The organism is Caproiciproducens sp. MSJ-32, from assembly GCF_018918055.1.
In the GTDB taxonomy this organism is placed as follows: domain Bacteria; phylum Bacillota; class Clostridia; order Clostridiales; family Clostridiaceae; genus Clostridium.
Genome location: NZ_JAHLPS010000116.1, coordinates 1 through 40950 on the forward strand (window position 1 = coordinate 1; position 40950 = coordinate 40950).

General features: G+C 29.7%; 40 protein-coding genes and 1 riboswitch. Of the genes, 4 read left to right on the plus strand and 36 right to left on the minus strand.

The window, feature by feature from the left end:
- Nucleotides 1-200 precede the first annotated feature (200 nt).
- From KQI16_RS11860 to KQI16_RS11875, 4 genes are all read right to left on the minus strand, one after another.
- Nucleotides 201-923 carry an amino acid ABC transporter ATP-binding protein gene (locus tag KQI16_RS11860; RefSeq protein ID WP_216434689.1) on the minus strand — a complete coding sequence of 241 codons (723 nt, stop codon included), beginning with the start codon at nt 921-923 and terminating at the stop codon, nt 201-203.
- Complete coding sequence (locus tag KQI16_RS11865; protein WP_216434751.1) at nt 910-1557, minus strand: amino acid ABC transporter permease; 648 nt, start codon at nt 1555-1557, stop codon at nt 910-912. Before KQI16_RS11865 ends, KQI16_RS11860 begins: the two co-directional genes overlap by 14 nt.
- A 277-nt stretch (nt 1558-1834) precedes the next feature.
- On the minus strand, nt 1835-2653 hold the full coding sequence (locus KQI16_RS11870; protein WP_216434691.1) for a transporter substrate-binding domain-containing protein: 819 nt from the start codon (nt 2651-2653) through the stop codon (nt 1835-1837).
- Nucleotides 2654-2914: 261 nt separating this feature from the next.
- Nucleotides 2915-3733 (minus strand): transporter substrate-binding domain-containing protein, encoded by an 819-nt coding sequence (locus KQI16_RS11875; protein WP_216434693.1) that lies wholly within the window; start codon nt 3731-3733, stop codon nt 2915-2917.
- A 272-nt stretch (nt 3734-4005) separates the two neighbouring features.
- Between KQI16_RS11875 and KQI16_RS11880 the strand changes: the two genes are divergently transcribed.
- A complete protein-coding gene (locus KQI16_RS11880; RefSeq protein WP_216434694.1) occupies nt 4006-5100 on the plus strand; it encodes a PRK06851 family protein in 1095 nt (364 codons plus the stop codon).
- A 438-nt stretch (nt 5101-5538) separates the two neighbouring features.
- Here KQI16_RS11880 and ligA read toward each other — a convergent pair whose 3' ends face one another.
- The 21 genes from ligA to KQI16_RS11985 form a co-directional block, all read right to left on the minus strand.
- On the minus strand, nt 5539-7527 hold the full coding sequence (ligA, locus tag KQI16_RS11885; RefSeq protein ID WP_216434753.1) for an NAD-dependent DNA ligase LigA: 1989 nt from the start codon (nt 7525-7527) through the stop codon (nt 5539-5541).
- 70 nt (nt 7528-7597) lie between these two features.
- On the minus strand, nt 7598-10891 hold the full coding sequence (locus tag KQI16_RS11890) for a UvrD-helicase domain-containing protein (protein WP_216434696.1): 3294 nt from the start codon (nt 10889-10891) through the stop codon (nt 7598-7600).
- A gap of 557 nt (nt 10892-11448) precedes the next feature.
- Complete coding sequence (locus KQI16_RS11895; RefSeq protein ID WP_216434698.1) at nt 11449-12165, minus strand: pseudouridine synthase; 717 nt, start codon at nt 12163-12165, stop codon at nt 11449-11451.
- Nucleotides 12166-12321: 156 nt separating this feature from the next.
- The gene (locus KQI16_RS11900) at nt 12322-13068 is read right to left on the minus strand and encodes a lytic transglycosylase domain-containing protein (RefSeq protein ID WP_330654223.1); all 747 of its coding nucleotides are present in this window, start codon (nt 13066-13068) and stop codon (nt 12322-12324) included.
- A 55-nt stretch (nt 13069-13123) separates the two neighbouring features.
- Complete coding sequence (locus KQI16_RS11905; RefSeq protein ID WP_216434700.1) at nt 13124-15181, minus strand: triple tyrosine motif-containing protein; 2058 nt, start codon at nt 15179-15181, stop codon at nt 13124-13126.
- A 127-nt stretch (nt 15182-15308) separates the two neighbouring features.
- Nucleotides 15309-15752 carry a YaiI/YqxD family protein gene (locus KQI16_RS11910; protein WP_216434702.1) on the minus strand — a complete coding sequence of 148 codons (444 nt, stop codon included), beginning with the start codon at nt 15750-15752 and terminating at the stop codon, nt 15309-15311.
- On the minus strand, nt 15752-17104 hold the full coding sequence (locus KQI16_RS11915; RefSeq protein ID WP_216434704.1) for a glucose-6-phosphate isomerase: 1353 nt from the start codon (nt 17102-17104) through the stop codon (nt 15752-15754). Before KQI16_RS11915 ends, KQI16_RS11910 begins: the two co-directional genes overlap by 1 nt.
- A 160-nt stretch (nt 17105-17264) precedes the next feature.
- Nucleotides 17265-18080 (minus strand): SDR family oxidoreductase, encoded by an 816-nt coding sequence (locus tag KQI16_RS11920; RefSeq protein ID WP_216434706.1) that lies wholly within the window; start codon nt 18078-18080, stop codon nt 17265-17267.
- A 76-nt stretch (nt 18081-18156) separates the two neighbouring features.
- Nucleotides 18157-18525: a PTS glucitol/sorbitol transporter subunit IIA gene (locus KQI16_RS11925; protein WP_216434708.1), complete on the minus strand. Its 369-nt coding sequence runs from the start codon at nt 18523-18525 to the stop codon at nt 18157-18159.
- A 98-nt stretch (nt 18526-18623) separates the two neighbouring features.
- A complete protein-coding gene (locus KQI16_RS11930) occupies nt 18624-18914 on the minus strand; it encodes a transaldolase family protein (RefSeq protein WP_442861810.1) in 291 nt (96 codons plus the stop codon).
- 72 nt (nt 18915-18986) lie between these two features.
- Entirely contained in the window at nt 18987-20000 is a 1014-nt protein-coding gene (srlE, locus tag KQI16_RS11935; RefSeq protein ID WP_119864460.1) for a PTS glucitol/sorbitol transporter subunit IIB, read from the minus strand.
- A gap of 17 nt (nt 20001-20017) precedes the next feature.
- The gene (gene srlA, locus KQI16_RS11940) at nt 20018-20566 is read right to left on the minus strand and encodes a PTS glucitol/sorbitol transporter subunit IIC (protein ID WP_119864459.1); all 549 of its coding nucleotides are present in this window, start codon (nt 20564-20566) and stop codon (nt 20018-20020) included.
- A 15-nt stretch (nt 20567-20581) separates the two neighbouring features.
- Nucleotides 20582-21031 carry a transcriptional regulator GutM gene (locus KQI16_RS11945; protein ID WP_216434711.1) on the minus strand — a complete coding sequence of 150 codons (450 nt, stop codon included), beginning with the start codon at nt 21029-21031 and terminating at the stop codon, nt 20582-20584.
- 17 nt (nt 21032-21048) lie between these two features.
- Nucleotides 21049-23016 (minus strand): BglG family transcription antiterminator, encoded by a 1968-nt coding sequence (locus KQI16_RS11950; protein ID WP_216434757.1) that lies wholly within the window; start codon nt 23014-23016, stop codon nt 21049-21051.
- 473 nt (nt 23017-23489) lie between these two features.
- Nucleotides 23490-23843, minus strand: coding sequence for a hypothetical protein (locus KQI16_RS11955; protein ID WP_216434713.1), 354 nt, complete (start codon nt 23841-23843; stop codon nt 23490-23492).
- Between the two features lie 80 nt (nt 23844-23923).
- A complete protein-coding gene (locus KQI16_RS11960) occupies nt 23924-24604 on the minus strand; it encodes a YczE/YyaS/YitT family protein (protein ID WP_216434715.1) in 681 nt (226 codons plus the stop codon).
- 164 nt (nt 24605-24768) lie between these two features.
- Complete coding sequence (locus tag KQI16_RS11965) at nt 24769-25566, minus strand: peptidoglycan recognition protein family protein (protein WP_119864455.1); 798 nt, start codon at nt 25564-25566, stop codon at nt 24769-24771.
- A 351-nt stretch (nt 25567-25917) separates the two neighbouring features.
- Nucleotides 25918-26544, minus strand: a complete 627-nt coding sequence (locus KQI16_RS11970; protein ID WP_216434717.1) for a nuclease-related domain-containing protein — start codon at nt 26542-26544, stop codon at nt 25918-25920.
- A gap of 125 nt (nt 26545-26669) precedes the next feature.
- On the minus strand, nt 26670-26999 hold the full coding sequence (locus tag KQI16_RS11975) for a DUF898 family protein (RefSeq protein ID WP_216434719.1): 330 nt from the start codon (nt 26997-26999) through the stop codon (nt 26670-26672).
- A 94-nt stretch (nt 27000-27093) separates the two neighbouring features.
- Nucleotides 27094-28272, minus strand: coding sequence for a cation:proton antiporter (locus KQI16_RS11980; protein WP_216434721.1), 1179 nt, complete (start codon nt 28270-28272; stop codon nt 27094-27096).
- 59 nt (nt 28273-28331) lie between these two features.
- Nucleotides 28332-28408, minus strand: a riboswitch (Fluoride riboswitch).
- A gap of 118 nt (nt 28409-28526) precedes the next feature.
- Nucleotides 28527-28883, minus strand: coding sequence for a DUF3221 domain-containing protein (locus tag KQI16_RS11985; RefSeq protein ID WP_286173110.1), 357 nt, complete (start codon nt 28881-28883; stop codon nt 28527-28529).
- A 151-nt stretch (nt 28884-29034) separates the two neighbouring features.
- On the opposite strand from KQI16_RS11985, the gene KQI16_RS11990 reads away from it, so the two are divergent.
- Nucleotides 29035-29205, plus strand: a complete 171-nt coding sequence (locus KQI16_RS11990) for a hypothetical protein (RefSeq protein WP_216434723.1) — start codon at nt 29035-29037, stop codon at nt 29203-29205.
- Nucleotides 29206-29304: 99 nt separating this feature from the next.
- Here KQI16_RS11990 and KQI16_RS11995 read toward each other — a convergent pair whose 3' ends face one another.
- Entirely contained in the window at nt 29305-29550 is a 246-nt protein-coding gene (locus tag KQI16_RS11995) for a hypothetical protein (protein ID WP_216434726.1), read from the minus strand.
- 95 nt (nt 29551-29645) lie between these two features.
- Between KQI16_RS11995 and KQI16_RS12000 the strand changes: the two genes are divergently transcribed.
- Nucleotides 29646-30473: a methyl-accepting chemotaxis protein gene (locus tag KQI16_RS12000; protein ID WP_216434728.1), complete on the plus strand. Its 828-nt coding sequence runs from the start codon at nt 29646-29648 to the stop codon at nt 30471-30473.
- Here the strand turns inward: KQI16_RS12000 and KQI16_RS12005 are convergent.
- On the minus strand, nt 30421-31221 hold the full coding sequence (locus tag KQI16_RS12005) for a RelA/SpoT domain-containing protein (RefSeq protein ID WP_216434730.1): 801 nt from the start codon (nt 31219-31221) through the stop codon (nt 30421-30423). The two genes, KQI16_RS12000 and KQI16_RS12005, sit on opposite strands and share 53 nt — an antisense overlap.
- 91 nt (nt 31222-31312) lie before the next feature.
- Between KQI16_RS12005 and KQI16_RS12010 the strand changes: the two genes are divergently transcribed.
- Entirely contained in the window at nt 31313-31642 is a 330-nt protein-coding gene (locus KQI16_RS12010; RefSeq protein WP_216434732.1) for a cache domain-containing protein, read from the plus strand.
- 69 nt (nt 31643-31711) lie between these two features.
- Here the strand turns inward: KQI16_RS12010 and KQI16_RS12015 are convergent, their stop codons facing one another.
- The 9 genes from KQI16_RS12015 to KQI16_RS12055 form a co-directional block, all read right to left on the minus strand.
- Nucleotides 31712-32056, minus strand: coding sequence for a DUF1667 domain-containing protein (locus tag KQI16_RS12015; protein WP_216434735.1), 345 nt, complete (start codon nt 32054-32056; stop codon nt 31712-31714).
- A 1-nt stretch (nt 32057) separates the two neighbouring features.
- Nucleotides 32058-33311, minus strand: a complete 1254-nt coding sequence (locus KQI16_RS12020; RefSeq protein ID WP_216434737.1) for an NAD(P)/FAD-dependent oxidoreductase — start codon at nt 33309-33311, stop codon at nt 32058-32060.
- A gap of 12 nt (nt 33312-33323) precedes the next feature.
- A complete protein-coding gene (locus KQI16_RS12025; RefSeq protein ID WP_216434739.1) occupies nt 33324-34751 on the minus strand; it encodes an NAD(P)/FAD-dependent oxidoreductase in 1428 nt (475 codons plus the stop codon).
- A gap of 207 nt (nt 34752-34958) precedes the next feature.
- Nucleotides 34959-36446 carry a glycerol kinase GlpK gene (glpK, locus tag KQI16_RS12030; RefSeq protein ID WP_216434741.1) on the minus strand — a complete coding sequence of 496 codons (1488 nt, stop codon included), beginning with the start codon at nt 36444-36446 and terminating at the stop codon, nt 34959-34961.
- Between the two features lie 33 nt (nt 36447-36479).
- Nucleotides 36480-36815: a Lin0368 family putative glycerol transporter subunit gene (locus KQI16_RS12035; RefSeq protein WP_216434744.1), complete on the minus strand. Its 336-nt coding sequence runs from the start codon at nt 36813-36815 to the stop codon at nt 36480-36482.
- Nucleotides 36816-36841: 26 nt separating this feature from the next.
- Nucleotides 36842-37240, minus strand: a complete 399-nt coding sequence (locus KQI16_RS12040; protein ID WP_119864438.1) for a Lin0368 family putative glycerol transporter subunit — start codon at nt 37238-37240, stop codon at nt 36842-36844.
- A gap of 354 nt (nt 37241-37594) precedes the next feature.
- Complete coding sequence (locus tag KQI16_RS12045) at nt 37595-38152, minus strand: glycerol-3-phosphate responsive antiterminator (RefSeq protein ID WP_216434745.1); 558 nt, start codon at nt 38150-38152, stop codon at nt 37595-37597.
- A gap of 269 nt (nt 38153-38421) precedes the next feature.
- Nucleotides 38422-39618, minus strand: a complete 1197-nt coding sequence (gene gltS, locus KQI16_RS12050; RefSeq protein WP_216434747.1) for a sodium/glutamate symporter — start codon at nt 39616-39618, stop codon at nt 38422-38424.
- Nucleotides 39619-40061: 443 nt separating this feature from the next.
- Nucleotides 40062-40950: hypothetical protein (locus KQI16_RS12055; RefSeq protein WP_216434750.1), on the minus strand; the 889-nt coding region annotated here is incomplete at its 5' end.

The following is a 40950-nucleotide window of genomic DNA, read 5'->3' on the forward strand; positions in this document are numbered from 1 at the left end:
CATTTCTCAAATATTTCTATTTCTTTTTCTGTAAATAATTTTTTGCTCATTACATTCTTCTCCTAATGATATTTATTTTATTATACATAAAAATACCCTATGGCATAGACTTTTTTTAAATTGTCTATTCCATAGGGTACATTTTACATTTTATAAACTGATGGTTTTTTATTTTTAATATAAAGTTTTATTAATAAATTCTAAAGAACTTTTGATAAAAAGTCTATTGTTCTTTGATGTTTTGGATTCCCAAATATTTCTTCTGGAGTTCCCTGTTCTACTATATTTCCTCCATCCATAAATATTATTCTATCCCCAACTTCTCTAGCAAAGCCCATTTCGTGAGTAACTACAACCATGGTCATTCCTTCTTTTGCTAAATCCTTCATAACATTTAAAACTTCTCCAACCATTTCTGGATCTAGGGCAGATGTTGGTTCGTCAAATAATAAAACTTCTGGTTCCATGGCTAAAGCTCTTGCTATTGCAATTCTTTGCTTTTGTCCCCCTGACAATGAAGCTGGATAAGCATTTGCCTTATCTAAAAGTCCAACCTTCTTTAATAACTCTTTAGCCTTTTCTTCAGCTTTTTCTTTTGAAACTCCCTTTACTGTAATTGGTGCAATAGTTATGTTTTCTACTACAGTTTTATGTGGGAATAAGTTAAATTGTTGAAAAACCATTCCCATTTTTTCTCTTACTTTATTTATATCTGTCTTTTTATCGGTAATATCCTGCCCCTTAAAAAGAATGTGTCCCTTTGTAGGTTCTTCTAATAAATTTAGGCATCTTAAAAAGGTACTTTTTCCTGAGCCTGAAGGTCCAATTACAACTACAACTTCACCTTGTTTAATTTCTTCATTAATTCCTTTTAAAACTTCATTTTCACCAAAATATTTGTGTAAATCATTAACGTGAATCACTTACCTTCATTCTCCTTTCTACCCAATTTAATAATCTGCCTAAACTAAATGTTATCACAAAATAGAAGGCAGCTGCTATTATTAATGGTTCTAAACCTCTATAAGTATTTCCTCTTACAACATTAGCTGCATACATAAGCTCTCCAACTCCTATGGAAGAAGCAATTGAAGATTCCTTTATTACAGTAACAAATTCATTACCTATAGCTGGAAGAATATTTTTTACAGCTTGAGGAATTATTATTAATCTCATAGCCTTAACTTGAGTCATTCCTAAACTTCTTGCTGCTTCTAATTGTCCCTTATCTACAGCATCTATTCCACCTCTTATTATTTCTGAAACATAAGCCGCTGAATTTAAAGACACTGCAATTATTCCAGCTGTTAAAGCTTCTACATTTATTCCTAAAAGCTGGTCAAAAGCAACATAAGCAATCATAACTTGAAGAAGCATAGGAGTTCCCCTTATTATTTCTATATAAGCTGTTGCAATTACTCTAAAAATATATATCTTCCATATACGTAAGTTTGATCTCTTCATAAAGCATAATAATGCACCAAAAAGAACACCAAAAAATACTGATATAAATGACATAAGGATTGTCCACTTAATACCATTTATAAAATAGGGCATACTATCTGCCACAAAACTAAAATCTAAATTCAAATTTTCCACCCCTTATATTCAGTTCACAGTTAAAAGTGCCTAATGCACAATTAGGAAAGAAAGCACTATGTAGCTTCTAATTTACAATTAACAAAGGACAATGGACAATTCAGGATTAAACTGCTTCATAGTTTCTTTAATTCAAATTATTTATAAATTCTTAAGAAACTAATAAGTTTTCATAATTCCACTTAAACAGAATTATATCCTTAATTGTCCATTATTGCCTATCCATTGTGTATTTTTACTCACTTATGCCTTCTGCTAATTTATTTGCATCTACTATAAATTGATCTAAAAGACCTTCATCTTGTATTCTCTTAATTGTTGCATTAACAGCTTCTAATAACTTTGGTGAGTTTTTCTTTAAGGCAATTGCAGAACCGCCTGCTTCATCTTTAATAGTTTCTTCAATAATAGCTAATTCAGGATTATTTTTAACTATCATTTCTGCAACTGGCAGCTCACAAACTAAAGCTTCAATTTTTTCTCCCTTTAAGGATACAACTAAGTCATTAACATTTGACAATAATTGCATTTCAACATTTTCAATAGTTTCTGCAGCTAAATCTGCTTGAATTGAGCCCATTTGAGCCCCTACTTTTTTTCCATTTAAATCTGCAAAAGATTTATATTTTTCAAGATCCTTAGCTCTTACTATTGCTCCATGTTCTGCTGTATAGTAAATATCAGAAAAATCTACAGCCTTCTTTCTTTCCTCATCCGGGCTCATACCTGATATTACTAAATCAATTTTATTGTTTGGCAGAGCAGATATTAAAGTGTCAAACTTCATATCCATTATTTCAAGTTCCACTCCAAGGTCCTTTGCAATTTCCTTAGCTATATCTACATCAAAGCCTACTATTTTATCTTCTCCATTTTCCATTATGTGAAACTCATATGGTGCGTAATCTGCACTTAGTCCTACAACTAAAGTTCCTCTTTCTTTAATTTCATCTAGTTTATCGCCTTCTGCCTTAGCACCACATCCTATTAGAGCAAAACTCATTAGTCCTGCCATTGCTGTTGCTAATATTTTCTTTATATATTTATTTTTCATTATTTTTCCCCCTTGAGAATTTTCCTAAAATTAATAAATTGATTATACATCTGAATTTATAATTATGCAAGTATTTTTTATATTTTTACATATTTTATTGATTTCATAGGTTTTACATAAAAAATTATGCATATTCTTATGCATAAATATATTTTTATGCATAAATCAAATTTTATTTTTATAAATATAGTTTCTCCTATATAAACTATTTAATTCAAAAAGAAGAGCATTACTACTCTTCCTTTTATACTTTATTTTCTATTATTCCTTAAGACTTGCTGCTAATTTATTGGCATTCTTCATAAATTTATCCATAAGTCCTTCATCTTGTAATTTTTTTATTGTTGAGTTAACTGATTCTAATAGTTTTGGTGAATTTTTCTTTACTGCTATAGCTACTCCTTCATCAGAAAAATCTATCTTATAATCTGATTTAGCTAATTCAGGATTATTTTCAACAGCCATATCAGCAACTACTTCTTCTACAACTAAAGCTTCTATCTTTTTTGATTTTAAACTTAAAATTAAGTCATTAACATCATTTAATAGCTGTATATCTGCATCTTCAATATTTTCTGCTACTATGTCTGCTTGGATTGAGCCTAATTGTGCACCAACTTTTTGCCCCTTTAAAGCTTCAAAACTATTATATTTTTGAGCATCTTCAGCTCTTACCAGCATTGCCTGACCTGCTACATAATAGATATCAGAAAAATCTACTGATTTCTTTCTTTCTTCAGTTGGAGTCATACCAGATATTATTAAGTCTATCTTATCAGTTGTAAGAGCTGATAATAAGGAATCGAACTTCATATCTTTAATTTCAAGTTCTACCCCTAGGTCCTTTGCAATTTCTTCTGCTATGCTGATATCGAAGCCGACTATCTTATCTTCACCATTTTCCATCATATGAAATTCAAATGGTGCATATCCCGCATTAAGACCTACTACTATTTTTCCTTTTTCCTTAATCTCATCAAATTTATCTCCTTCTGCTTTAGCTCCACATCCTATTAAGCCAAAGCTAATTACTCCTGCCATTGCTATTGCTAATGCACTTTTTATTATACCTTTTTTCATATTTGTCCCCCCAAAATTTATTTGTTGGTATAATTATACACATATATCTTATAATTATGCAAGTGTTTTTTATAAATTTCTTTATTTTTTATTAATTTTCCTTATCTCCTCTCATATTTCAATGTATATTTATAATCCCTATACTAGTATTTTTGTTTTGTATTTTATTATTAACTAATAATTATACAAACAAATTTATAGTTTCAATTTTTATCTAGAAACATATATTATTAGTAGTTTTTATTAATGATTAATACTTAGGAGTGATAAATTTGAAATACAAAAAAGAAAGACATCTTTTCCCAGGAGGTAATACTTCTAAAGGCTTTCATTCTTTTTATGATTATATTCTCCCTCAACAGGAAGCAAATAGGATTTTATGTATGAAAGGCGGCCCTGGTACTGGAAAATCTACTTTAATGAAAAAGGTAGCTAAAGTCTTTATAGACAAGGGCTATTCTTTGGAATATCACCACTGTTCTTCTGATGATAAGTCTCTAGACGCTATAGTAATAAAGGAATTAAAACTGGCTATTTTAGATGGTACAAAACCTCATATGGTTGATCCAAAAAATCCTGGTGCTGTTGATGAGATCCTCAACATGGGAATAGCATTAGATAATGAAGCTCTTTCTTTAAATAAGAAAGAAATTATGGAAATCCAAAGTATAAAAAGCACCAATTTTAATAGAGCTTATAACTTTTTAGCCTCTGCTAAATCTATCCATGAAGACTGGAGCCGATTAAATTCAAAAGCTTTAATTCCAAGTAAAAGTTCTACAATAACTGAAAGCTTAATTTCTGAAATATTTAGCGGAAATAGTAAGTTTGGTTATGGTAATGAAAGGCACTTATTTGCAACAGCTTATACACCTAACGGAGTAATTACTTATGCTAAAGGATTAACAGAAAACTTTAATAAAAAGTATATTTTAAAAGGCGGTCCTGGCTTTGGTAAATCTACTATATTAAAAGATATAGGCAAACTTGCTCAAAGGAAAGGCTACTTCGTTGAATACTTCCATGATCCATTTATTCCAACCAGATTGGAACATATCCTTATTCCTGAAATATCAACCTGTATTTTAACAGAAAATGAAATCAGCCAATGCTCTTTTGAAGGAAAAGTCTATAATATGGAAGACTTCTGCGATAGTTCTATTATTTCCAATTTAAAATCAGAAATAGAATACGATAAAAATATTTTCTATGAATTGACAAATAAAGCAATAGAACTTATTAATTTAGCCCATAAGGTTCATGCTGAATTAGAAACTTATTATGTAAAAGCTATAGATTTTTCTATATTAGATAAAATTTATAATGAAGTCATTGAAAAATTTGAAAAATATGAAATTAATAATTAATAAATCCAAATAAGTTCAACCTACAAATATAAAGGGAAAAGATATAAAAATCTTTTCCCTTTTTTAATATTTATAAAGAAGTGGTTTAATAATACATTATATTATATTCATCAATATTTATTATGCTACAAAATTTGAATATGAGGAAATTTTGAAATTAAAGCAGCTTCCCTCTATCTTACTGATATAACCATAAATATTAGGCTTATTATTGAAATTAATAAGAAAACTAAGGAATAATAATATTTTTTTCTTCCGATTTTTTTAAGATAAAATCTGATTCCCCATAAAAACATACATATACTGATACTCATTTGAAGGGGCAAATAAGTATTGAAAATTGGCAATATAATGAAGTTATAGGTTGTCAAGAAGGTAAGAATTATAACTACGCTTGTAATAACTGTTATTAAAGTTACTAAAAAACTAAAACCTTCTTCATATAAGCTCTTCAAATTCCTCTTCACTTATAATTTTAACTCCTAACTCAATAGCTTTATCTAATTTTGAACCTGCTTCTTCTCCAGCTATTACATAATCAGTTTTCTTACTTACACTACTTGAAACCTTTGCCCCTAGGCTTACTAGTTTTTCCTTTATTTCATTTCTTGTATAATTCTTTAATGTTCCTGTCACTACAACTGTCTTTCCAGCAAAATTATTTTCTACTATTTCCTTTTCTTCATACCTAGGATTAACTCCAAGACTTAGAAGTTCATCTATTGTTTCTAGTGTTTTTTCTTCCTTAAAGAACTGAATTATGCTATTAGCTACTATAGCACCTACATCTTGAACTGTTATAAGCTCTTCAAAGCTTGCATTTTTTAATCCCTCTAAAGACTTAAATTTATCAGCTAAATCTCTTGCAGTTTTTACTCCTACATTTGGTATTCCTAAAGCATATATAAATCTAAATAATTCACAGTCCTTACTTTTCTCTACTGCATTTAATAGATTTTCTGCCTTTTTAGGACCAAACTTTTCAAGATTTAATAATTCTTCTTTCTTTAATTTATAAAGTTCTGCAATTGACCTAATATCTAACTTTTCAAACAGCTGCTCTGCTGTCTTTTCTGAAAAACCTTCTATATTCATTGCATCTCTTGAAGCATAATGAACTATAGATTTTACCATTTGCGGCTTGCAGGATAAAGTATTTTCACAGAAATAATGAGCTCCATTTTGAACAAGTTTAGCCCCACAGGACGGACAATTTTCTGGAACTTTTATTTCTATTGTATTTTCCAAAGAATCTTCTACAACTCCCATAATTTCAGGGATTACATCATTTGATCTTCTAACAAATACTTCTGCTCCAATCCTTACCCCTTTTCTTCTTATATCATCAATATTATTTAAGGTCGCTCTCCTTACTGTAACTCCTGCAAGTTCAACTGGTTCTAATATTGCTGTTGGACCAACTCTTCCACTTCTTCCAACATTCCATTCAACATCTAATAGTTTTGTAGTTGCTTCTTGAGCTTCAAATTTATAGGCTATTGCCCATTTAGGGAATTTTATTGTGTATCCCATAAGATTTCTAGTTCTTATATCATCTATGGCAATAACTACTCCGTCTATATCATAATTTAGGTCAAATCTTATATCTTCTATATATTTTATTTCCCTTTCTATTTCTTCTACAGTAGTACAATACTTAACATAATCATCCATAGGAAGACCTTTTTCCTTAATAAAGTTAAGCATTTCTTCATAACTTTTAAATTGTTCTCCCTCTTTATAGCCTACATCATAGAAAAAGGCAGATAAATTTCTTTTTGCAGTTTCCTTTAAATTTAAGTTTCTTAAGGCTCCAGCTGCACCATTTCTCAGGTTCTTTAAAGGAACAGCTGCTGTTTCATTATATTTTTGAAAAGCTTCTGTTGTCATTATAGCTTCTCCATGAACCTCAAAAAGAACAGTTGAATTTATCTTTAAAGGTATTGATTTAATTGTTTTAACTTGAGCTGTAACCTCTTCTCCTACTTCTCCATTTCCTCTTGTTGCTGCAGTTGTAAGAATTCCATTTTCATCATAGGTTAAATTTATTGTTAATCCATCAAATTTCTTTGTTAAAACATATCTTAAAGGAGGCAGATTTTCTCCTCTTTCATTCATTTCCTTAACAAACTTAAGATTTTTGTTATGCCATTCCCTTAAAGCTTCTATACTTTGTGCCTTATCCAAACTCCAAAGTCTTCCCTTATGGCTGTATTTATTAAAGCCCTCTAAAATTCCATCTCCAACTCTTAAAGTAGGAGAATAAGGAAGAACATAACCTGTTTCCTCTTCAAGCTTTCTTAATTCATCATACTTTTCATCATATTCCTTATCAGTTACTGATGGATTATCTAAAGTATAATACTCATAAGAATATCTATTAAGTTCTTCTACCAATTCTTCAATTCTCTTTTTCTTATCCATGATAAACCCCCTTAATAAAAGTGCTACGCACTTTTTTAGTTCACAGTGCACAGTTCACAGTTCACATACTTTCTTAAACTAATTCTAGTTTTGCAAAAGACAGCATTAGCGTCTTTATTCCTTGCTTGTCAAAAGCTATTGTAAGTTTTTTATCGTCGCCTACATTTACTGATGAAACTATTGTTCCTACTCCAAATTTGCTGTGTCTTACCTTTCTTCCTAAAGTAAATTCTCCAGCATTATCTACTGTTTTATTTTCTTGTTTAGTACTGTTTTCGTTATTTGAAATTAAACCATGAGGATTATTATATCTTTCTCTAGCAAACATTACTGGTCTTTTTTCTTTATTTTCAGGGTTCCCAGAAACATATTCTTTTAAACTTGGTGCAATTTCATTTATAAAATCTGATTGAGCATAAGCAACTGTTCTACCAAATTGCTTTCTTACTTCTGCTGAAGTCATAAATAATTGTTCTTTAGCTCTTGTTATTCCAACATAGCAAAGTCTTCTCGATTCTTCCATTTCTGCTTCACTATTAAAGGAAGCAACTCCTGGAAATATTCCATTTTCCATTCCCACCATAAATACAACCGGGAACTCTAATCCCTTAGCGCTATGAACTGTCATTAATACTACTGAATCTTCTTCCTCATCTAACTTATCTGTATCCTGAACTAACGAAACTTCTTCTAAATATGCTGAAAGGCTCTTATCTTCGCTCCTTCTTTCAAAGTCAACAGCATCAGATACTAATTCTTTTAAATTTTCTATTCTGCTCTTATCTTCTATTTCACCAGACTTTTCAAGTTCTGTAAGGTATCCTGTATCTTTTAGAATTGTTTCTATTAGATTTGATACTGGTATTACTTCACTTAAATCCATAAAATTTTCCATAAGCTCTACAAACTTTTCTATTCCAGAACAGTTTCTTGCTGTAAGAGTTGGAATGGTTCTAACAGTAGTTAAAGCATCCCAAAGAGATATATCAAATTCTTCTGCAAAATCTAATACTTTATTTACTGTTGCATCTCCAATTCCTCTTTTAGGAACATTAATAATTCTTCTTAAAGATATACTATCATTTGGATTTACCAAAACCTTAAGGTAAGATAAAAGATCTTTTATTTCTTTTCTATCATAGAATTTTGTTCCACCAACTATTTTATAAGGAATAGTTTTTCTTCTTAAACTTTCTTCAAATATACGAGACTGAGCATTAGTTCTGTAAAGAATAGCAAAATCACTATATCTCTTATTCTCTTCTTCCTTAATTTTCTTTATTTGAGAAGCTACAAAATCACCTTCATCATTATCTGAAAAAGCCCTATATATTTTTATTTTGCTTCCCTCTTCTTGTTCAGTTCTTAAAAGCTTACTTTTTCTATTTGCATTATTAACAATAACTTCATTAGCCGCTTTTAAAATATTACCCTTTGATCTATAGTTCTGCTCTAATTTTATCACCTTAGCATCTGGATAGTCCTTTTCAAAATCAAGGATATTTCTAATATCTGCTCCTCTCCATTGATAAATACAGTTGTGAACAACAATATCATTAGCAATATAGTTTCTTGCGTAATCAATATTTAAATCATAAACATATCCATAATAATTTTCTCTCTCAACAGATACTATCTTATCTTCAACAATTTTTTCTCCGTCAAAAACTGCTAATGATATACCCTCTCTTAAACTTCCAAGGGGCATAAACTTAAATGTATTATTTTCTGTAAGTTTTGCCTTTCTAACTATTTCATAATCCTCTTCTAGCTTAGCTATGCTTCTAGCAAATTCCTCAGCATCATCATATAAAGCGCGTTCTGTTTCAACTCTAAATGTACTTCTTTTTCCATTCCTAACATTAAAGCCTTCATTAATAAGTTTCTCTTTACTCTCATCTCCCGAGGAATTTAATCCTATTCTATGACTAAATAAACCTATTTCTTGAGATTTTATTCCTCCAAAGAAGCTTACATTAATATATTTTCTAACAGTTTTCCCTCTAATTACAGCTGAACTTAAATGATGCGGATAATTATTGTATAAATACTCATCCTCCATTAATTTATCTGCTGCTGAATAAGTATCTATTTCATTAAACAGTTTGTTTATTTGCTCTTGAGTTAATGTTAAATGCCTTCCCCTGCTATTAAATACTAGCTTAGGAATTCCATATTTAACTGAAAAATACTCTTCATAATATGTAGCTTCTGATTTACTATCACATACTTTAAGTATCCACATCTTGTCAGCCTGTTCACCATTTAATCTAACTGTTAATCCACTTGCACTAGTACCTTTTCTGCTTTTAATTGATGAAGTTTGCCCAATTCTATATCCAAATCCATTCTTATACATTAAATACACATAATATTTATCATCTAATACCATTAATCTTGCAAAAGTAATATGATTTGGTGTTCCTATAATAACTTTTCCGCTTTCAGTTGTTACTTTTATTACTTCACCATTATATTCTCTCTTGGAAATATCTTTTATAGGCATAAAATTAGTCCAACCATTACCAGCTGCTACATTTACTTTTTCATTTCCTTGTAAATCTTCTATCTTAACCTTACCATTTTCAGTTTCAACTAAAGTTCCTTCTATTAAACATTGATCATCATCGCCCACGACACAGATATTCTTATATTTATCAGCAAGTAATCTTACTAATTCATATTGAATCCTGTTTGTATCCTGATATTCGTCTACCATAATATATTGGAACTTTCTTTGATAAAATTCTAGTGTTTCCTTATCCTTCTTAAATAATTCAACAGTTTTAAAGATTAAGTCATCAAAATCTAAGGCGTTATTTTCCTTTAGCTTTTTTTGATACATTTCATAAACTTGGGCTATCTTCTTTCCTTTAAAGTCATTTTCATTTTCTCTCATAAAGGCATTTGGACTTATCATATTGTCTTTAGCTGTACCAATTTTGCTTAATATTTCCCTATCAGTAAGGTCCTTATCATTAATATTTAGGGCCTTCATGCACTCCTTAATCAAGGTCTTTTGATCTTGGGTATCATATATAGTAAAGTTTTTATTATATCCTAACTTTTCTATTTCTCTTCTTAAAATTCTTACACAAGTTGAGTGGAAGGTTGATATCCACATATCATCAGCAGTATCACCTATTAAAGCCTTTACCCTGTCTTTCATTTCCTTTGCTGCCTTATTAGTAAAAGTAATAGCTAAAATTTTATAAGGTAAAATTCCTAAATCCTTTATCATATGAGCTATTCTATAGGTCAAAACTCTAGTTTTACCTGAGCCAGCACCAGCTAGTATTAAAACCTGACCTTCAACAGTAGTAGCTCCTTCATACTGCTCCTTATTAAGTAATGATTTTAAATCCATCACCCAGCCTCCTTTCGTATTATTAACATATTATATCATAATTCATTTATATATTTATTAATTTATATTATCTACTCATTTACATCTTCTTTTCTAAAATCCTAGGTCTTTTCAATAATTTTATTCTTATAATCAAGCTTAATGATTTATATCCTTCATTTATCAAATATTTTGAAGGAAATCTATCACACTTTCCATCCTCTTCTGTAAATTATGTTTATTTGTCCATTATTATTTAATTTTTAACAATTTTTTGATTTTTATTTCTAAACTTTTACATTTATAAAAATTTTATTTTAAATATATATAAATAAAATAAACATTTAACTAATGTAAACATTTAACCCCTGATTTTAGGCAAAGAAAAAACGCAACCCTTGGGGCTAGGTTGCGCATTAGCAATAAGCAATAAATAAAAAGGGGGCTATTTATTCCTTTTATTTATCCTTGCAAAAATATTATAGGGTATCTTGCATGAAAATGCAAGCAATTTTAAAAAAAATCCTTGCAAACTTGCATTTCGTGAATGTTATTCCTTCATTTTTCTTTAATATTCGTTAAAATCCTCTCAATCTTTCAATTTCTTCTTCTGTTAATTCCCTATATTCTCCCTCTTCTAAATCATCATCTAATTTTATACCGCCAAATTCAATTCTTTTTAAATATGTAACCTTTTTATCAACAGCTTCAAACATTCTTTTTACTTGATGGAATTTTCCTTCCTGAATGGTAATCTTAACTTCTGATTCTTCATCAGAGGCACTCAATATTTCAAGTATCGCTTCCTTACAAACATATCCGTCATCTAAAGTAATTCTATCTTTAAATCTTTTTACATCTCTATCTGTAACCCTAGCATTTATCTTAGCATAATAAACCTTATCTACCTTCCATTTTGGTGAAATCAATCTATGATTTAATTCCCCATCATTAGTTAAAAATAATAATCCAACAGTATCCTTATCTAATCTCCCAACTGGGAAAGGATTAAAAACTTGATGTTCAATTTCTAGTAAATCAATAACAGTTTCATCCCTATTATCAAAAGTTGCAGAAACAACACCTGCCGGCTTATTCATCATTAAATATATATATTTTCTGTAATAAACTTCTTCACCATTTATACTTATTTTATCTTTCTCCGGATCAACCTGCATTCCACTGTCTTTAACTATTTCTCCATTTACTTCAACAAAGCCCTTTCTGACTACCTGTTTTATTTCTTTTCTCGTCCCATATCCTAAGTTTGATAGTATCTTATCTAAACGTTCCATCTATTTGCACCTGCTTTCTAATTATATTCATCTTAACCTAATTCATTTTAACACAAGGAAAGCTTATTTCAAATAAACAGTTTGGAGCAAAACAGTGTGGAGTTGGGGATAACTTGGACAAGCACCCCATTACTAACAACTCCTAACTACTAACTTCTAACTGTTCTTATATTGATTATAATAAGCTAATACCTTTGGTACATAATTCTGTGTTTCTTGAGGCATTTTATATAAGTCCCCTGAACTTTTTACTCCTCTTCTTTCCATTGTTCCAGGGCCACCATTATAAGCCATTAATGCCATTTCTAAATTTCCATTATACATATTTAAATAACTTTTTATATGTCTAACTCCAGCCTCAATATTTTGTTCTATATCATAAGGATTTGTCACCCCATAAGCTTCCGAATTAAAATCCATAAGCTGCATAAGTCCCTTAGCCCCTGCATGGGAAGTCGCATTTGGATTAAAATTTGATTCTTGCTTAATAATTGCAAGAATTAAATTTCTATCTACCCCATACTTTGAAGCATACTTATCAACAGCTTTAAAAATTGTGTCCATATTATAAGATCCTTCACTTATATAGCTTACATCACTTAAAGGACTTTCTTTATTTATATCTATTGAACTTGTTATCTTATTTATATCATCTAAATATAATTCTCCTGTAACTATAGGAGCTTGTCTATATCTTAATGGAATATCTTCTAATTTTTGTCCAGAAGATACTGGAGTATAAGTTTGCTCACTTTCAGCTTCAGTCAACATATCTTTATAACTGTCGCTATTTATAAGAGATTCATAAACTAATTCAAATTCATATCCATCTCCTAGAGCTTCCTTTAATACCTTATTAGTCATTACACTTCCTAGGTATTTTTCAACACTTTGAATTTTCACCTTATGCCCTCCCAAAAAACTCTATTTTTATTATTATCGGAGATTTTTTTATAACTTAAGGCATAACTTCAAATTCTAAGCTAGTATAATCTTCATAGTTTACCTTTTTATAATAGCTTTTGCTTAAAACTAGAATTCTATATTTTCCAACTGTAAATGGCAGGAAGGTATAATAACTTTTTTTACTATAACTTTGAACTCTAACCCAGGTTCCCCTTTCCATAATATAAAACTCATAGCAGACATCTTTACCGCCTTCACTTGTAACTTCAAAGGTAATTTCCTTATTAACCTTAATTTCTTTTTCCTTTATATTAATTTTAGTATTTGTAACTGGAATTGCATCATGGACATAAACTGATACTTCCTTCTTTACATCATAGTCCTCAGTACATAATATATTTTTAGCATAAATTTCAAAGGTATATTTGCCTAAAGTCTTTGGTTTTAATCTAAATCTTTTATTTTCAATAAATCCAGTATCTTCTATCTCATGACCATTAATCTTAGTAACATATCTTACAAAAACATTTTTCGTATTTTGAACAATTGTCTCAATATCTATTATATCTCCTACTAAATATATATCCTTTTGAGATAAAAGAACATAATCTATTTCTGCAACTTGATAATCCCTTACTTTAAAGTAAAGAAAATTATGAACATCAAACTCCTTATCTGAATATTTATCTAGAACCCTTACTTCAAGCTCGTATTCTCCACTTTCCTCTGGAGTAAAATTTATCCAATTAGTTAAACCATAATCAGTTCTTTCCTTTTCAACTCCATCTTTATAAACTATAAAAGCATATTTAAGTTCTGTTCCTCCTTCTGCTTTTATTTTAATATTTATCGGTTCATTTTTTACATAACCACCGAACTTACTTGTAATAATATCAACTATTCTTACTGGCTTTTCTGCCTTTTTCTCAATTTTAAAGGATATTTCCTTAATATCTTCATAATCCTTTTCTCCATTATCCTCAAAAGATATATCCTTTACTTTTAAAATTATCTTATATTCTCCTTCAGCCTTTGGCTCCCAAGTAAATAACTTAGACCTTATAAATCCTGTATCTTCAGCTACTGGACCTTCAACTATATATCTATATAAAACTTCTCTCCCTCCACAAACGGAAGCCCTAAAATCTATTTTAGTTCCAACTACTTGAGGCTCATTTAAATCTGAACTAAACTTTCTTATTCTTATTTCATTATAAGGCTTTACCTTATACAAAATATAAGCCCTGTCATCAAACCTTTTATTAGAGAACAGATCCTTCACATAGCATAAAAGCTTGTATTCTCCCTTTATACTCTCAGTAAAAGTAATTATATTATTAGTAGAATAATCTTGAATGCAGGCAGCCCTTCCCTTGCTGTCTATTTTTATAAATTTATATAATATTGTTCTTGTTTTATCACAATTTACCCCAACTTTAAAAATAAGTTCTTCGCCTACTAGGATGTTTTCCGATAAACATTCAAAGCTTTCAATTTCAATCTTTGGCTGATTTAAAACCTTAAAGTTTAACCTTTCAAAATCTTCTACATTTTCTTCAGAAGCCAGCCTTTTGCATTCAATTAATATTTCTACTGTTCCATTTTCTATGGTTGTATAAGTTAACTTATTATCTGTACTGTAGTCCTTAATAGTCTCCCAATCATAAGCACCCATTTTTAAAAATCTATATAGAAGTTCTTCTCCTTCTTTACCTATAACTTCTATATTAATTTTTTCTCCTAATACTAAGGTATCTTTTTCTGTAATTACTTTTCTTATTAACTTATCTTTATTTTCCTTAATGCTGGAAAGTTCCTCCTTAGAAGTCTTTATCTTATATCGTGCCTTAGCATTTTTTAATGTATTTGATTTTTTATCCTTAGTTTGAACCATTATCATATATTCGCCTGGTTTCATAGGCTTCCATTCACATTCATTTTTAGAAGAAAAATCTTGAATAGGCTTCCAGACCAAATTTCCCTCTCCAGGGGTGCCCTCTAAAAATTTATATTCTAAAGCTTCTTTATTATCGGTTATTGCTTTAATTTTTATTTTTTCATCAATTAATGATGGACTTTCTTTATCAAAGCTTATTAATAATTCACTCATACACTCACACCCTATTTATCTCATTTTTACCATAATTATATTATACAGTTCACATAATAAATATTTAATAGAAATTTGTCATTGAGATAAAAAAAAAGAGATAAACTATTATCTATTTTTCTACAGTTTATCCTTTTAAATTACATTCTATTATACTTATTAAATTTTTCTCCAATCGTAAATCATCTTCTTTTGTTCTTTTTTTGGGATTTGAGCTTTTCCCTCCAGCCCTTCTTATTTTCTGGGAAATATGTCTTTGCTCCAAAAGTAAATCTATGTTTTTTTCTGTATATAAATGTCCCTTTGGACTCAATAAAAATGCTCCCTTTCCTAAACATAGGGCTGCCACTCCATAATCTTGACTGATTACTATATCCTTTGACTTACAGGTATTTACAACATACATATCAACACTTTGAAAGCCGCTGTCCACAACTTTTACTTCGCCATAGTCCAGTTGGATATAATGATTAATATCACAATAGACTATCAAGGGAAGTTTATATTTTTTTGCTACATTTTTAATAATGGAGATACCTGGGCAGGCATCTCCATCAACTATAATTCTCATTATTTTAATTTTGCTTCTAATTCAGCCTTTAAATCTTCAAATCCTGGCTTTCCAAGTAATGCAAACATATTCTTCTTGTATGCTTCAACACCTGGTTGATCAAATGGGTTAACTCCTAATAAGTATCCGCTTATACCACAAGCTTTTTCAAAGAAGTAAACCATATATCCAAAGTAGTAAGCACTAATTTCTGGAATATTTAATACCATATTAGGAACTCCGCCATCATTGTGAGCTAATAATGTTCCTCTGAAAGCTTGCTTATTAACAAAATCTACAGTCTTTCCAGCTAAGAAGTTTAATCCATCTAAGTTACCTTCTACTTCTCCAATAGTTATTTCCTTTTTAGCTTTTTCTACATTAAGAACTGTTTCAAACATATTTCTCTTTCCATCTTGGATGAATTGTCCAAGAGAGTGTAAATCAGTTGAGAAGTCAACTGCTGCTGGGAATATACCCTTTTGATCTTTTCCTTCTGATTCACCGTATAATTGCTTCCACCATTCATTGAAGTAATGTAGGTTTGGTTCATAGTTAACTAAAACTTCTATATCCTTACCCTTATTGTATAGAATATTTCTCATTGCTGCATATTTGTAGCAATCATTGTTTTCAAGATCTGGATCAGCATATGCTTCTCTAGCATCTCTAGCTCCTTGCATCATTTCATCTATATCAATTCCAGCTGCTGCTATTGGTAATAAACCTACTGCTGTTAAAACTGAGAATCTACCTCCAACATTGTCTGGAACTACGAAAGTTTCATATCCAACTTCATCAGCTAATGATTTTAAAGCTCCCTTTTCTTTATCAGTAGTTACAAAGATTCTTTCCTTTGAACCTTCTACTCCGTATTTCTTTTCTAAATAATCTTTAAATATTCTAAATGCTATTGCAGGTTCTGTAGTAGTACCTGATTTTGAAATAACATTTATGCTAATATCTAAACCTTCTATTGCTTCTAAAAGATCAGCTATGTAAGTCGAACTTATATTATTACCAACAAAGAATATTTGTGGGTTCTTTCTCTTGTCCTTGCCAAGTAAATTATAGAAATTGCTATTTAACATTTCTATAGCCGCTCTTGCACCTAGATATGATCCACCAATTCCTATAACTATTAATGCATCTGAATTTCCCTTTATCTTTTCAGCAGCTTTCTTTATTCTAGCAAATTCCTCTTTATCATAGTTTACAGGTAAGTCTATCCATCCTAAAAAGTCATTTCCTGCACCTGTTCCATTATGAAGAGTTTCATGAGCTCCCTTTACCATTGCCGCCATTTTTTCTAGTTCTGTAACTTTTGCGTATGGTTCCACTTTAGATAAGTCTAATCTTAAACCTTTTTTCATCTTCATACCTCCGGCATTATTTGAATTTATATTTGATATTGTTCGTTTATATTATAACATACTGAATAAAACTTTCGCATACAAATTCAGCAATAATTGCATTTTTAGTTATCATCACAATATAGCTTCCCCATAATTTCCCCTTAAAATTCTTAAAATTTTATCCTCTAGTTTTTCCGCCAGCTATGTTATATGTTACTCCATGAATATAGCTTGCCCTATTACTTGCCAAATAACATACTAGATCTGCTACTTCAGTAAGTTTTCCTGCTCTGCCTAATGGTGTTACAGAAGTTTTGTTATATCCCGCTCTTAAATCATCTACAGTTATTCCTCTAGTATAAGCTAAAGCAGTTTCATATTCATCCGTTCTAAGACCAGTTGCCTCTAATATTCCTGGTGCAACCCCCACCACTCTTATTCCCAATTTTCCTAACTCCTTTGCCCAAGATCTGGTTAATGAATTTACAGCATTCTTGCTAGCTGCATAAACACTTTGGCCTTCTGAACCTTCAAGACCACATTCAGAGGACATATTTACTATAACTCCTTTTCCTTGTTTAATCATTTCCCTTGCAGCTGCTTGGGCACAGTTGAATACTCCCTTTACATTTACATTCATGACCTTATCCCAAACTTCTTCATCTAACTCATACTTTCCGTGTTCTTCTTTAGGATCTACTAATAATCTAGGAATATTAATTCCTGCATTATTTACAATAATATCTATAGTTCCAAAAACTTCTTTTGTCTTTGATATCATTGCATTTACGCTTTTTCTATCCACAACATTTGTAATAATGTATTCAACTTTTCCATTTTCTTCATTAAATTTAGGCATATTAGGATTCATATCACAAACAACTACATTTGAACCATGATTTAAAAATTCCTGTGCAACTGCTTTTCCTATTCCAGATGCTCCCCCAGTTACTATTACAGTTTTTCCTTCTAATTCTAACCATGTTTTTCCCATTGAAACCCTCCTACTATTATTATTCTTTATAATCTTCTTTAAATTTATATAAAGTTCTAATTATTTTCTTATCAAGTTATTCTAAAATATAAATTTCACTTCCAGCTTTCAAATTTGGAATTTCTTTTTTTTCTACACAAATTGTTCCTGGTAAGGGTGCTTGTGTTGCTCCAGTAAAGGCAAGAGTTATATGTCCCAAACTTTCTAAATTCCTTTCAGCCACATCTCCAACCGCTGTAATTTTATATGGAATCCCATCTAATAGAAAAGTTTGACCAGTCTTGATATGTTCTTTTACCGGATTAACCTCTATAGAGTAACAATAATCTGCTAAGGTATCTGGTGCGTTTTCTCCAAATAGTATTATCATTCCTTCATCTTTAAAAGTTTCTACTAAAGGTCCTAGTGCTTTTATTTTACTTTGATATATTGCTTTGTTATTCATGCTTTCACCTTCCTATACTTTCTGTCAATTAATAATAAATTAAATTTTATTTGCAATTTAGCATACTCTTTCCTTGTCCACATAGTTTCTCTATACGATTAACATAAGGAGCTGCATATTTTGCCCCTGCCTTTCCTGCTAAATACCCCTGCATTTGTGTGAATAATTTTATAGGCCTCTACTATCATTCCTTCTGCCTTGTCAGAAATAACTTGTACATGAAGTTCTGCTTCTTCTCCTATGAATTCACGAATTTCTTTTAGAACTTTATAAGGCTGCTTACCGTACCTTGACAATATACTTGGATTACTTGTTATACCATCTATCGGAAACTTATCATATATATCTCTAATTTTTTCTATATTTACATCATCTATAAGAAACTTCATAACCCTCTCTCCCAATATTCTTTTAAGTAATAGTTGAGTAATTTTTAAAACTACTCAACTATTATTAATCAATTAATTATATAATCCTATACTTGCAAGCCATGCAACTAGAACTCTAGGTACCCCTATTAAGAAACGTGAATATAGTACCGATGGAACCCCAACTTCAACAGTTTCTGGTTCTGCTTCAGCTAAACCTAAACCAACTGGTATAAAGTCGCAGGCACATTGAGTATTTATTGCAAATAGAGCTGGTAACGCTAGGCTTGGTTCAATATTTCCCTTTCCAATTTCAACACCTATTAAAGTACCAACTATTTGGGCTATAACGGCTCCAGGTCCCAATAAGGCTGATAATACTGGTATTGAACATATAAAGCCAAGAATTACAAGACCTATTCCATTTCCTGCTAGTGGTATTAGCTTATTCGCAAACCAGTCTCCAAAGCCTGATCCTTGAACTATACCTATTAGTAAGGCAACGAAGCCCATGAATGGTAATATTGTTGTAATCAAAGATTGAATAGCATCACGGCCGGCTTGATATAGAGTATTTACAACCTTACCAGCTCCCATACCAATCTTTTGAATAATGCTTGATTTGCTTGTCTCAGCAAGAGTTTGAGATACTTTCTTATCAGAACTATATTTGAATTCTCTTTTTTCCTCTTTCTTTTCTTCTATTACTGTTGCAGCAACTGCATCTTCTGCCTCTGCTAAGGATATTTGATCTAAACCTACAGCAGAAACATATATATCTTCAGTTATAAATTTAGCTAAAGGACCGCTTTTTCCAACAGGCATAACGTTTATTGTTGGTATTCTCTTTTGCGGATATATTCCACATCTTAACGTTCCACCGCAATCTATAATAACTAAGAATATTTCATTATCTGGAACAGATGTCTTGAAGCCGTTTACAGCTTTGCATCCAGTTAACTTAACTATCTTTTGAACTATTTCTGGTTCAGCTCCACCGCCAGTTATATATAATAAGGTATCTCTTCCTTCTTCCGGCTTTACTATAAGCGGACCTCCAAATCCTCCATTACCTTTTACTATTTTAATTGCATTATACTTTCCCATATAAACTCCCTCCTAAACTACTTAGCTACAATTTCATTGCTTAACTCAATTTTTTGTTGTTTCATAACATACTTTGTTGTAAAGTCAGTTACCCAACCGGCAAAGAAGTTCATTACTAAACCAACTAATAAATAACGAAGGGCTAAAGGTGTTGTACTTAATCCAAGGGTTTCAATCCCATTTGCTATTCCTAAATATATAAAGATTTCACCTACATTAATGTGTGGGAAAATACCGCTGTTAGTATGACAATGATAAGAAGCAGATGCATAATAACTTGGTTTCATTCTTTCTGGTAAAAATTTTCCCATTGATAAAGCCATTGGATTTCCTAGCATAAAGGCTGATAAGAATGGTAAAATTCCATAAGCTAAAATAACATTTTTTGATGCAATCTTTGCAAATTTATTGATCTTATCTTGTCCAATTAAAGCAATTAAAGCATTCATAAAAATTAATAATAGTGTTACCTTTGGAACTATTCCAGTAACCCAGCTAACAAAAGTTTCAGCTCCAACATCAAATAATCCCATAAAGCCTTCGGCAAATTTAACAATTGTATCCATATAGATTTCTCCTCCTTAATTTTTACTTTTATTTTTTGGAATGATAAAATTAGTTAATCTTTGTAATGGGGATGGCGGTTCTACAATCTCACCTCCTGCCATTATGATATTATAGTTAGAAGAGGCTTCTAGAATAGATTTTTTTAATGTTTTAAGCAGTCCCTTGCAGTCTTCTTCAGTTAAAGCTCCAACATCTTTGCCTTCAAAGCCGGTTAATTTTTTTGCTCTAGCAAATACTGTTACTCCATGCATATAACTTCCTTCAAGTATTATTCCGTCTTCATTTATTGCAAACATTGCTATGCATCCAGCACGAAAGGCTCCCCTAGATTTGCCTATTGCCACCCTTCCTTTTTTCCTAAGCATTTTATAATGCTCAGTGAAACTCTTTATTTGAATAAAAGTTAATAAATACTGAAGCATAAATGCTATTCCTGCACATATTAATAAAAACCAGAAGTTCATCTTACCCCTCCCTACTATTAATCAAAAATATCATTTTCTTTTACAAAATATAAAATTAAATCCTTAAAATTTTCAATCGTAGAAATATCCTCTACAGCCTTTTCATTATTAGCAATAGTTATAATTTCGTCATATACTTTTACCAAAACTGCATCATCATTTGTTTGTTCTGGAAGACATATTAAAAATATCAATTTAATTCTTTCATGAGCATTAATTTTTACTCCATCCTTACTAACGCCTAAACTTATTAATATCTGCCTGCTTTTGTAATTAATTGTGTGAGGTAAGGCAACAAATTCATTAATAGCCATTGTAGACTTCTTTTCTCTTTCCCTTATCCTTTCTTTAAAGCCTTCGTCTACATATCCCTTGGCATATAAGTTCTCAACCATTAGATCAATATTTTCTTGATAGCTTAATTGACTATCTAGAATAAAAAATCTTTCTTCTTTTAAAATACTTAATAACAAAGAGTCCATTCCCTGTACCAAGGGCATGTCTAACTTTTCAGCATATAAAAGGTCTTTAATTTTTCTTTTAAGGGATTCTTTATCGAATATTTTATCTAAATATAAAACTTTTGTACTGGTGTTATACTTTGTTTTAACAGTAGATAAAACTAAATCATAAGTGTCCAATACCTCTCCAATAACTTTATCATCTGAAAATAAGTCTATTGTGGTTTTTGAATCAAAGATATTTCTTAATTGACTTTCAACTAACTTTGCCGTAACTCTGCCAGTACCACATATAACTGCAATTTTATAATCCTTTGGCTTAACAAGTTCCTGCTCTGATATAAACAATCCAAAATATGCTGCTATAAATCCAACTTCATCTTGTGTCATACTTACCTTTAAATTTTCCTCTATAACTTCTTTGGCTAGTTCTGCCATCTTATAAGCAACCTTATAATTTTCCTTTATATCATCAATTAGAGGATTGTTAAGATGAACACCATACTTAAGTCGATTAACTAAAAAGGCTATATGGTAAACAAAATCTTCAAGAATGTCATCTTTAGTAATATTTAAGCCCATTTTAAATCGAATTCTTTCAATTATATCAGATACAAGCTTTAGTATTTCATCAGTTATATGTACACGCTGCGAAATTTCTTCTATATTTATAGGAGTTCTCATTCCTACAATTGGCAAAGTTAAAAACAATCTTTCTTCTAGGATAAAATTAATCTGCAGTCTTCTTTCTATTTCTTCTACAATAGAGGTAACCACTTCAAATTCCCAGCTTCTTAGCAATTCTCCATACTTATTGCTTAATGTTTTTATAGAATGTCCATTCATTAACCTATCAAAGCTTACTGTTAATGATTTTATAAAGGCCTCAAAGGTTTCTTTGTCAAGTTTATATTTACTTATTGTATCCTTTACAAACTGAACAATATCTTCATCTATTTTAAAATCCTCATAAGTAATTTCATAAATATTTTCAAGGATAAAGTTCCTTATATCTAATTCATTACCCTCAAGAATAATTCCATTATTAGGCCTTCCTATAATGCTTAAGTTATAATCAGATAAAATTTCTTTAATTTTTTTCATATCATTTATTATTGTTGTTCTTGCAACATTCATTTCATATGCAAGATCATCTATTAAGTATGACTTCTCACTATTAATAAGCTTGTACACAATAAATGCCATTCTTCTTTGTGGAGAATTAAGAAAATCTCTTTGAGAATATATCTCCTGCTTAACTCTCTCAAATTTAAATCTATCAAATATATATATCTTATATACACCATGTTTAATATCAACAAAGGCTGAATTATCTAATTGATCATTAAGCTTTTTTATCTCATTTTTTATTGTTTTGGAACTGACATTTAATTTTTCAGTTAAAGTTTCTAACGAAACCGAATGTTTTTGTTCAAGTATACTTAAAATCCTCGAGGAACGGTTTTCGTCATTAAAATATTTCATTATGTCCTCCTTTGAAAACACCAAATATTTTATACCCATGAAAGTCAATAGATAATTCTATACTTCTCTTTAGTCTTGATATTTTTAATAATTAATTCCTCCTTTCTTTAATGAAAGTATATCCCATAATTTACTGACAATTAATACTTTCTTTTTCTTATTAAAGGAATTTAATTAATACAAGAGTTTTCATTCAAGTGGAAAATTATTGAATTATTTTTTTCGTATAATAACGACTTTTAAGGGTATAACCTGCATATATAAAAATATATTTTTGTCTAATTTTATAATATTATAGCACAAGGATAATTTAATTAATTCAATGGTTTTTGGCAAAAATACAATTAAAATAAATTTTTATCAAAAAATCACTTAAAAAATTTAATTTATAAAATTTTATAGACTGAGTCTGGATAAAATTTAACTTTTTATAAAAAACAAAATAAAAAGGAGCTATCGCCAAAGGATATTAACACCTCTAAGCGATAGCTCCTTAAATTTTGTATATTTTATTATTTTTTACTTTTATTATTGCCTTTTTTATTAGAAGTCACTCTTTTATTATTTAATTTATTTTTACTATTTTCATCTTCTTTTCTAAAAATAACTTCTTGAAGGGCACCAACAAATCCTAATAAAATACCATATATAAAATTATTTAAGTTTAAAGATCTACTGATTCCTACTACTAAAACAATAGATATTAAAAGAAAAAAGCTTCCATAAGATTCTTTCTTTTTTAACTTATTTGTTATTTTTCTAATAGGGTCAAATAAATTTACATCATTGTTTAATTTCTCAAATATTTTAGAAAATATAACAAAGGCTGTTATTCCACATATAGCTACAATAAAAAATTCCTTCAACTTAATTTCCTCCCGACATCTAAAAAACCTTTTTCACTATTGAATTATATACCCACCTTACTTATATTCCAACAAAAAAGTTAATTAATACTACTCTTCTTAGTGGATAATAAACTAAAAAACGCCTTAAAATCGTGAAAGCTGTCCATTAGTGACTTTTGCTTTAATTTTGCTACATCAAATTTTTTTAATTTGAATATCATTTCCATAGCATAACCAGTTCCTAAAGCAGATATAACCGTTCCAACTCCAAAGCTTCCTCCTAATAAAATTCCAATTAGTAAAACTGTCACTTCCATAACTGTTTTAATTAAATTTATAGACTTATTTAGTTTTTTGTTTAGTCCGACTAAAAGACTATCCCTAGGTCCACACCCAAGACCACAGCTCATATAAAGATAACATCCATAAGCTAATAAAAACAATCCTGTTACAACCATAATTATTCCGGTAAAAATACGATCAGCCTTAGGGATTATATTAATATAATTTAAAAAATCTATAACCCATCCAGCTAAAAAGACATTAACAATAGAACCTATACCAACCTTCTCTCCAACTGCTATGCTTAGTAAAAATACTATAAGGCTTACAATTATACTTGCTTGTCCAATTGTAATTCCCATAACCTTTGATATTCCTTCATGAAAAACATCCCAGGGCAATAAACCAATATTAGAATTTAACATAAACACTGTTGAGCTTCCACATAATATTATCCCCCAGATTAATCTTAATATTTTCTTTAAAACATTCCCCATTATTAGTCCTTCTTTCAATTCTACTTCTGTAATTTTTCTCAGTAAATTTTACCACCATAAAATAGCTAAAACAATAAATTAATTTTCATAAGAATAATTTTATTACAAAATAAAAAAGTGGACATATGTCCACTTGAAAGAAAAGAAAGATATTAAATTTTATTTTAAGGATATAATTTTATTCCTAAACTATTGAAAACACTATAACCCTCATTTTGATCTGCACATTTTACAGCATTATCAAATATAGTAAAAGCACCTATTTGTGTTGAAGGATTTTCCCAACTTTGCCTTACTCTATAAAATTTATCTGGTGAAGGATAGACTTGTTTTCCTGAACTATTAAAAACTATATATCCTGGATTATTATTTACACATTCTATTGCATTTTTTAATACACTAAAGGCTCCTATCTGACTCGAAGCTTCTAACCAGCTCTGTCTTACCCTATAAAGCTCATCATTTATAATATTCTCTCTTAATTTATTTAATTCTTTATTTATCATATCTAAGAATCTTTGCCAACCTAAATCTAAGGTTCTATGAGGACAATATTTATTAGAAAAATCTTGATGCTTTTTAACATTATTTATATTCCATCCAAATTGCTTTAACAATGCTGCAACTTCCTTTGCTGCCCTTTGTTCTGCTTTAGTAAATTTATCTCCACCAGATTTTGAGTAACAAATTTCTATAGCAATATAATTTCTATTACCTTCTCCTGCGACACCATCTCCTGCATGCCAAGCATTCCTATTAAAAGGAATACCTTGTATCGCTTCAACATCATCAATTGCAATATGAAAGGATGTAGCTAAGCCATTAGATTGCATATAGGATATTTCATTGGCTGCTGCAGCATCATTGGCTGTGTTGTGAATACACACTCCCTTTGGTACCATTGAATAAGGACATTTTAAGTTATATTTATCTGGAGATATAAGTTTTTTTATTAAAGCCATAAAAATTCCTCCTAACATATTTTTAAAACCAATCTTTTCTATTTTTCAAATATGCATTGTAAGGAAGGATTTTATGAAAAGCTTGGATTTAGAAAATTAAAAACAGGAATGGGATATTTTATCGATTCTGCTAGGATGAAATCGAAGGGTTTTATAGAATAATGTAGATTTTTATATATTAATTTATATTGACATTAATCTTGTCTCTAATTTATCATCAATTTGTAGTTAATTATTTTTGCTAGGTAGAAATTCTTATACATACTGCTATCTACCTAGCATTTATTTTTTATCTTTAATAAACAAGATTTCATTAATAGCTAGAATAAAGAAACTAGAAAACAAACTTCCTTAATATAAAGTTTTTTTCAATTTCTTTACATGCTTTTTTATTGCTCTATTACTAATAATATTTTTCTTATTTATAGAATTATAAATTTCAGATATTTCATCCTTTGATAAGTAAATATCTGATTTATATTTTTTAATAAATCTTTTTAGTTTTTTTAATTGAATTACTGGAACTTCAACTTTTATTTTTTTTATATTTGATTTATTAGTAAAAACTATTAAAGATATAAATATATCCTTTCTATCTAACATTTCTTCTAAAGCTTTTATATGTCCATAATTTTGTCTTATTGGATTATAAAAAGTATTCTTTCTTCCATTTAATTTTTGCATCCAATACTTTGAGTATTGATCTCCATATATCTTTCCATTATAATCCTTTGTTTCTATAACAAAAACACCTTTTTTCCCTATTAAAATATGATCAATCTGGCTTGTTCCACTTTCCCTTTTTATCATTACATTGCTTAAAAGCTTATAGCCTTTAATTTTCTCTAATACTTCATTTACTTCTATTTCCCCTTGGTTAAGTTCTATTTTTCTTCTTCTAAAAATCATTATTACTATTAATGATAAAATAAGAACTGATATTATCATTAAATATATAATTATCTTTTGTGTATTCATATTTTGGTCTCTCCTATATTGGTCTTTAATTATTTTTCTATTTGCTTTAGCAGGCTATGTTTTAGTAGTTTTTTGATAATTAAGTAATAAAAGAGCCATCCTAGGATGCCCTTTTATTACTAAACTTAATTTGCAAAGCTTGTATTTTTTACTTTCCACTTTTCTAATGCAATTCCTAGCCAAAAGGAGTATATGCCTAATGTTATAATACAAAGAAAAAACCATTTTATCCAGTTTCCAAATAAATTAATTGCTTTTCCATTAAACCTTAATCTTCTTCCATTTATTACAGTATGGTTAATCTTCCAACCGTATACCATGCATAGAGCCCAAGGATAACAAATACCAAAGGTAACCGTTGTAATTATTATTCCTAATATTCTCAAAGCAATAAGTTCTAATAGACCTCCATCAAAATAAGATTCCCCTTGTGCTAAATTTACATTTTCCTGCATCACGACTCTTCCTCCTTTGAATAGTAATTATATATAAAATTTTAAGTATTTACAAGGCTTATACTATGCTATATAATCTGCAACTAAAAAAATACTAATCTCCTACCAGAAGCCTTTTATAGCTCTTATCTACACAAATTGCTCCAAATGGTGCTGTAATAAGAATAGATAAAACTGCAACTGTTAATACCTGCTGTCCACAAGCTAAGCCCATTGATAGTGGAATACTTCCTATTGCGGCTTGAACTGTAGCTTTAGGGGTGTATGCCAACATACAAAAGATTCTTTCCTTTATGGTTATCTTTGTTTTTAATAAACATACAAATACCCCTATCATTCTGATTATTAAAGCTCCAATGACTACAATTATTGCAGAGAAGCCTGTTTTTAAAGCATAAGATAAATCAACTGTTGCTCCTACAAGAACAAATAAAAGTACTTCTGCTCCAACCCATAACTTATTATATTTGCTGGATAATCTTTTACCAAGAATCTCATACCTTTGCTTTATTGCTATTCCCATAGCCATAATTCCAATAAGACCCGATAAAGGAATAAAACCCTTTAACTGATTTTCCAATTCAATAAGCAAAAAGGATATACTTAGTATTATTAGCAATTTAACAGAATCTCTCATATGGAAAGTTTTAAAAAACTTAACTAGAATTATTCCAGTTATAATTCCCAAAGCTATTCCTAAAATTATTGAAATTGGAATTTCAATAAAGTTCATTGCACTTACTTTTCCTCCAAGAGCTAAAGAAGTAAAAGCTGTAAACATAACTATAACAAATACATCATCTACAGAAGCTCCTGCCAATATTAATTGAGGAATGCTATGCTCCTTTCCATATCCCTCATCAATAAGTTTTATCATCCTAGGTACAATAACCGCTGGAGATACTGCTGCAAGAACTGATCCCATTATGGCTGCTTCTAAAACACTTAAAGTAAAAACTCTTGGAGCTATTAAAATTACTCCTAAAATTTCAAAGCAGGCAGGGACAAAACACATTAAAATTGCCGGCCTTCCTACCCTTTTTAAATCTGAAATATCTAAGGATAATCCTGCTCTTGTAAGAATTATAACTAAGGCTAACTGCCTTAAATCTGCTGAAATATTTAATAAAGAAGAATCAAGCAAATTCAAGGCATAAGGACTTAATATAATTCCCGTTATAATCATTCCTAATAAACTTGGAAGTTTTAATTTATTAAATACCTTTCCTAATAATAATCCTAATAAAAAAATCAGTGCTAAACTTGTTAACATTCCTACTCCTCCTATGTTTATATTTTGGCAATAAAAAAAGCTGATAATTCCTGTGATTATTACTCACAGAAGTCATCAGCATAAATGCGGTTTTGGTTTTATTTAACCAGGGGAGAACTTCATTCCCAAATTCATTATATCACAATTTAATAAAATGAGCTATATTTTATTTATTGATTGATTATTAAGTAATCTTATAAATTGAATAATGATATTTGAAATATTGCTTTAAAGCATAGCATAAAAATAAAATTTTATGACACAAGTTTTATCTTATGACAATTTAATATTTGAGTAGGATAACTTTCTGCAATTAAGCCATCATAATAAATTACAACTTTTTGATTTTCTTTTAAATCTGTTATAGCTAACTTATTTTTATTTTCGTCAATAATTTTTGTCTTTTCTCTAATTGAAACAAATATTAAGTCTGCAGATTTTAATTCATTACTTCCTTCCTCAGGTGTAACTAAAATAGAATTTTCCTTTACTTCAACAATTACTGCATTAAAAGTTACATTATTTTTATCATTAAAAAAGTTAATTAAGCCATAAGCAATAAAAATTAATAAAGCAATTAATCCTAGAATAAGCATAGATTTCCTTTTCATATTTATACCTCCTTTAAGAAAAGCCCAAGTCACTTTTAAATTTTTCCTTGCAAAGCTTTACTATTATTATTCTAATATATGTAATTAATTATTTGGTTTCATTTTGGTTAAACTATAATCGATAATCGAAAAATTTTTAGGAGGAATCAAAATGGATAACAATAAAAATAGATTAAAAGACAGACCAAAATCTAATGCCGAATTAAGAAAAATGTATTCTGAAGCTGGCTCTGATATAGGATTTATAGATGGCAAGAAAAAAGGCTGTCATGCAAATGGCAAAAAATATACTAAAAGATCAAAATTATCTCATAATAAATAATTTAATTAAAAAGTTGGACAAATATTTATATTAATTACATCCTTTGGTAAATATTAAATACTTCCAATAATATAGGGTAAGTAATAATAGTTAAAATATTCACTTACCCTTATTTTTATTCTTTTCTTCCTTATCCCTTTCCTTGGATTTGCTCTCTGAAGCTTCTTCTAATTCTTCTAAATACTCTCTTTGAGCAGCTATAACCGCCATAATATCTCCTACAGCAGATAAAAAACTAGCAATAACACTTATTCCGCTTGCTGTTCTATCTTTACTTAACTCTATTGCAAGGATATTACTCAATATAGCTAGTTCTTCTGGACTAAGATTATCTGTAAACAGCATTTATTATTCTCCTATTAATAGACGCTTTATCCAATGGAGATTTAACCTTCAGAATAAGCGATTATACTTTAAATAGGAAAGATGAGTTTGGAATAATGGCAAATTCCTTGCTAAAAACTAAATTATCCTTAAAGGATATTCTAAAAAAAATTAAGGAAAATTCAAATAATGCTTTAATTCAATCAGATAACTTAGCTTCTGTATCAGAAGAAATATCCGAATCCTCTTCAAATGTTACTTGCTCTATTCAAGAGGTTGCAATAGGTATAAGCAATCAAACAGAAGGATTAATGAAAATTTCTAATTTAACTAATGATTTCAGTAAAGCTTTAGGGAATATAATCAATTCTATTAAGGAAGTAAATATTAAAATTAATGAAATAGGACAGATGGTTACTAACAATAAAACTCAAATGGACAATCTTGAAAGTTATATAAATTACACTAAAGAAGAATTTAATCTTTATAAAGAAAAAATTTCTGAATTTGCAAAAAGGTTTAGTAAGATTTCGGAGATGTGTAATTTAATAAATTCTATAGCTTCTAAAACAAATCTTTTAGCCTTAAATGCAGCAATAGAAGCTACTAGAGCTGGTGAACATGGAAAGGGTTTTGCTATAGTTTCCGAAGAAATTAGAAAATTAGCTGAAGAAAGTAAAATTTCTTCTAAAAATATTAATATTCTTGTTACTGAACTTACTAAAGATAGTAAATCTATGATAGATAATTCAATTATATTAGACGAAAAGTTAGCAGAAGAAATAAATATAGTCGCTAAAACTTTAAATTACTTTCAACCTTTACTTTATCTAAAAATGATAAATAAAATTAATAAATGCAAAAAGAAGAGTTCTATCACTCTTCTTTTATTTATTTATTTATTTTCTTTAACTCTTCTATTTCTTTTCTTTGAGCTTCTATGACCTTGATATATTCTTTTTCTTTATTACCCCATTCTTTACTTAAATCATTTATAAGAGATGCCATTTCATCGGCACTTCCAACTATTCTATTAAAAAGAAGAAGATTAGACTTTAATATTTCTGGAATTTCATGATGGGAATATCTTAAAGTATGATCTATTTCACCATAGCCTTCTTCAAATATTGTTCTAACTTGAATTTCTGCTATAACTTTTTCATTAGTTGGATAAAATTCAACTAAATAATGTACTGAACGATATCCTGATATTCTTGATCTGACTTCAATATTTAATTCTTCAAAAGGCTTGGTATTGTCCCCTTCTCTAACATTAGCAGTAACTTCAATAACCTTCCAAGTTTTCATAATAAATTCATGGATAGCCTGCCATTGATCTTTAAATATATGAATAACCCTTATTCCAATTAGGTCATTAATTTCATTTTTATAGTTATCCACAGAGAATTCAAAATCATCCCCATATTTTTCTTTTCTATCCCCAGTCTTTCTAATTATTTTTTCTATTAACCTTTCTGGCTTCTTAACCCTTGATTTTACAGAGTGAACAGAGTCAACAGAACGAAAAATATTAGCTATAAAATTTGCATGATTTTCATAAGAAAGTTCATATTTCACAAAATCCTCATAAATTTCTTTTAATGAATTTATGTTGATATTATATTCCTTAATCTTTTCTTTAGCATGAGGATATTTTAGTAAAAACTCTTCTATATTAAAACTCTTCTTCATAAAATCATACTCCTTTATCTATAGGTATTTTTATTATTATACCTTATCTCTCCATTTCACTTCAAAACTTTTTTTCAAAGTTAATAATAATATGAGCATGAATTTAATAAACGCTAAATACGAGGGGGATTGGTCTATAAAAGATAATAAGCTCTATAAGGGTGATTTTTTAATAAACGATAATAATGAAATAGTTGATTTAGTTAAAGAATCCTGCCAGTCAGAAGTAACAATATTTTTAAATGACACTAGAGTTTCAACTACAATAATAGAAGATAATAAACGTGTAATAGGCACTAAAGCAAATGCAGAAATATCTTCTAAAGTTCTATCTAATGCTGAAGAAGTTAAATTAAATACTGAAATATTTAACGCTAAATATAAAGCACTATATTCTAATCGAATTACTTTCAACCTTTAAGCTTTAAGGGACTAACCCTATTACAAAAAATGTATGGGGTCAGTCCCTCTTGCAAACCTTTTTAAATATTTACAAATCTCTAGTAGCAATTACATCTACTCCAGTGTTAAGGATGTTTTCAACAATAACATCTCCCATTTTTACTGGAGCTTTAACTGTAATCTTATTTAATTCTTCTATACACTTAAAATTCAAATCTTTAGGAATTGGCGCCTTTGTTTTTACAGGTAAAACTGCATGATGAGCACCCTCTATCTTAACAGTTGTTGTAATAACCCTTACAGGATTTGTTACTTCATTTATTCCATAAATCTCTCCTCGCTTACAGCTATTACCTGTAACTGTTAGTTTTTCTGTATCTACTGATAAGTGGCAGCCCATTGGGCAGCTTATGCAAATTAATTCCTTAACCATCTTATTCACCATCCTCTAAAGATATAACTAAATTGCCCTTTATTCCTTCTAGCAGCTTTTTATTCAAAAGTATCTTTTCCATTTCAGAAGGAGCTAAATGCTTTCTCTTAAATTTAGCTATTAACTTGTCCTCATGTCTAACTGTAATTACCTTATCTCTATAGATATTATTTACCCTCATAAAAACTGTTAAATTATTTTCTATTGCCTCTACAGATATTTTTTGAGGAACAGTATAGGTAATATTTTTACCATTAATTATATCAATTTCTTCTCCCCTTAATAATTCACCCTTTATATATTTAGCAGCACAAGCTCCTGCATGCTTTGCTTCTGCTGTTACAAAGTCAACTAAATCATGAACATGAACAACATTACCGCAGGCAAAAATTCCTTCTATTGATGTTTCCATACTTTCATTTACTATTAGACCGTTAGTTCTCTTATCTAATTCAATACCAGCATTTTTTGATAATTCATTCTCTGGTATTAAACCTACTGATAATAAAAGAGTATCGCAGTCAAATTCAATTTCAGTTCCCTTTATAGGTCTTCTATTTTCATCTACCTTTGCAATAACAACCTTTTCTAATCTTTCCTTGCCAATAATATCTACAACTGTATGTGAAAGATATAATGGAATGTCATAGTCATTTAAGCATTGAACGATATTTCTATTTAAGCCGTTAGAATAAGGCATAAGTTCTACAACAGCCTTAACCTTTGCTCCCTCTAGACTCATTCTTCTTGCCATAATAAGTCCTATATCTCCAGATCCTAAAATAACAACTTCCTTACCTGGCATATAGCCTTCAATATTTATATATCTTTGGGCTGCCCCTGCATTAAATATTCCAGAAGGCCTATCTCCAGGAATATTTATAGCTCCTCTAGTTCTTTCCCTACAACCCATAGCTAAGATTATAGCTTTAGCTTCAATTTCCATATATCCCTTTTCTGAATTTATTGCATGAATGGTTTTATTGCCTTCAATATCTAAAACCATGGTATCTAGCATAACTTCAACCTTAGTGCTATTTACCATCTCAATAAACCTTTGAGCATATTCCGGCCCAGTTAATTCTTCTTTAAAAGTGTGTAATCCAAAACCATTGTGAATGCATTGGTTTAAAATTCCTCCAAGCTCTACATCTCTTTCAATTATTAAAATATTTTCTATTCCATTATTATAAGCCTCATAAGCTGCAGCTAGTCCAGCAGGGCCTCCACCAACTACTACTAAATCATATTTCATATAAACTTCCCCCTATTTTGTTTTACCTACTAGAATATAAGAGCCTTCTTTTTCCTGATAAACATTTATAGGATCTTTTTTAAGCTCCCTTGCTATAATTTCTAAAACTCTTGGGCCACAGAAGCCGCCTTGGCATCTTCCCATTCCTGGTCTGCACCTTCTTTTAACTCCATCTAAAGTTATAGTTCCAAAGGATCTTGAAATTGCATCAATGATTTCTCCCTCTGTTATGCCTTCACATCTACAGATTATCTTTCCGTAAGAAGGATTTTTCTTTATTAATTCCCCTTTTTCTTCCTTTGAAAGTTCACTAAATATAATCTGCTTTCTTCTTCCATCAAAATTTTCATTTCTCTCCTTAGTTAAACCAATATCTTGAAGAATTTTTACTACTTCTAAGGCAACTGCAGGAGCTGAAGATAATCCTGGTGATTTCATTCCAGCAGCATCAATAAATCCCTTTACATGCTCATCTTCCTTAATTATAAAATCACCCGTATCAGGTTGGGCTCTTAGTCCAGCAAAGTTCCTTATACTTTCCCTAAAATTAATTTTTTCAGTTGTTTTTAAGGTAGTTTCCCTTACATATTCAAGTCCTTTAGAAGTTGTATTAATCGCTTCCTTATCTTCTAAATCTTCTGCATCAGGTCCAACAATCAAATTACCATGAACAGTTGGAGAAACTAAAATTCCCTTTCCAAGAGTTGATGGACATTGGAATATTGTACTATTAAATAATTTTCCTTGAGATTTATCCATAACAAAATATTGTCCTCTTCTTGGAGTTATTTTAAAACTTTCAGGACAAATTAAATTATGAACCTTATCAGCATAAACTCCAGCTGCATTAACTATAAATCTACTTTCTATAACTTTATTATTTTTAGTTGTTATTTTAAAGTTTTCACCTTTTTCTATTTTTATAACTTCAGAATTTAAGAATATTTCACCACCATTTTTAACACCATTTTCAGCTAGGGCAATAGTATATTCCATAGGTCCAACTATTCCTCCAGTAGGTGCATATAAGGCTCCAACAACTTTATCTGAAACATTAGGTTCCTTTTCTAAAACTTCTTCCTTACTAAGGATTTTTAATCCCTTGACTCCAATTTTATTTCCATTGTCATAAAGCTTTTTAACAGTTTCTAAATCTTCCTCATTAAAAGCTAAAACTAAGGAACCATTTCTTTTAAAAGGAACATCTAACTCCTTACATAAATCTTCAAACATTTCATTTCCTTTAACATTAAGCCTTGCCATTAGGGTTCCTTCTTTAGGATCATATCCTGCATGAACTATAGCAGAGTTTGCTTTTGAAGTTCCCATAGAAACATCATTTTCTTTTTCAACAATAGCAACCTTTACCTTATACTTAGTTAACTCTCTAAAAATAGATGTTCCAATTACACCAGCTCCAATTATTACTACATCATACATAAAACTATACCCCCAAAAATTCTTTTTATAAAAGCTTTATTAGTTATTATTCCAGCAGAATAAACTAAAAAAAGCCAAGCCAAAATAAAGGTGTAAAAACCCCTTTATTTTGTGCTTGACTCTAAAACTCCTAAGCACTAACAAAATATTTATTTGATATCTTAATTATATCATGGGAATCACTAATTCTCAATATCTGTAAAATTATTATTTTTCTTCCCAATCTAAACTTCTCTTTACTGCTTTTGACCAGCCTGAGCAAAGTTTATTTCTAGTATCTTCATCCATCTTAGGAATAAATCTTTCTCCTTCGCACCAGTTCTTAGCTAATTCTTCCTTGCTTTCCCAGAAGCCTACAGCTAAACCTGCTAAATATGCAGCACCTAGAGCTGTTGTTTCTGTAATTATTGGTCTTCTTATTTCAGCATTTATTATGTCAGCTTGGAATTGCATTAAGAAGCCATTTCTACTTGCTCCACCGTCAACCTTTAAGCTTGTAAGTTTTGTTCCAGAATCCTTTTCCATAGTATCTAATACATCCTTAGATTGATATGCAATTGATTCTAGGGCAGCACGGATTATATGATTTCTGTTAGCTCCTCTAGTTAATCCTAAAATAGCTCCTCTAGCATATTGATTCCAATGTGGAGCTCCAAGTCCAGTAAAGGCAGGAACTATATAAACCCCTCCATTATCATCTACCTTTTTAGCAAAGTATTCTGTATCAGCAGCATCATTAACAAGCTTTAATTCATCTCTTATCCATTGAATTACTGCTCCGCCAATGAATACAGAACCTTCTAAAGCATATTGAACCTTATTATCTATACCAACAGCAATAGTTGTAACTAAACCATTGTTACTTCTTACTAATTCATCTCCTGTATTCATAAGTAAGAAGTTTCCTGTTCCATAGGTATTCTTTGCTTCACCCTTGTTAAAACAAGCTTGCCCAAATAATGCAGCTTGTTGGTCTCCAGCCATACCTGCAATTGGAACATCTACTCCACCTAAATTAGCATATCCATAAACTTCTGATGAATTTTTAACTTCAGGAAGCATTGACTTTGGAATATCTAAAATATTTAATAACTTTTCATCCCAGCATAAATCTTTGATGTTATATATCATTGTTCTAGATGCGTTTGTATAATCTGTAACGTGTACTTTTCCATTAGTTAATTTCCAAACTAACCAAGTATCTACTGTACCAAATAATAATTCTCCCCTATTTGCTTTTTCTCTAGCTCCCTCAACATTATCTAAAATCCATTTAATTTTAGTTCCTGAGAAATAAGCATCTGGTACTAATCCAGTAGCTTCTCTTATATAATCGCCATGACCATCTGCAACTAGTTTATCTACCATAGAAGAACTTCTTCTACATTGCCAAACTATTGCATTGTATATAGGTTCTCCAGTGTTCTTATCCCAAACTATTGTAGTTTCTCTTTGATTAGTAATACCTAAAGCAGCAATATCTTCATACTTTATATTTGTTTTTGCAATAACTTCTTGTAAAACTCCATATTGAGTTGACCATATTTCCATTGGATTGTGCTCAACCCATCCTTGAGTTGGATAAATTTGTGTGAATTCCTTTTGTGCTACGCCTAAAATATTTTGAGCCTTATCAAAAACTATAGCTCTTGAACTAGTTGTACCTTGATCTAAAGCAATAATATATTTTCCCATGATTTCATTCCTCCATTTTTATATAAATTAATTTTAAAGTATTATCGATAAAATAAAGCCTGCTAAAGTTCCCCCAACTAAAGCTGCTCCTATTTGTGGGATTGCCTTTTTTACTTTTCCCCCTTGAATAGCTGATGCAACGCAAAGTCCTATTCCTGCAGCAAATCCCATGTCTACCCAAACTGGTCCACTTTGTGTTATTAATCCAACTCCATGATTTAATGCCCAAGCTGTTCCTACAATAAATCCAGCTGCCATAAATCCTCCAATTGGACCAAACTTATCTACAAGTCCACCCCAATACATTCTTATTAAAAACGGAAATAAAAATCCACCAACTATTGTCGCTAGAGCTAATTCCAATGTCATAATAATACCCTCCTAACCTCTCTAAATTAATTATTTACATTTTGATTTTCAGATATTTCAACTTGTGCATTAGATTTTTTAGCCATATCCCTCTCTATAGCTGCTGCCACTATTCCTCCTATAACAGCCCCCACTGCTATAAGAGCTAGAGTAGGAAGTGATTTTACTGCACTACTAGCACCTTGATTGAAAAAGTCTCTCATAAAACAAGAAATACCAACTCCAAGTCCCATATCTATAAAAGCTCCATCATCCTCATTAGTTATTAATCCAAGATAATGGTTCATAAACCACATTGGACCTATTATTGCTACAGCTGCAAACCAGCCCCCTGCAATGCCATATTTTTCTGCAAAGGTTCCCCATATTCCGCCGACAAATAATCCAACGCACATAAAGCCTATTGTACTTCTTAAAAATTTCATTTTTATATCCCCCTAAATTATAATTCTCAATCTTAATAGATATAAAATCTCCCCTTTTAGAAACTAAATGTATAGTTTCTTTATCCTCTGATATTTAAAATTTTGTCCTTATGTTTAAAGTCCTTGAAAATCAAAATGCAAACTCTTAATTTTACTTATATCACCCCTTATCTTGCTTTTATATTCTTATTATTGGATAAAATATATTTAATATTAAATTGTAATCTTAAAATAACTAAAATCGATAACGTTTACTAAAAAAGTCAAGCCAAAATAAGATAGTTATCCTATTTTGTGCTTGACTCTAAATCTCTAACAGCACTAAACTATTTTTTCGCTAGTTAATATTAAATTTTAAATATCCCAAATTCTTTGATTAGAAGTAGATATACAGCTTGCCCCTGCTCTTAAGGCCTGTAATACCTCCTCTTTAGTTTCAACTAAGCCACCAACAATTATTGGCTTCTTGTATTTCTTAGAAATACTTTTAATTACCTTAGGTATAACCCCTGGAAGTATTTCAACTGCATCACAATCATTAGATATATGTTTCTCTGCGTTTTTCAAAGATAAGGAATCAAAAATAAATATTCTAAAAACAGTATTTAGCCCAACTTCTTTAGCTATTCTAATTAAGGAACTTTTGGTTGTTACTATTCCTTGAAAGGTTGTTTTTTCCTTTATAAATTTAACTGCTATCTCCTTATTAGAAAGTCCCTCAATTAAGTCTATGTGAACAAAACCAATTTTATTTTTATTTGATATCTTTTTGCTTATATTTAATATATTTATAATATTTCCATATAAAACAAAGATAACCTTACTCTCTGAATCAAGGGCGGCTTCTAATTCATTATCATCTTTAACTGCAGTTATTATTGGATTATCCTCCAAAACTCTACTTATATCCATTTTCACACCTTCTGTAATTGTTTTCAGGAAGATTATACCATTCAAATTTTACCTTGTCTATTACACTTAACTTAAAAAATAGTTAATGTATTAACAACTTAATAATTTAATAAAAAAAATAGTAAAAAAATAACATAAACAAATCTTTAACAGATTTACTTATGTTATTTTCTTTATATTTCCTTATAATTTTTAGTATTTCATTAATTTATTAGTAAAATTATAATAGTTTTTTTATATTTTTCCTTATGTATTATTACTTTTACATATTATCCAAATATGTTAATAAATATAGTAATAACAAAAGAATTAATAAAGTCAATAAATAAACATCCTACTATTGGAACTACAAGATATGGAGTTTTAGCAAAGCCATATTTATCTGTAAGAGCATCCATATTTGCTACTGCATTTGCTGTAGATCCCATTCCAAAACCTGAAAGGGCTGAAACAAAAACTGCAGCCTCATAATCTTTTCCCATAACTCTAAATACTATGTAATATCCAAATACAAACATAAGAATAGTTTGAGCTATTAACATAATAATTAAAGGAAGAGCTAAGTCAAATAATTCCCATAACTTTAATCCCATAAGGGCTAAGGATAGGAAGAAGGAAAGACTGATTCCACCTAAAGTTTCTATTTCCTTATCTTCAAGCTTTACTTTTCTTAAGTCGCATATATTTTTAATAATTGCAGCAGCAAGCATAGCCCCAATATAGGATGGGAAAGTTAATCCTAAGCCTTCCATAAACTTTGTAATAATTGCTCCTATTCCCATTGCTAAAAATATCCATGCTGCTCCATTCATAAGTTTCTTATGTGATAATACCGCTTCATTATCCTGATGAAAATCACTTACTGGTATAGTCTTATCACGATACTCCTTAACTGTTTTAAGTTTATTTCGCTCTATTAAAGTTTTTGCTGCAAATCCACCTAAAATGCTTCCCATAACTAGTCCAAAAGTTGCTGAGGCAAAAGCTACAGTTGTTGCTCCCTTAACCCCCATCCCCTCTAAAAGTGGTCCAAAAGAACCTGATGTACCATGTCCACCTACTAATGGAATGGAGCCTGTAGTTAGTCCTAATAATGGGTTAAGCTTAAAAGCTGATGCTAAAGATACTCCTAATATATTTTGAGTAATTACTAAAATAGTTGATAATATTAAAAATATTATAACTTTTACTCCCCCTTGTTTTAGCAGCCTAAAGCTTGCAGTATATCCAATACTGGTAAAAAAGGCTGTCATAAACACTTGCTGTAATGTAGTATCTAAGCTTATTGTTAAGATACCATTTAATTTACAAACTAACATTATTATTGAAAAAATCATTCCACCTACAACAGCTGATGGAATGCAGTATTTTTCTAAAACTTTTATTCTTTTTCTTATATAAGCCCCAAAATAAAATACAATGGTAGCTAGTGCCATCGTTTCAAATATATCTAATTTTATTTCCATGTATTTTCCTCCCTCAAAATTTAACGCTTTACTATATAATACAACATATTGAAATATAATCAAATAAAAATTTCATTTTTTTCGATAAATTTATGCATATTATATTTTTACTTTATTTCCAAGAATTAATCAAATGCAATAAAGCCCCCATGAGCACTTAATTATAGAAGGGTAAATTATTAAAACTATACATTTTAGATGTTTTTATTATTGAATAATTAAATTTAATTTCATTCATTTTTTATTAATTAAGTTTATTTGTTTTACATAATTTAATTATGTAAATTAAGTATCATTGTTAACTTCAATAAAATATTTTTATCAAATAGATATTTTTTTAACAAATAATAAAATAATTTCTATAATAAAAATTCAATAAAATCTATTTATAATACAAAAATGGTATTTACAAATATTTTGCAAATACCATTTTTATTAAAAATTTATATAGAAATTGAAGCGTTAGACTTATTAAAAATTTCCTCATTATTTTGCTTTACAAAACTTATTAATTCTCTTTCACCTTCTACTTCTCCTTTATAAGGGTAGGTTTTTGCTATTTTCTCAAACTCATCTAAATATTTTTTAGCTGCATTTTCATCTTTATTTATAAGAAGTTCATAAGCATATAATAACCTTTTTTTAGATAATGAATGTTTACTTGCCTTTATATATTTTTTTAATTCTTTAGTAAATAACTTATTTATTTTATCTATATTTCTATCTCCAATTATCTCATAAAAAAGTAACTCACATTCAATTTCATTTTTATATATTCCTAATAAATTATTAGAGTTTTCTAAAACATAATCAAATTCTTCTTTAGATCTTTGAAAATCTTTATTATCTTGATAATAACTTCCCATCATACAAGCAACTGATGCAATAATTGGATTGTTTAAATCTGCTCCTTCAGGAAGTTCAAACCACTCCTTAGGCATATCCTTAATTCTAGCCCCTCTTGCTAATAAGGCATTTATTTTTAGCTGTCTATAAAAAGCATATCTAGCATCCTTATTCTTCTTTAATGAAACTATATTATAGCCATCATTAGCAATTCCACCAATCTTTAATGGAATTATATTCATAAGTCCTAATATTATTCCTATCCCTGAAAAGGAAAGTAAAATTTCTAGTAAATAAGGCATATTAGAAAATATTAAATATATAATTATAGCTATAATTGAAAAAATAATATTTAAAAGTCCTCCCCCTAGGTTATATAAAATAAAAGGAAATTTATCTTCTTTATACTCAGGAGGCTCCATTAAACATTGTCCTCCTGTACCAGCTATACTAAATCTTTTTAGTTTAATTTTATCCTCTTCTTTC

Bases quoted from the DNA above. Each gene is read 5' to 3' on its own strand.
- KQI16_RS11865 (WP_216434751.1), bottom strand. From the start codon at position 1,557: ATGCCCTATTTTATAAATGGTATTAAGTGGACAATCCTTATGTCATTT.
- KQI16_RS11870 (WP_216434691.1), bottom strand. From the start codon at position 2,653: ATGAAAAATAAATATATAAAGAAAATATTAGCAACAGCAATGGCAGGA.
- KQI16_RS11875 (WP_216434693.1), bottom strand. From the start codon at position 3,733: ATGAAAAAAGGTATAATAAAAAGTGCATTAGCAATAGCAATGGCAGGA.
- KQI16_RS11890 (WP_216434696.1), bottom strand. From the start codon at position 10,891: ATGGATTTAAAATCATTACTTAATAAGGAGCAGTATGAAGGAGCTACT.
- KQI16_RS11895 (WP_216434698.1), bottom strand. From the start codon at position 12,165: ATGGAACGTTTAGATAAGATACTATCAAACTTAGGATATGGGACGAGA.
- KQI16_RS11905 (WP_216434700.1), bottom strand. From the start codon at position 15,181: ATGAGTGAATTATTAATAAGCTTTGATAAAGAAAGTCCATCATTAATT.
- KQI16_RS11910 (WP_216434702.1), bottom strand. From the start codon at position 15,752: ATGAGAATTATAGTTGATGGAGATGCCTGCCCAGGTATCTCCATTATT.
- KQI16_RS11915 (WP_216434704.1), bottom strand. From the start codon at position 17,104: ATGAAAAAAGGTTTAAGATTAGACTTATCTAAAGTGGAACCATACGCA.
- KQI16_RS11920 (WP_216434706.1), bottom strand. From the start codon at position 18,080: ATGGGAAAAACATGGTTAGAATTAGAAGGAAAAACTGTAATAGTAACT.
- KQI16_RS11925 (WP_216434708.1), bottom strand. From the start codon at position 18,525: ATGAATAACAAAGCAATATATCAAAGTAAAATAAAAGCACTAGGACCT.
- KQI16_RS11930 (WP_442861810.1), bottom strand. From the start codon at position 18,914: ATGAAGTTTCTTATAGATGATGTAAATATAGAAAAAATTAGAGATATA.
- srlE (WP_119864460.1), bottom strand. From the start codon at position 20,000: ATGGGAAAGTATAATGCAATTAAAATAGTAAAAGGTAATGGAGGATTT.
- srlA (WP_119864459.1), bottom strand. From the start codon at position 20,566: ATGGATACAATTGTTAAATTTGCCGAAGGCTTTATGGGATTATTTGAT.
- KQI16_RS11945 (WP_216434711.1), bottom strand. From the start codon at position 21,031: ATGAACTTCTGGTTTTTATTAATATGTGCAGGAATAGCATTTATGCTT.
- KQI16_RS11950 (WP_216434757.1), bottom strand. From the start codon at position 23,016: ATGGGTATAAAATATTTGGTGTTTTCAAAGGAGGACATAATGAAATAT.
- KQI16_RS11960 (WP_216434715.1), bottom strand. From the start codon at position 24,604: ATGGGGAATGTTTTAAAGAAAATATTAAGATTAATCTGGGGGATAATA.
- KQI16_RS11965 (WP_119864455.1), bottom strand. From the start codon at position 25,566: ATGGCTTTAATAAAAAAACTTATATCTCCAGATAAATATAACTTAAAA.
- KQI16_RS11970 (WP_216434717.1), bottom strand. From the start codon at position 26,544: ATGAATACACAAAAGATAATTATATATTTAATGATAATATCAGTTCTT.
- KQI16_RS11975 (WP_216434719.1), bottom strand. From the start codon at position 26,999: ATGCAGGAAAATGTAAATTTAGCACAAGGGGAATCTTATTTTGATGGA.
- KQI16_RS11980 (WP_216434721.1), bottom strand. From the start codon at position 28,272: ATGTTAACAAGTTTAGCACTGATTTTTTTATTAGGATTATTATTAGGA.
- KQI16_RS11985 (WP_286173110.1), bottom strand. From the start codon at position 28,883: ATGAAAAGGAAATCTATGCTTATTCTAGGATTAATTGCTTTATTAATT.
- KQI16_RS11990 (WP_216434723.1), top strand. From the start codon at position 29,035: ATGGATAACAATAAAAATAGATTAAAAGACAGACCAAAATCTAATGCC.
- KQI16_RS11995 (WP_216434726.1), bottom strand. From the start codon at position 29,550: ATGCTGTTTACAGATAATCTTAGTCCAGAAGAACTAGCTATATTGAGT.
- KQI16_RS12000 (WP_216434728.1), top strand. From the start codon at position 29,646: ATGGCAAATTCCTTGCTAAAAACTAAATTATCCTTAAAGGATATTCTA.
- KQI16_RS12005 (WP_216434730.1), bottom strand. From the start codon at position 31,221: ATGAAGAAGAGTTTTAATATAGAAGAGTTTTTACTAAAATATCCTCAT.
- KQI16_RS12010 (WP_216434732.1), top strand. From the start codon at position 31,313: ATGAGCATGAATTTAATAAACGCTAAATACGAGGGGGATTGGTCTATA.
- KQI16_RS12015 (WP_216434735.1), bottom strand. From the start codon at position 32,056: ATGGTTAAGGAATTAATTTGCATAAGCTGCCCAATGGGCTGCCACTTA.
- KQI16_RS12020 (WP_216434737.1), bottom strand. From the start codon at position 33,311: ATGAAATATGATTTAGTAGTAGTTGGTGGAGGCCCTGCTGGACTAGCT.
- KQI16_RS12025 (WP_216434739.1), bottom strand. From the start codon at position 34,751: ATGTATGATGTAGTAATAATTGGAGCTGGTGTAATTGGAACATCTATT.
- glpK (WP_216434741.1), bottom strand. From the start codon at position 36,446: ATGGGAAAATATATTATTGCTTTAGATCAAGGTACAACTAGTTCAAGA.
- KQI16_RS12035 (WP_216434744.1), bottom strand. From the start codon at position 36,815: ATGACATTGGAATTAGCTCTAGCGACAATAGTTGGTGGATTTTTATTT.
- KQI16_RS12040 (WP_119864438.1), bottom strand. From the start codon at position 37,240: ATGAAATTTTTAAGAAGTACAATAGGCTTTATGTGCGTTGGATTATTT.
- KQI16_RS12045 (WP_216434745.1), bottom strand. From the start codon at position 38,152: ATGGATATAAGTAGAGTTTTGGAGGATAATCCAATAATAACTGCAGTT.
- gltS (WP_216434747.1), bottom strand. From the start codon at position 39,618: ATGGAAATAAAATTAGATATATTTGAAACGATGGCACTAGCTACCATT.